At 70.4% G+C, this 56,321-nt stretch carries 54 protein-coding genes and 1 pseudogene (1 of these 55 running past the window's edge); 28 read left to right on the forward strand and 27 right to left on the reverse strand.

Annotated elements, in window-relative coordinates:
* Positions 1-276 carry the beginning of a caspase family protein gene (locus FBY41_RS21060; protein WP_141846858.1) on the reverse strand. Its footprint begins 549 nt before the window's first position, so only the first 276 of its 825 coding nucleotides appear in the window; its start codon is at positions 274-276; its stop codon lies beyond the left edge, outside the window.
* A 181-nt stretch (positions 277-457) separates the two neighbouring features.
* Entirely contained in the window at positions 458-946 is a 489-nt protein-coding gene (locus tag FBY41_RS21065) for a pyridoxamine 5'-phosphate oxidase family protein (protein ID WP_141846860.1), read from the reverse strand.
* Between the two features lie 197 nt (positions 947-1,143).
* On the opposite strand from FBY41_RS21065, the gene FBY41_RS21070 reads away from it, so the two are divergent.
* Complete coding sequence (locus tag FBY41_RS21070; protein WP_141846862.1) at positions 1,144-2,337, forward strand: glycine C-acetyltransferase; 1,194 nt, start codon at positions 1,144-1,146, stop codon at positions 2,335-2,337.
* Between the two features lie 172 nt (positions 2,338-2,509).
* Here the strand turns inward: FBY41_RS21070 and FBY41_RS21075 are convergent, their stop codons facing one another.
* The gene (locus FBY41_RS21075) at positions 2,510-2,947 is read right to left on the reverse strand and encodes a pyridoxamine 5'-phosphate oxidase family protein (protein ID WP_141846864.1); all 438 of its coding nucleotides are present in this window, start codon (positions 2,945-2,947) and stop codon (positions 2,510-2,512) included.
* Between the two features lie 141 nt (positions 2,948-3,088).
* Here FBY41_RS21075 and FBY41_RS21080 point away from each other — a divergent pair, with 141 nt between their 5' ends.
* Positions 3,089-5,131: an NAD(+) synthase gene (locus FBY41_RS21080; RefSeq protein ID WP_141846866.1), complete on the forward strand. Its 2,043-nt coding sequence runs from the start codon at positions 3,089-3,091 to the stop codon at positions 5,129-5,131.
* A gap of 18 nt (positions 5,132-5,149) precedes the next feature.
* Positions 5,150-5,650, forward strand: a complete 501-nt coding sequence (locus tag FBY41_RS21085) for a GNAT family N-acetyltransferase (protein WP_141846869.1) — start codon at positions 5,150-5,152, stop codon at positions 5,648-5,650.
* Between the two features lie 106 nt (positions 5,651-5,756).
* Here FBY41_RS21085 and FBY41_RS21090 read toward each other — a convergent pair whose 3' ends face one another.
* On the reverse strand, positions 5,757-6,797 hold the full coding sequence (locus FBY41_RS21090; protein WP_141846871.1) for a zinc-dependent alcohol dehydrogenase family protein: 1,041 nt from the start codon (positions 6,795-6,797) through the stop codon (positions 5,757-5,759).
* 23 nt (positions 6,798-6,820) lie between these two features.
* Entirely contained in the window at positions 6,821-7,288 is a 468-nt protein-coding gene (locus tag FBY41_RS21095; RefSeq protein ID WP_141846873.1) for an Hsp20/alpha crystallin family protein, read from the reverse strand.
* Positions 7,289-7,419: 131 nt separating this feature from the next.
* Between FBY41_RS21095 and acsA the strand changes: the two genes are divergently transcribed.
* From acsA to FBY41_RS21125, 6 genes are all read left to right on the forward strand, one after another.
* The gene (gene acsA, locus FBY41_RS21100) at positions 7,420-9,273 is read left to right on the forward strand and encodes an acetate--CoA ligase (RefSeq protein WP_141846875.1); all 1,854 of its coding nucleotides are present in this window, start codon (positions 7,420-7,422) and stop codon (positions 9,271-9,273) included.
* A complete protein-coding gene (pdhA, locus tag FBY41_RS21105; protein WP_221629379.1) occupies positions 9,270-10,292 on the forward strand; it encodes a pyruvate dehydrogenase (acetyl-transferring) E1 component subunit alpha in 1,023 nt (340 codons plus the stop codon). The genes acsA and pdhA overlap by 4 nt, the downstream gene beginning before the upstream one ends.
* 77 nt (positions 10,293-10,369) lie before the next feature.
* On the forward strand, positions 10,370-11,350 hold the full coding sequence (locus FBY41_RS21110; protein WP_221629396.1) for an alpha-ketoacid dehydrogenase subunit beta: 981 nt from the start codon (positions 10,370-10,372) through the stop codon (positions 11,348-11,350).
* Entirely contained in the window at positions 11,343-12,749 is a 1,407-nt protein-coding gene (locus FBY41_RS21115) for a 2-oxo acid dehydrogenase subunit E2 (RefSeq protein ID WP_141846877.1), read from the forward strand. Before FBY41_RS21110 ends, FBY41_RS21115 begins: the two co-directional genes overlap by 8 nt.
* 5 nt (positions 12,750-12,754) lie before the next feature.
* Positions 12,755-13,042, forward strand: a complete 288-nt coding sequence (locus FBY41_RS21120) for an acyl carrier protein (protein ID WP_141846879.1) — start codon at positions 12,755-12,757, stop codon at positions 13,040-13,042.
* Positions 13,043-13,468: 426 nt separating this feature from the next.
* Entirely contained in the window at positions 13,469-15,421 is a 1,953-nt protein-coding gene (locus FBY41_RS21125; protein ID WP_141846881.1) for a hypothetical protein, read from the forward strand.
* A gap of 133 nt (positions 15,422-15,554) precedes the next feature.
* Here FBY41_RS21125 and FBY41_RS21130 read toward each other — a convergent pair whose 3' ends face one another.
* From FBY41_RS21130 to FBY41_RS21145, 4 genes are all read right to left on the reverse strand, one after another.
* Entirely contained in the window at positions 15,555-17,441 is a 1,887-nt protein-coding gene (locus tag FBY41_RS21130) for a SulP family inorganic anion transporter (protein WP_141846883.1), read from the reverse strand.
* Positions 17,442-17,578: 137 nt separating this feature from the next.
* Positions 17,579-18,466: an ABC transporter permease gene (locus FBY41_RS21135; protein WP_141846885.1), complete on the reverse strand. Its 888-nt coding sequence runs from the start codon at positions 18,464-18,466 to the stop codon at positions 17,579-17,581.
* Positions 18,453-19,424 (reverse strand): ABC transporter ATP-binding protein, encoded by a 972-nt coding sequence (locus FBY41_RS21140; RefSeq protein WP_141846887.1) that lies wholly within the window; start codon positions 19,422-19,424, stop codon positions 18,453-18,455. Before FBY41_RS21140 ends, FBY41_RS21135 begins: the two co-directional genes overlap by 14 nt.
* Positions 19,421-20,638, reverse strand: a complete 1,218-nt coding sequence (locus FBY41_RS21145) for a LolA family protein (RefSeq protein ID WP_141846889.1) — start codon at positions 20,636-20,638, stop codon at positions 19,421-19,423. The genes FBY41_RS21140 and FBY41_RS21145 overlap by 4 nt, the downstream gene beginning before the upstream one ends.
* A 94-nt stretch (positions 20,639-20,732) precedes the next feature.
* Between FBY41_RS21145 and FBY41_RS21150 the strand changes: the two genes are divergently transcribed.
* Together FBY41_RS21150 and FBY41_RS21155 are read left to right on the forward strand one after the other, a co-directional pair.
* Positions 20,733-21,383 (forward strand): response regulator transcription factor, encoded by a 651-nt coding sequence (locus tag FBY41_RS21150; RefSeq protein ID WP_141846891.1) that lies wholly within the window; start codon positions 20,733-20,735, stop codon positions 21,381-21,383.
* On the forward strand, positions 21,380-22,777 hold the full coding sequence (locus tag FBY41_RS21155; RefSeq protein WP_221629380.1) for a sensor histidine kinase: 1,398 nt from the start codon (positions 21,380-21,382) through the stop codon (positions 22,775-22,777). The genes FBY41_RS21150 and FBY41_RS21155 overlap by 4 nt, the downstream gene beginning before the upstream one ends.
* 88 nt (positions 22,778-22,865) lie before the next feature.
* On the opposite strand, the gene FBY41_RS21160 is transcribed toward FBY41_RS21155, so the two are convergent.
* The 3 genes from FBY41_RS21160 to FBY41_RS21170 all read right to left on the reverse strand — a co-directional run bounded on the left by FBY41_RS21160 (position 22,866) and on the right by FBY41_RS21170 (position 24,289).
* Positions 22,866-23,330, reverse strand: a complete 465-nt coding sequence (locus tag FBY41_RS21160; protein WP_141846893.1) for a cupin domain-containing protein — start codon at positions 23,328-23,330, stop codon at positions 22,866-22,868.
* Between the two features lie 134 nt (positions 23,331-23,464).
* Positions 23,465-23,815, reverse strand: coding sequence for a hypothetical protein (locus tag FBY41_RS21165; RefSeq protein WP_141846895.1), 351 nt, complete (start codon positions 23,813-23,815; stop codon positions 23,465-23,467).
* Positions 23,816-23,980: 165 nt separating this feature from the next.
* On the reverse strand, positions 23,981-24,289 hold the full coding sequence (locus FBY41_RS21170; protein WP_260439958.1) for a LysR substrate-binding domain-containing protein: 309 nt from the start codon (positions 24,287-24,289) through the stop codon (positions 23,981-23,983).
* On the opposite strand from FBY41_RS21170, the gene FBY41_RS21175 reads away from it, so the two are divergent.
* The gene (locus tag FBY41_RS21175) at positions 24,282-24,842 is read left to right on the forward strand and encodes a LysE family translocator (RefSeq protein WP_141846897.1); all 561 of its coding nucleotides are present in this window, start codon (positions 24,282-24,284) and stop codon (positions 24,840-24,842) included. The genes FBY41_RS21170 and FBY41_RS21175 overlap by 8 nt on opposite strands.
* A gap of 271 nt (positions 24,843-25,113) precedes the next feature.
* Here FBY41_RS21175 and FBY41_RS21180 read toward each other — a convergent pair whose 3' ends face one another.
* From FBY41_RS21180 to FBY41_RS21195, 4 genes and pseudogenes are all read right to left on the reverse strand, one after another.
* The gene (locus tag FBY41_RS21180) at positions 25,114-25,653 is read right to left on the reverse strand and encodes a DinB family protein (RefSeq protein WP_141846898.1); all 540 of its coding nucleotides are present in this window, start codon (positions 25,651-25,653) and stop codon (positions 25,114-25,116) included.
* 189 nt (positions 25,654-25,842) lie between these two features.
* Complete coding sequence (locus FBY41_RS21185) at positions 25,843-26,187, reverse strand: TMEM175 family protein (protein WP_260439959.1); 345 nt, start codon at positions 26,185-26,187, stop codon at positions 25,843-25,845.
* Positions 26,186-26,302, reverse strand: a pseudogene (locus FBY41_RS24300) (TMEM175 family protein); the annotation flags it as partial. The gene FBY41_RS21185 and the pseudogene FBY41_RS24300, both read right to left, overlap by 2 nt.
* Positions 26,303-26,344: 42 nt before the next feature.
* A complete protein-coding gene (locus tag FBY41_RS21195) occupies positions 26,345-26,656 on the reverse strand; it encodes a carboxymuconolactone decarboxylase (RefSeq protein WP_260439960.1) in 312 nt (103 codons plus the stop codon).
* Between the two features lie 442 nt (positions 26,657-27,098).
* Between FBY41_RS21195 and FBY41_RS24305 the strand changes: the two genes are divergently transcribed.
* The 4 genes from FBY41_RS24305 (at position 27,099) to FBY41_RS21210 (ending at position 31,184) form a co-directional block, all read left to right on the forward strand.
* Positions 27,099-27,305, forward strand: coding sequence for a VOC family protein (locus FBY41_RS24305; RefSeq protein ID WP_375869896.1), 207 nt, complete (start codon positions 27,099-27,101; stop codon positions 27,303-27,305).
* Between the two features lie 144 nt (positions 27,306-27,449).
* Positions 27,450-28,232 carry a DUF3626 domain-containing protein gene (locus tag FBY41_RS21200; protein WP_141846904.1) on the forward strand — a complete coding sequence of 261 codons (783 nt, stop codon included), beginning with the start codon at positions 27,450-27,452 and terminating at the stop codon, positions 28,230-28,232.
* A gap of 375 nt (positions 28,233-28,607) precedes the next feature.
* Positions 28,608-30,203 carry an acyltransferase family protein gene (locus FBY41_RS21205; protein ID WP_141846906.1) on the forward strand — a complete coding sequence of 532 codons (1,596 nt, stop codon included), beginning with the start codon at positions 28,608-28,610 and terminating at the stop codon, positions 30,201-30,203.
* A gap of 510 nt (positions 30,204-30,713) precedes the next feature.
* Positions 30,714-31,184: a nuclear transport factor 2 family protein gene (locus tag FBY41_RS21210; protein ID WP_185749194.1), complete on the forward strand. Its 471-nt coding sequence runs from the start codon at positions 30,714-30,716 to the stop codon at positions 31,182-31,184.
* Between the two features lie 82 nt (positions 31,185-31,266).
* Here FBY41_RS21210 and FBY41_RS21215 read toward each other — a convergent pair whose 3' ends face one another.
* A complete protein-coding gene (locus FBY41_RS21215) occupies positions 31,267-31,575 on the reverse strand; it encodes an alpha/beta hydrolase (RefSeq protein ID WP_141846910.1) in 309 nt (102 codons plus the stop codon).
* Between the two features lie 558 nt (positions 31,576-32,133).
* On the opposite strand from FBY41_RS21215, the gene FBY41_RS21220 reads away from it, so the two are divergent.
* On the forward strand, positions 32,134-32,769 hold the full coding sequence (locus FBY41_RS21220) for a dihydrofolate reductase family protein (RefSeq protein WP_221629381.1): 636 nt from the start codon (positions 32,134-32,136) through the stop codon (positions 32,767-32,769).
* A gap of 163 nt (positions 32,770-32,932) precedes the next feature.
* Here FBY41_RS21220 and FBY41_RS21225 read toward each other — a convergent pair whose 3' ends face one another.
* Positions 32,933-33,565: a carbon-nitrogen hydrolase family protein gene (locus FBY41_RS21225; RefSeq protein ID WP_260439966.1), complete on the reverse strand. Its 633-nt coding sequence runs from the start codon at positions 33,563-33,565 to the stop codon at positions 32,933-32,935.
* A 169-nt stretch (positions 33,566-33,734) separates the two neighbouring features.
* On the opposite strand from FBY41_RS21225, the gene FBY41_RS21230 reads away from it, so the two are divergent.
* Positions 33,735-34,481 (forward strand): phosphotransferase enzyme family protein, encoded by a 747-nt coding sequence (locus FBY41_RS21230; protein WP_141846915.1) that lies wholly within the window; start codon positions 33,735-33,737, stop codon positions 34,479-34,481.
* Between the two features lie 74 nt (positions 34,482-34,555).
* On the opposite strand, the gene FBY41_RS21235 is transcribed toward FBY41_RS21230, so the two are convergent.
* The 6 genes from FBY41_RS21235 to FBY41_RS21260 form a co-directional block, all read right to left on the reverse strand.
* A protein-coding gene (locus FBY41_RS21235; protein ID WP_141841416.1) for an IS3 family transposase occupies positions 34,556-35,721 on the reverse strand; the annotation gives its coding sequence in 2 pieces (ribosomal slippage) (positions 34,556-35,434 and positions 35,437-35,721; 1,164 coding nt in all).
* A 245-nt stretch (positions 35,722-35,966) separates the two neighbouring features.
* Complete coding sequence (locus tag FBY41_RS21240) at positions 35,967-36,539, reverse strand: dihydrofolate reductase family protein (RefSeq protein ID WP_141846917.1); 573 nt, start codon at positions 36,537-36,539, stop codon at positions 35,967-35,969.
* A 171-nt stretch (positions 36,540-36,710) separates the two neighbouring features.
* A complete protein-coding gene (locus tag FBY41_RS21245; RefSeq protein ID WP_141846919.1) occupies positions 36,711-37,052 on the reverse strand; it encodes a metallopeptidase family protein in 342 nt (113 codons plus the stop codon).
* A 138-nt stretch (positions 37,053-37,190) separates the two neighbouring features.
* Positions 37,191-39,377 carry a DEAD/DEAH box helicase gene (locus FBY41_RS21250; RefSeq protein ID WP_141846921.1) on the reverse strand — a complete coding sequence of 729 codons (2,187 nt, stop codon included), beginning with the start codon at positions 39,375-39,377 and terminating at the stop codon, positions 37,191-37,193.
* Between the two features lie 305 nt (positions 39,378-39,682).
* Positions 39,683-40,441, reverse strand: a complete 759-nt coding sequence (locus FBY41_RS21255) for a VIT1/CCC1 transporter family protein (protein ID WP_141846923.1) — start codon at positions 40,439-40,441, stop codon at positions 39,683-39,685.
* A gap of 52 nt (positions 40,442-40,493) precedes the next feature.
* On the reverse strand, positions 40,494-41,243 hold the full coding sequence (locus tag FBY41_RS21260; RefSeq protein ID WP_141846925.1) for a hypothetical protein: 750 nt from the start codon (positions 41,241-41,243) through the stop codon (positions 40,494-40,496).
* Between the two features lie 139 nt (positions 41,244-41,382).
* Between FBY41_RS21260 and FBY41_RS21265 the strand changes: the two genes are divergently transcribed.
* The 5 genes from FBY41_RS21265 (at position 41,383) to FBY41_RS21285 (ending at position 48,761) form a co-directional block, all read left to right on the forward strand.
* Entirely contained in the window at positions 41,383-42,117 is a 735-nt protein-coding gene (locus tag FBY41_RS21265; RefSeq protein WP_141846929.1) for a response regulator transcription factor, read from the forward strand.
* Positions 42,095-43,774, forward strand: coding sequence for a sensor histidine kinase (locus FBY41_RS21270; RefSeq protein ID WP_141846931.1), 1,680 nt, complete (start codon positions 42,095-42,097; stop codon positions 43,772-43,774). Before FBY41_RS21265 ends, FBY41_RS21270 begins: the two co-directional genes overlap by 23 nt.
* Positions 43,775-43,963: 189 nt before the next feature.
* On the forward strand, positions 43,964-46,063 hold the full coding sequence (locus FBY41_RS21275) for a CHAT domain-containing protein (protein ID WP_141846933.1): 2,100 nt from the start codon (positions 43,964-43,966) through the stop codon (positions 46,061-46,063).
* A gap of 86 nt (positions 46,064-46,149) precedes the next feature.
* Entirely contained in the window at positions 46,150-48,213 is a 2,064-nt protein-coding gene (locus FBY41_RS21280) for an ArnT family glycosyltransferase (RefSeq protein ID WP_141846935.1), read from the forward strand.
* Positions 48,214-48,233: 20 nt separating this feature from the next.
* Positions 48,234-48,761, forward strand: coding sequence for a GtrA family protein (locus FBY41_RS21285; RefSeq protein WP_185749195.1), 528 nt, complete (start codon positions 48,234-48,236; stop codon positions 48,759-48,761).
* Between the two features lie 12 nt (positions 48,762-48,773).
* Here the strand turns inward: FBY41_RS21285 and FBY41_RS21290 are convergent, their stop codons facing one another.
* The gene (locus tag FBY41_RS21290; RefSeq protein WP_260439961.1) at positions 48,774-49,808 is read right to left on the reverse strand and encodes an MBL fold metallo-hydrolase; all 1,035 of its coding nucleotides are present in this window, start codon (positions 49,806-49,808) and stop codon (positions 48,774-48,776) included.
* 128 nt (positions 49,809-49,936) lie between these two features.
* The gene (locus tag FBY41_RS21295) at positions 49,937-51,253 is read right to left on the reverse strand and encodes an MBL fold metallo-hydrolase (RefSeq protein ID WP_141846939.1); all 1,317 of its coding nucleotides are present in this window, start codon (positions 51,251-51,253) and stop codon (positions 49,937-49,939) included.
* Between the two features lie 238 nt (positions 51,254-51,491).
* Between FBY41_RS21295 and FBY41_RS21300 the strand changes: the two genes are divergently transcribed.
* The 5 genes from FBY41_RS21300 (at position 51,492) to FBY41_RS21320 (ending at position 54,435) form a co-directional block, all read left to right on the forward strand.
* Positions 51,492-52,028 carry a toxin-antitoxin system HicB family antitoxin gene (locus tag FBY41_RS21300; RefSeq protein WP_141846941.1) on the forward strand — a complete coding sequence of 179 codons (537 nt, stop codon included), beginning with the start codon at positions 51,492-51,494 and terminating at the stop codon, positions 52,026-52,028.
* Between the two features lie 83 nt (positions 52,029-52,111).
* Positions 52,112-52,981 (forward strand): DUF4097 family beta strand repeat-containing protein, encoded by an 870-nt coding sequence (locus tag FBY41_RS21305; protein WP_185749196.1) that lies wholly within the window; start codon positions 52,112-52,114, stop codon positions 52,979-52,981.
* Positions 52,978-53,331: a hypothetical protein gene (locus FBY41_RS21310; RefSeq protein WP_185749197.1), complete on the forward strand. Its 354-nt coding sequence runs from the start codon at positions 52,978-52,980 to the stop codon at positions 53,329-53,331. The genes FBY41_RS21305 and FBY41_RS21310 overlap by 4 nt, the downstream gene beginning before the upstream one ends.
* 69 nt (positions 53,332-53,400) lie before the next feature.
* Positions 53,401-54,033 carry an FMN-binding negative transcriptional regulator gene (locus FBY41_RS21315; protein WP_141846947.1) on the forward strand — a complete coding sequence of 211 codons (633 nt, stop codon included), beginning with the start codon at positions 53,401-53,403 and terminating at the stop codon, positions 54,031-54,033.
* Between the two features lie 102 nt (positions 54,034-54,135).
* Positions 54,136-54,435 (forward strand): hypothetical protein, encoded by a 300-nt coding sequence (locus FBY41_RS21320; RefSeq protein WP_141846949.1) that lies wholly within the window; start codon positions 54,136-54,138, stop codon positions 54,433-54,435.
* Between the two features lie 157 nt (positions 54,436-54,592).
* Here the strand turns inward: FBY41_RS21320 and FBY41_RS21325 are convergent, their stop codons facing one another.
* Positions 54,593-56,242 carry an FAD-dependent oxidoreductase gene (locus tag FBY41_RS21325; protein WP_141847150.1) on the reverse strand — a complete coding sequence of 550 codons (1,650 nt, stop codon included), beginning with the start codon at positions 56,240-56,242 and terminating at the stop codon, positions 54,593-54,595.
* Between the last annotated feature and the right edge of the window lie 79 nt (positions 56,243-56,321).

Genomic DNA, 56,321 nt, shown 5'->3' on the forward strand with positions numbered 1-56,321 from the left:
GTCTCCGTTCGTGTCGGGCACGTTGGAGCCGTGGCCCGAGTAGTGGAAGTACAGCACGTCGCCCGGACCTGCCGTGTCGACGAGCTCGGCGATCGAATGCGTCATCGCGGCCTTCGTGGCGTCCTCGTCGACGAGCATGGTGATGTCCGCGGGCGCGAACCCGTAGAGGTCGGTGAGGGCCCCGGCGATGGTGTGCACGTCGTTGACGCAGCCCCGGAGGTTGGCTCCGGGGATGGCGTACTCGTTGACCCCGATGAGCAGGGCTCGCTTCGCCATGGTGCACTCCTTCGACCAGCGTGTTCGACCCGAGTGCCGTGCGGATCCGCGCGGCGGCGGCCTTCTCACCAGTGTTCTCCGCCCGTCAGGGTGATACAGCGAGTTCGGCCAACCTCACGGCGTACTCACGGGAAACCAGCCGCCCACCGCCCCGATCGAGAGAGCAGTTCGTCCGCTTGCCTCAGCCCGCTGCCTTCTCCATCGCGCGCTCGATGGCGCTCGGGAAGCGGGTCTGGAAGTCGAGCAGGGCGACCCACTCCGGGGTGAGGAAGACCCGGCTCATGCGGCTCGACATCCTCCCGACGTTGGCGACCCACTCGTCCCCGGCCTCGTCGCCCATCATGCGTCTGGCGCACGCCGCATACTCCGGAGCGACGCCGTCGACCGTGTCGGTGCGCACCCGGCCGCGGATCTGGAGCACCTGGTAGGGCATCTCGTCGGTGTCGATCGACACCGCTGCCCAGTCGCCGTCATGGAGTGCCTTCATCTTCGGCGCGTCGGGCGGCGTGCCGAAGACGACCTCCGAGCCGTTCCAGTGGAAGCCGATCGGCACCACCCGGGGCGTGCCGTCGGTCCACACGTAGGCGAGGCGGGCGGGGAACGTCGACTGCAGAAGTCGCTGGGCGACGGGTTCCTGCAGGAGGGCGAGGTCGCCCTGGTGGCTTGTCATGACTGATTCCTCTCGTGCGTCCCCCGGGGGCTCCTTCCAGAGTGCTCCTGCCCGGAGCCCGCCGGAGCCGGATCGACGAACCCCGCCGAACGCGTGACGCCGAGGGCGTCGTGGGAGCGGCGCGGGCGGCCCGGCGAGCCGGCCGGGCGGCATACCCTTGCGGTGTCGCTCACCCCGCCGACCTGCGAAGGACACCGATGTACGGCTCAGTCAAGGACGAGATCGCCGAGACCCTGCGCGAGATCGAGGAGGCCGGGCTCTACAAGCGGGAGCGCGAGCTCACGTCTCCGCAGGCAGCGCACGTGACGACGCTCAAGGCGGAGGCGCTCAACTTCTGCGCCAACAACTACCTCGGGCTGGCCGACGACCCGAGCGTCATCGCGGCTGCCAAGCAGGCGCTCGACGACTGGGGCTTCGGCATGGCGTCGGTCCGTTTCATCTGCGGCACGCAGACCCAGCACACGCGTCTCGAGTCGCGCATCAGCGACTTCCTCGGCACCGAGGCGACGATCCTCTACTCCTCCTGCTTCGACGCCAACGGCGGTGTCTTCGAGGTGCTCTTCGACGCAGAGGACGCCATCATCAGCGACGAGCTCAACCACGCGTCGATCATCGACGGCGTGCGTCTGTCGAAGGCGATGCGCTATCGCTACAAGAACGCCGACATGGCCGACCTCCGCACCCAGCTCGAGGCGGCGCGGACGGCCGGCGCCAAGCGTGTCGTCGTCGTCACCGACGGCGTCTTCTCGATGGACGGGTCGCATGCGCCCCTCGACGAGATCTGCGACCTCGCAGACGAGTTCGGCGCGCTCGTCTTCGTCGACGACTCCCACGCCGTGGGCTTCGTCGGAGACGGCGGCCGCGGCACGCCCGAGCTCTTCGGCGTCATGGACCGCGTCGACATCCTCACCGGCACGCTCGGCAAGGCCCTCGGCGGTGCCTCCGGCGGCTACGTCTCGAGCCACCAGGAGATCGTCGACCTGCTGCGCCAGCGTTCGCGGCCGTACCTCTTCTCCAACTCCGTGGCGCCGGCCGTCGTCGCGGGGTCGCTGGCGGCGCTCGAGCTCGTCGCCTCCTCCGCAGAGAAGCGCGAGACGCTCAAGGCCAACACGGCGCTCTTCCACTCGCTCATGACCGAGGCCGGCTTCGACCTGCTGCCCGGCACCCACCCGATCCGCCCGGTGATGTTCCCCGGCGACGACGGCGCTCGCCGCGCTGCCGAGATCGCCGACCACATGCTCGGCAACGGGGTCTACGTCATCGCCTTCAGCTTCCCCGTCGTTCCGCGCGGCAAGGCCCGCATCCGGGTGCAGCTCTCGGCGGCGCACTCCGAGGACGACGTGCGGGCGTGCGTGGCAGCGTTCGTCGCGGCTCGCGACGCCGTCGGCTGACAAGCCACGCCGACGCCGTCGGCTGACAGCGCGCCCCACGCCCGGGGGAGTGGCGCGGGCTCCCACGAACGGAGCCCGCGCGACCGGAGCGCCCTGCGCTCCCCCTCGACCCGGGCACGAGATCCTTACCCCGATCGGACGCGTTCGGACGTCCGGGGTAGGACGAGCTGAGTCAGGCGGTGTCGACCCGGGCGTGCAGCCACGGCCGGTGCAGGTCGAAGCGGCGGCCGGTGACCTCGTCGGCCCTGATCTCGACGACGATGTACTTCTCGGTGTCGACCCAGGGCCGCAGCGGCAGCTGATCAATGATCCACGCGGCGGACCCCTCGAGGTGGCGGGCGCGACCGCGCACCACGACGCTCGTCGCGTGCTCGTCGACGACCTCGTCGACCTCGAAGGCGACGTCGGCGTTCATCGTGACGCCGAGCAGCTTGCTGCCCTCGGCGGTGAGGAAGTAGAGCCGGTCGTCCTTGACCGCGTAGTTGATCGGCACGATGTGCACCTCGTCGGCGAGGTGGTAGCCGAGGCGGCCGAACTCGTGCGTGCGCAGGAACTCCCAGCACTCCTCGGGGTGGAGTTCGTGCACGGGGTTGGTGTCGTTCGAAGACATGGTCGCCGCCTTTCGCGATAGCTTCCCGTCGTGGTCGGGCGAGTCCGCCTGGCTACTACGAATGGTAGTGAGAATAGTCCGGTCACGGCGCCCGGACTCGGCGAGTCTCCGGTCACACCTCGCGTGCGCTTGACTGTGGCCATGGACTTCTACAGCTCCTACGCCCAGGGCTTCGCCCGGGTCGCGGCCTGCACGCTGCCCGTGACCGTCGCCGACCCGGAGCGCAACGCCGACGCCGTCATCGCCCAGGTGCGCGAGCTGCACGAGGACGGCGTCGCGCTCGCGATCTTCCCCGAGCTCGGGCTGTCGGGGTATGCCATCGACGACCTGCTGCTCCAGGACCCCCTGCTCGACGCGGTCGACGACGCCATCGCGCGGGTCGCCGAGGCCACCGCCGGGCTCCGCCCCGTCGTCGTCGTCGGGGCACCGCTCGAGCACGGCTCGCGGCTCTACAACTGTGCCGTCGTCGTCCACGACGGTGCCGTCATCGGCGTCGCCCCGAAGTCCTACCTGCCGACCTACCGCGAGTTCTACGAGCGGCGCCACTTCGCGCCCGGCGACGACCAGCGCGGCCAGACGATCGAGGTCGCCGGCGACCGGGTGCCCTTCGGTCCCGACCTGCTCTTCCGCGCCACCGACGTGCCCGGGTTCGTCGTCCACGTCGAGGTGTGCGAGGACATGTGGGTGCCGGTGCCCCCGAGCCACGAGGCGGCGCTCGCGGGCGCCACCGTCCTCGCCAACATCTCCGGCTCGCCCATCACCGTCGCGCGCGCGGAGGACCGCCACCTCCTCGCACGCAGCGCATCGGCCCGCTGCCTCGCCGCCTACCTGTATGCCGCGGCCGGCGAGGGTGAGAGCTCGACCGACCTCTCGTGGGACGGCATGACGATGGTCTACGAGAACGGTGCGCTCCTCGCCGAGAGCGAGCGCTTCCCGGAGGGGCCTCGCGCCTCCGTCACCGACATCGACCTCGACCTGCTGCGTCAGGAGCGCCAGCGGCAGGGCACCTTCGACGACAACCGGCGCACCCTGGCAGATCGAGTGGGCGGTTTCCGCACGATCGAGCTCCTGCTCGACCCTCCGACCGACGACATCGGCCTGCTGCGCAAGGTCGACCGCTTCCCCTTCGTCCCCGACGACGAGGCACGCCTCGCCCTCGACTGCTACGAGGCCTACAACATCCAGGTCTCGGGGCTCGAGCAGCGGCTCAAGGCGATCGGCAACCCCACGATCGTCATCGGCGTCAGCGGCGGCCTCGACAGCACGCACGCCCTCATCGTTGCGGCCAAGGCGATGGACCGGCTGGACCGGCCTCGCAGCGACATCCTCGCCTTCACGATGCCGGGCTTCGCGACGAGCGACCACACCAAGGGCAACGCGATCGCGCTCATGGAGTCGCTCGACGTGACGTGGGAGGAGCTCGACATCCGCCCCGCGGCGACCCAGATGCTCGAGGCGATGGGGCATCCCTTCGGGCGCGGCGAGGAGGTCTACGACGTGACCTTCGAGAACGTCCAGGCCGGGCTGCGCACCGACTACCTCTTCCGCATCGCCAACCAGCGCGGCGGCATCGTGCTCGGCACCGGTGACCTCTCGGAGCTCGCGCTCGGCTGGTGCACCTACGGTGTCGGCGACCAGATGAGCCACTACGGCGTCAACGCCGGAGTGCCGAAGACCCTCATGCAGCACCTCATCCGGTGGGTCGTCACGTCGGCGCAGTTCGAGGACCACGTCGGCGAGACGCTCACCTCCATCCTCGACACCGAGATCACGCCCGAGCTCGTGCCGGCCAAGGAGGGCGAGAAGCCGCAGAGCACGCAGGCGAAGATCGGCCCCTACTCGCTGCAGGACTTCACGCTCTTCCACGTGCTGCGCCGCGGTTACCGGCCCTCGAAGATCGCCTTCCTCGCCTGGCACGCGTGGCGCGACAGCGAGGCGGGGGAGTGGCCCGCGGGCTTCCCCGAGTCGGAGCGGACGGCATACGACCTCGCGACGATCCGCCACTGGCTCGAGGTCTTCGTGCGGCGCTACTTCGGCAACCAGTTCAAGCGCTCCGCGCTGCCCAACGGCCCCAAGGTCGTCGCGGGCGGCTCCCTCTCCCCGCGAGGCGACTGGCGTATGCCGTCCGATGCAGCGGGTGCCGCCTGGCTCGACGAGCTCGACGCCAACGTCCCCGAGGCCTGAGAGGCGAGGAACCCGGTCATGGCAGACACGCTCGTGGTCCGCGACTACGCCGACGACGACTGGCCCCAGGTGTGGCCGCTCATCGAGGAGGTCGTCCGGGCCGGTGACACCTTCCCGTACCCGACTGACCTCACCGAGGCCGAGGCCCGTCCGCTGTGGCTCGAGAACGGGCCGGGTGGGCGCACGACGGTCGCGACGGACGGGCCGCTCGTGCTCGGCACGGCCAAGATGGGGCGCAACCGGCCAGGGCCGGGATCCCATGTCGCCACGGCGAGCTACATGGTCGCGGCCGACGCGCGCGGTCGTGGGGTCGGCCGTGCGCTCGTCGTCGAGTCGCTCGAGTGGGCGCGCCAGTCCGGTTATGCCGCAATGCAGTTCAACGCCGTCGTCGCCACGAACACCGCCGCCGTCAGGCTCTACGAGAGCCTCGGCTTCACCGTCGTGGGCACGGTGCCGCGGGCCCACGAGCTGCCGACGGGCGAGCGCGTCGGCCTGCGGATCATGCACATCGACCTCTGACCGATCGAAAGAGCAGTTCGTCCGGCTCGGCCGCGAGCGGCCTCCCCGACGAACTGCTCTTTCGATCGGGTTGGGCGGCCTCCCCGACGAACTGCTCTTTGGATTGTCAGGCGGTGAGGACGACCTTGAGGGCTCGGGTCTGCGCCGCGTCGGCGAAGGTGTCGTAGGCCTGCATGAAGTCGCCCAGCGCGAAGCGGTGGGTGACGAAGCGGGCCAGGTCGACCTGGTGGGTCGCGAGCAGACGGAGCAGGGTCGGCGTCGAGTACGTGTCGACGAGCCCCGTCGTGATCGTGACGTTCTTGATCCAGAGATCCTCCAGGTGCAGGGTCGCCGGGCCGCCGTGGACGCCGACGTTCGCGACGGTCCCGCCCGGGCGGACGAGCGTGGCGCACTGCTCGAAGGTCGCGGCCACCCCGACGGCCTCGATGGCGACGTCCGCCCCGAGGCCGTCGGTGAGACCACGGACGATGTCGACCGCGTCCTCCCGGGACGGGTTCACCGTGATGTCGGCCCCGAACTGCTTGGCCGCCTCGAGTCGGGCATCGGCCAGGTCGATGGCCACGACGTGCGCCGGACTGAAGAGCTTGGCACCCATGATGGCGGAGAGCCCGACCGGGCCGGCGCCCACCACCGCTACGACGTCACCGGGACGGACCCGGCCGTTCAGCACACCGACCTCGTAGCCCGTGGGCCCGATGTCGGCGAGCATGAGTACTTCCTCGTCAGTCACACCTGCTGGGACGGCATACGTCGAGGTGTCCGCGAAGGGGACCCGCACGTACTCCGCCTGTGTGCCGTCGATCTTGTGCCCGAGGATCCAGCCGCCACCGCCGATGCACTGGCCGTAGCTGCCGTCGCGGCAGTAGCGGCAGGCACCACACGCGGTGATGCAGGAGACGAGCACGTGGTCTCCGACCTTGACGTTCTTCACCCCGGAGCCGACCTGCTCGACGGTGCCCACGGCCTCGTGGCCGAGGATGCGCCCGTCGGTCACTGCTGCGACATCACCCTTGAGGATGTGCAGGTCGGTGCCGCAGATGGTGACGGTGTCGACCTTGACGATGGCGTCGGTGTCGGCCTGCAGCATCGGCTTCGGCACCTCTTCCCACGCCTTCCGGCCGGGGCCGTGGTAGACGATGGCGTGCATGGTGGTGTCCTCGGGCACGGCGATCAGCTGATCTCGACGTGCGTCGTCTTGGCCTCGGTGGCCTTCGGCATCGTCACGAGGAGCACGCCGTCGGCGAGCGACGCCGTCACGGCCTGCTCGTCGACGGGGACGGGGAGGATCGCCTCGTAGGTGAAGCTGCCCGAGGTCCGGGTCGAGTGACGCAGGGTCCCGTTGCCTTCCTTCTCGGTCGTCTTGGTGCCGCGCACGCTGAGGCGCCGGCCCGAGAAGTCGATCGTGATGTCCTTCTTGTCGACGCCGGGCAGGTCGAGCTCGAGGGTGAAGGCCTCGTCGGTCTCGCGCAGCTCGCCGCCGGGGGCGAAGTCGCTGCCGGCCATGGCCGGCGACCACATCTGCTCCAAGAGGTCCTGCATCCGCGTGGCCCACGGAGCGAGGTCCGTCCACGGTGACAGCTCGACCCAGTGGGAGCGGTCACGGCGCTCGGTGGCCTTGCCGGGGGTGTTGATGGTCATGGTGGAACTCCTCCTCGTTGAGACGTGCCGCGACTCCTCAGCGGCACACCACCAGTGCACCCCCCGCGGAGGTCACCAAACAGGGCCATTGGTCCCTGCCCGGCGAGATCGGGGCGCGGCATCGTGGTCTCATGGCGGACTTGGCACTCCAGCGCAGCGTCGGCGAGCGGCGCCCCATCGAGCACGTCCCGGCCCTGGCGCCGCTCATCGGCGACTACGACCACCGGCGGCGCACGTTCTCGTGGGAGCGGGCGCGGCACTGGCTCGACATCGACGGTGCCGGGCGCCTCAACATGGCCCACGAGGCCGTCGACCGCCATGCCGCCGGGCCGCTCGCCGACGTCGTCGCGATCCGCTTCCTCGAGAAGGCCGGGCCGACCTTCGAGCTGACGTATGCCGAGCTCAAGCACCAGAGCGACCTCACGGCCGCCGCCCTCCGCCGGCTCGGCGTGCTGCCGCACGATGTCGTGTGCACGCTCCTGCCGCGCATGCCCGAGCTCTACCTCACCGTCCTCGGCACCCTCAAGGCCGGCGGGGTCTACTGCCCGCTCTTCCCCGCCTTCGGGCCCGAGCCGGTGCGCGAGCGTCTCGCGCTCGGGCGTGCCCGGGTCCTCGTCACCGACCGGCTGTCCTACACCCGGAAGGTCGAGCCCCACCGGGCCGAGCTGCCCAACCTCGAGCACGTCATCATCACCGACTCCGACGAGCGGGGTTGCCCTCGGGGCACGATTCCCTGGTCACGCCTGCTCATGGGCGGCGCCGCGGCGTACCACCCGAAGGAGAACGTCGTGGCGCCGACGTGGCCGTCGGACCCGGCCCTGCTCCACTTCACGAGCGGAACGACGGGCAAGCCCAAGGGTGCCGTCCACGTGCACGAGGCGATCCTCGCCCACCACGTGACGGCCGAGTTCGCGCTCGACCTGCGCCCTGGCGACATCTACTGGTGCACGGCCGACCCCGGCTGGGTCACCGGCACGTCCTACGGGATCCTCGGCCCGCTCAGCTGCGGGGTCACCGTCGTCACGGACTCGGCCGACTTCGACGCGCGGCGGTGGTACCGGATCCTCCAGGACGAGCGCATCACCGTCTTCTACACCGCGCCGACGGCGCTGCGCATGCTCATGCGCTCGGGCGCCGACCTCGCGCGCGAGTTCTCGTTCCCGGCGCTGCGGCACGTCGTCAGCGTGGGGGAGCCGCTCAACCCCGAGGCCGTCGTGTGGGGCCTCGAGGCCTTCGGGATGCCCGTACACGACACGTGGTGGCAGACGGAGACCGGCGCCATCATGGTGAGCAACTTCCCCGGTATGCCGGTCCGCCCGGGCTCGATGGGACGCCCGGTCCCCGGGGTCGACGTCGCGGTGCTGGCCCAGGGCGACGACGGTCGGGCAGCCGTCGTCGATGGACGCGTGCAGGTGCTGACGGGGCCCGATGAGGTTGGTGAGCTCGCGCTGCGGCCCGGGTGGCCCTCGATGTTCCGGGCCTACCTCGACGACCCCGACCGTTATGCCCGGGCCTTCGCCGACGGGTGGTACCTCACCGGCGACCTCGCGCGCATCGACGCCGACGGCTACGTGTGGTTCATCGGTCGCGCCGACGACGTCATCAAGTCGGCAGGCCACCTCATCGGCCCGTTCGAGGTCGAGAGCGCGCTCATGGAGCACCCTGCTGTCGCCGAGGTGGGGGTCATCGGCAAGCCGGATCCGCTGGCCGGCGAGATCGTCAAGGCGTTCGTCACCCTCAAGGTCGGCCACGAGCCGACTCCCGCACTGGCCCGTGAGCTCATCTCGTTCGGTCGGCACCGCCTCGGCTCGGTCGCGCCGCGCGAGATCGCCTTCGACCAGGCGCTGCCCCACACCCGCAGCGGCAAGGTCATGCGCCGGCTGCTCAAGGCCCGTGAGCTCGGCCTGCCCGAGGGCGACCTGTCGACGGTGGAGACCCCGTCGACGCAGCCGGCGGGTGATGCTGCGGGGGAGGGGTCGTCATGACGCGCGAGCTGTTCCTCGAGCTCTTCACCGGCCTGCTGCGCGAGATGATCCGGATCCGGCGCTTCGAGGAGAAGTGCGTCGAGCTCTACAGCGCGACGAAGATCCGTGGCTTCCTCCACCTCTGCATCGGCGAGGAGGCCGTCGCCGTGGGTGTCGTCGGCGCCCTGACCGAGGACGATGCCGTCGTCTCGACCTATCGCGAGCACGGGCACGCCCTGGCCCGCGGCGTGCCGATGCCGTCGATCATGGCCGAGATGTTCGGCAAGGCGACCGGGTGCAGCGGTGGCCGTGGCGGGTCGATGCACCTCTTCGACGCGAGCCGGCGCTTCTACGGGGGGAACGCGATCGTCGCAGGCGGGCTACCCGTCGCGGTCGGGCTGGCGCTGGCTGACCACCTGACCGACGACCGCGCGGTCACCGTGTGCCTCTTCGGCGACGGCGCCTTCGCCGAGGGCGAGTTCCACGAGTGCGCCAACCTGGCGGCCCTGTGGGACCTGCCGGTGCTCTTCTGTTGCGAGAACAACCGCTACGCCATGGGCACGGCCCTGGCGCGGGAGCACGCGGCCACCGACCTCGCGATGCGGGCGGCGGCATACGGCATGGTGGCGTGGACCGTGGACGGCATGGACGTCATCGCCGTGCGCGAGGCGACGGACCGTGCGCTCGAGTACGTTCGCGACAGCGGCAAGCCGTGCTTCCTCGAGCTGCGCACCTATCGCTTCCGGGCTCACTCGATGTATGACCCGGACCGCTACCGCGACAAGTCCGAGATCGAGACGTGGAAGAAGTCCGACCCGATCCCGGCGCTCGAGGCGAGGCTCGTCAGTGACGGGCTCATGACCCCGGCCGAGGTCGAGCGGTGGCGCGCGGCGGTGGAGGCCGAGGTGGAGGCGGAGATCGCAGCGGCGGTGGAGGCGGCCGACGCCGCGCCGCTCGAGCCGGTCGAGGACCTGCTGCGCCACGTGATGACGGAGGCCACGGGTGACGTGGTGGCGCCGGCGGGTGGGAGGTCGACATGAGCAGGCGGAGCGCGATGACGGTGGCGAAGGACGCTGCGGTGGAGGCGATGACGGCTCCGGCGGTCGCTCCGGCGACGGTGACGACGACGTTCCGAGAAGCGCTCCGCGAAGCCCATCGGGAAGCCCTGGCGCGGGACCCCCGGGTCTTCCTGATGGGCGAGGACGTCGGGCGCTACGGCGGGTCCTTCGCCGTGAGCCTCGGCCTGCTCGAGGAGTTCGGCGAGGAGCGCATCCGCGACACGCCGCTCTCGGAGTCCGCCTTCACCGGCGCCGGCATCGGGGCGGCCCTGCGCGGGTTGCGGCCGATCGTCGAGATCATGACGGTCAACTTCAGCCTGCTCGCGCTCGACCAGATCGTGAACAATGCCGCCACCCTGCGGCACATGTCCGGTGGTCAGCTGTCGGTGCCGATGGTCATCCGCATGACGACGGGTGCCGGGCGACAGCTTGCCGCGCAGCACTCCCACAGCCTCGAGGGGTGGTATGCGTCGATCCCCGGCATCCGGGTCATCGCTCCGGCGACGCTGGAGGACGCGCGCGGCATGCTCGGCCCGGCGGTCGAAGACCCCGACCCCGTCGTCCTCTTCGAGCACGGCTCGCTCTACAACCTCTCGGGGACCCTTCCGGCAGAGCCCGTTCGGGTCGACATCGCCAGTGCGGCCGTCCGGCGCGCGGGCACGGACGTCACCGTCATCGCGTATGCCGGTGGGCTGGGCAAGGCGCTCGCGGCCGCGGATCTGCTTGTGGCTGAGAACATCTCGGCCGAGGTGATCGACCTCCGCGTGCTGCGACCCCTCGACGATGCCACGATCATGGGCTCGGTCGCGCGCACCCACCGGGTCATCATCGTCGACGAGGCCTGGCGCACAGGCAGTCTCGCCGGCGAGATCTCGGCTCGCATCGTCGAGCAGGCGTTCTACGAGCTCGACGCACCGATCGAACGCGTCTGTGCCGCAGAGGTTCCCGTGCCCTACGCGCACCACCTCGAGGAAGCAGCCCTCCCGCAGGCAGAAGGCATCGCCGCCGCGGCGAGGCGGGTGGTGGGCGTCCATGGGTGAGTTCCGGATGCCGTCGCTCGGCGCCGACATGGAGCAGGGGGTGCTCATCGAGTGGCTCGTCAAGGTCGGTGACCACGTGCGCCGCGGTGATGTCGTCGCCGTCGTCGAGACGCCGAAGTCGACGGTCGAGGTCGAGTGCTTCGAGACGGGCACGGTGACCCGGCTCCTCGCCGAGGAGGGGCAGACGGTGCCGGTCGGGGAGGCGCTGGCGCTGCTCGGTGCGGCCACCGAGGTGGAGGCGACGGTTGCTGCGCCGGCAACGGTGGAGGCGACGGCTGCTGCGCCGGTGACAGTGCCGGTGGCTGCGGGCGCTGGGGTGGCCGCAGGTGCTCCGGCGCCGTCGGGGGCAGCGTCGGGCTCGACCGCGCGGCCGCCCCTGTCGCCGGTGTTGCGCCACCTGGCCCGCGAGCTCGGCGTCGACCCGACCACGCTGCACGGCACCGGACGGGACGGCGCCCTCACCCGGCACGACGTCGAGCAGGCGGCGGTGGCCCCGACACCGGCAACGACGTCACCGCACCGGCCGCGGGTCTCGCCGCTGGCCCGCCGGCTCGCCGCCGAGGAGGGCGTCGACCTGACCTCGGTGCAGGGCACGGGACCCGACGGGAGCGTCCGGGCGGAGGACGTGCGACGGGCCACGCGGCATACGGGATCGGGGGAGCGGGCGGCGTCGGCCCCCACCTCTCGGGTCGAGGTGAAACCCGAGGCCGCGCCGGAGGAGCCACCGCCTCCACCGATGAGCGACATGAGGCGGAGCATCGCGGCGCTGATGACGGTCTCCAACCAGGAGATCCCCCACTACCACCTGAGCCTCACGATCGACCTCTGGCGGAGCCTCCAGTGGATGAAGGAGCGCAACCGCGAGCTGGAGATGTCGGAGCGGCTCGTGCCGGCGGCGCTGCTCCTCGCCGCGACGGCGCGGGCGGCGCGGGCGGTGCCCGAGCTCAACGGCCACTGGATCGAGGGAGCCTTCCGTCCGGCCGCCGACGTCGACCTCGGGCTCATCCTGTCGCTACGCAGCGGTGGCCTCCTCGTGCCCGCGATCGGTGGCGCCGACCGGCTGTCCGTCGACGAGATGATGGCCCGCATCAAGGTGCTGACGCGACGCGCGCGCAGCGGGCGTCTGCGCGGGTCGGACCTCGTGCCGCCGAGCATCACGGTCTCCAACCTCGGCGACCAGGGCGTCGACAGCGTGCTGGGGGTCATCTACCCGCCGCAGGTGGCGCTCGTCGGCTTCGGCGCCGTCGCAGAGCGACCGTGGGCCGTGGACGGCATGCTCGGCGTGCGGCCCCTCGTCACCATCACCCTCGCGGGCGATCACCGCGCGACCGACGGCGCGACGGGGTCGCGCCTGCTCAAGACCATCGACCGCCTGTTGCAGGCACCTGAGGAGCTGTGACGAGGATGACCACGACACCGAGCCAGAGCGGCAGCCAGACCGCACCGGGCAGCCCGAGGGAGATGCTCGAGACGACGCTGCGCGAGATCGTGCCCGACGCCAGCCTCGACGGCGTCAACGGCGATGCCGACCTGCGTGAGACCTTCGAGCTCGACTCGCTCGACTTCGTCGAGCTGGTGGAGCGGCTCGGCAAGCGCGCCGGTTTCCGCATCGAGGACGACGACGCCGACCAGCTGCGCACGATCGACGCGGCGACGGCCTTCCTGTCGCGGGGGATGCGGCGCATCGGTTGAGGCGCTCGGCAGGCCTGTCGTGAGGCCTGCTCCAGATCGCCTGTCAGAGTCCGCACAGGCAAGTCCCAGTTTCGGGGATGTTATCGGAAGTTCCTGCAGCGCAACGACTCTGGTGCGACCATGAGGGGATCGACGGCGCCGCCCGCACAGGGTGAGGCCGTCACGGGATCGACATCACATCCGTTACCGATCGGGGGCATGGATGGGTTGCAGCTGGTCATGACGCACGACACGCGGTGCCCCCTGAGCGGCCCGCGCGAGGTTCCCTCTGACCGCCCCTCGTCCGGGCGGCACCGTCACCCACGCCTGCAGTCGCTGCGGCGCTGACACACCATGGTCCGGTCGCGTCACGGCCGGACGTTCGGCATCGCGTCTGCCTGCATGCCGGTCGAGGCGCATGCCCTCACCGAGGAGAGTGACTGTCCCATGTCCGAATTCGATGTTGCTGCGGACCTGAACCTGGCTGCCGGTGCCCTGCGCGGGCTGGTCGACGACGAGGACCGCTTCCGCGCCTGGTATGACGCCTTCCTTGCCGGCGACGCCGACTCCTACCGACGGATCCTCGGAAAGGCGTCCGCCCTGGAGCACGAGGATCTCCTGTGTGGCTGGCTCTGCAGCAAGGAGTGCGTGCGACTCTGCTGGCGTCTCTGTGGACCGCCCCGGATCGACCGCATCCCCGAGCCTCGCGAGCTCGCCGAGGTCATCGTCAGGCTGACGAGCGACGAGGAGCTGCTCGAGCGCCTCGTGCAGCCCGTTCTCGAGCTGGACCCGCGTGCCTGGCAGTCGCTCGTCAACGAGCTCGAGCTGCGGCCGTTCTGCCACCTCATCTGCCACTGGGTCTGTCGCGTCTACTGCCGGCTCCGGTGCGAGCGGCTCGACGACACCGACGGCGTGCTCTCGCGCCACCTCGTCGATGAGCTCGCTGGCGCGGGCCCGGCCATCGCGGCGCTGGTCGCAGACGAGGCCGGCTTCGCGGAGGTGAGCAAGGCTGCTCTCGCCGGCCGGTGTGAGCTCGTCAAGAGCGTGTTCGACCGTCTCGGGCTGGCGGACCGGTGCCGGTGGATCTGCGAGTTCTTCTGCTCGTGGAGGTGCGTCCGGGTCTGTATCACCCTGTGCCGCCCGTTCCAGGTCACGGAGATGGACCTCTCGCTCACCGAGGCCTACGAGTTCGGGCAGGCCATCAGCCGGTTGTCCGAGCAGCCCGAGGCCCTCGCCGCTGTCGCCGACGCCGTCGAGCGTGAGGACGTCGATCGGTTCGCCTCGCTCGTCAAGGAGCTCGGGCTCGAGCGCTTCTGCGTGCAGCTGTGTCACTGGGTCTGCTCGTGGCACTGCACGCTCCTGTGCCGGTGTGTCTGCACTCCTGTCCTGCAGCCGTGGTTCACGCACGTCGGCCACTTCGACATCTACGCCGACATCGACTCCGGCACCGGCCTCACGAACAAGGGCCTCTCCTTCTCCGGGCTGTACTTCAACGGTGGCCCGGGGTTCGCCTTCCAGGACTGCCTCGAGCTGCGTGGCTACTGCCCCGCGGCCTCCCCGATCGACGGCACCGCCATGCGCTACCGCTTCGTGCTGGCCGGCACGTCGACGCCGATCACCGGGAGCAGGGTGTGCCAGGTCGATGCAGGATCCCGGGTCGTCTCGTGGCCGCAGAACCTGTCAGGGGTCGCGGGTGCAGCCAACGTGTCCACCTTCCAGACGATCGCCATCGCCGGCGCGCCGACCGCGGAGAAGCCGCCCCCCGCTCCTGGCGACCCCTGGTACGGACCCGACATCCACACCCTCGTGCCCGACCCGGACGGCTGGGTGGTCGTCGACCCGGCCTCGATCTCGGGCGGCTTCACCACCCTGCTGGGCTTCGACACCACGGACGATGTGCCCGGGGGTATGCCGACCAGCGCGAACCCGGCCGGTCAGACCGCCTCGCCCGCACCGTCCGGCCAGGACCTCGGGATCGTCTTCGAGGCGACGAGGGTGGCCGGGCCGACGAGCCCTCCGGACCACTCCAACACCCTCGCCCGGGTGCACATCAGCAACTGGAGGGAGCTCAACCTCCTCGACATCCAGCAGTTCCACGGGGCGGGCGCCGGGGCGTGCAGTCCGATCACCTCGGCACTGGATGTCGACTACACCGCCGACCATGAGGTCATGGCCGCATGGTCCGTCGCCATCACGAGCGCCTCACCCTCGGCCCCCGGGACCGTCGCCGGAGGCACGGTGCCTCGAGGCGGCTTCGGGACCGATCACGAGAACACGACCGGGTGGCAGCCCTGCTCCTACACCGCCTCGCTCTCGACCAGAGCGGCCCTGACGACCGGGCTCATCGACAACCAGGGGTACACGACGTCGAAGACGTTCTGCACCACCGGTCGGGGCTGACCCCTCGGCACGGCGTGACGCGGACGAGGACGGCGGGCGCGACGCGTCCCGCCGTCCTCGACCGCCCGTCGGGCAGGGCGGCGGTCGGGCGCCCCGCGCGCCCCATGCCGCGAGGACCGGCCGGACGAGCGGACTATGACACGGCCGCCCGGCCCCCCGCGAGAGGCGGCTCGTCCGGTGGGTCCGGGCCCGGGTCACGAGCCACGATGTGCTCCTCGTCGTCGGCCTCGTCGGCCTCGTCGGCCCCGTCGGGCCGGATTACCGGGGCGCCGGTGGCGGCCAGCGCTGCCTCGTGGGCCGGGAGGTCGGTGAGGCCGTGCACCCGGCGGGCCTCGCGCACCCCCTGAGAGATGCTGTGCCACAGGTGGTCCTCGCCGAGCTCGGGGATCAGCCCGGAGCGGCGCAGCGCCTGGCGCACGGGCCACATGACACGGACGAGGAAGAGATCCACATCCCGTTGGACGAGTGCGGCCCGAAGATCGGCGAGGGCGTCCGCGCTGGTGGTGTCCATCTGGTTGGTCGCCTCGAGGTCGAGAACCAGCGCGCGGGTCCCGGGGGTCGAGTCGATGAGAGCCAGGATGCTGTCGTTGGCCGGCGAGGCCGTGACCCAGAAGAGCGGCACGTCGAGGCGAAGCACCATCACACCGGGGAAGGTCGAGCGCTCGGGATGGTTGCGGATGCTGCCCCACGCAGCCTTCTCATGGGGCACCTTGCCCATGATCTCGACGTCGACCCTGGTCGAGCGGAAGACGAGACCGATCACCGACGCGGCGACGGCGAGGAGCAGGCCGTTCAGGGGTCCGAAGGCCAGCACCCCGACCGCCGCGATGGCCGCGGCGACGATGTCGTTGCGGCGAACCCTCCGATAGCGGCCCAAGGCGCTGAAGTCCATGAGCTTCCACACCGCGTTGACGACGATCGCGCTCAGCACCGCGCGGGGGAGCGCCGAGAGGGTGGGGGCGATGGCCACGATGACGACGACGGCCAGCGCCGCTGCGGCCAGTCCGGTCACCTGCGTGCGCCCGCGCGCGTCGCTGACCGCGGCCGTCTTGGACAGGCTCCCGGCGACACCGAGGCCGCCGAAGAGCCCGGACGCGACGTTGGCGGCGCCGGAGGCGAGCAGCTCCTGGTCGGCGTCGATCCGGTAGGCCCCCTTGGCCGCGAAGAGGCGGGCCGCGCTCAGGCCCTCCGCCAGCCCTACGAGCGCCAGTGCCGCACCGGCCGTGAGCAGCCCGACCACGTCGGCGGGGTCGACCTCCGGCATGCCGGGTGCGCTCAGCCCTTGCGGGACCGGCCCGACGACCTCGACACCTCGCGCCTGCAGGTCCAGGGCTGCCGACGCCGCGAGGCCTCCGATGAGGACGAGGAGACCCCACGGGACCTTCGGCATGAGCCGTTGGCCGCCGAACAGCACAACGAGCGCGACCGCCGACACCGCCACGGTGAGGAGGTCGGCCTCTCCGCGGGTGACGCTCGAGCCGAGCGCCCCGACGCGCTCGATGACCCGTCCTGCCGGCGTCGGCACGCCGACGAGGTGCGGCACCTCGTTGAGGATGACGAGCATGGTCAGCCCGAGCACGAAGCCGGTGACGATGGGCTTGGACAGGAACTCGGCCATCCAGCCGATCCCGACGAAGCCCGCAGCGATGAGCACCAGCCCGGAGCCGAGCGCCAGTGCGGCCGTGTACGACGCAGCCTGCGCGGTGCCGGCGACCCCGAAGCTGGCGAGGAACGACCCCGACAGCACGGACACCGTCGAGACCGGGCCCACGATGAGCTGCCGGGAGGAGCCGAACACGGCATACGCCACGAGTGCCACGGGCAGCGCGTAGAGGCCGACCTCAACGGGGGCCCCGGCGATCGACGCGTAGCCGAGGGCCTGCGGGACGGCGAGCGCGGCGACCACGGCGCCGGCAACGAGGTCCCCCCGCAGCCACGCGACCCGGTAGCGCGGCAGCCAGTGGACCATCGGGACCCGGCGCCATCTGCCCGTGGGGAGGGCCGTCGCGTCATCGCTCACCCATGCCACCCCGTTCCGCAAGCCGTGCTGCAACGCTAGCGGTGCGGAGCCGCATCACCAGGGCTATTGAGACATGCGGGCGTCCGGCGTCACATGGCAGTCGGCCGAGGTGGGGCGATGGCACCCTCCGGATGGCGTCAGCTCGTGATGTCCTTGCCCGCGAAGCGGGCCCAGGCGAGCAGCCCGAACACGACGGCATACCCCAGGTCGACCCGAAGGCCTTGGGCGATGTTGTCCCAGAAGGGTGGGTCGCGCAGCAGGTCGCCGAAGGCCATCCACTGGTCGACGAGGAGCCAGGGGTGCAGCCACGAGATCTGAGGCACCGAGTCAGCGATCCAGGAGAGGATCGTGAAGATCATGAGTGCCACGGTGGCTGCCAGCGGTTGCTCCGTGAGCGTCGAGATGAAGAGCCCGACGGCGCCGAGGGCCGCCAGACCGGCGGCGATGTAGAGGCTGACGAGCACCACCCGCCAGACTGCTGCGCCGAACGAGATCTCACTGCCCGAGAGCGTCAGCATCGGTCCGGTGCCGAAGAGCGCGATCCCCGCGACGGCGCCGGCGACGACCACGACGGCGACGCCCCACACGGCGCCGATGACGAGGGAGGCGTACTTCGTGACGAGGAGTCGGGTCCGCCCCACCGGCACGGTCAGCAGGTAGCGAAGCGTGCCGAGGTTCGCCTCGCCGGCCACCGAGTCACCGGCGAGCATCGCGATGGCGAGGGGAAGGAACAGCCCCAGCTCGACGCTGAGTGCCGCGAGCGGCACGAAGAGCCCGTTCGACGTGATCGAGGAGAGGAAGTCCGGCCCTCGCCCCTCACGTGGCGAGGAGATCCGCACCGCGACGGCGATGAGGACCGGCACGGCGGCGAGGACGAGCAGGCCCATCTGGTTGCGCCTGCGGCCGGCGATCAGCCGCAGCTCGGATCGCAGCAGGCGCGTCGACAGCCGCCGCGAGAGGGGGGCTGCGCCGGCGACCCGTGCCCGCTCGGAAACCTCTGTGACGACCGGCTCAGCCGCTGACATCGAAACCCTCCCCGGTGAGCGAGACGAACAGGTCCTCGAGGCTGGGACGGGTCACGGTGAACTCCTTGACGCCGACGCCACCCTCGACGAGCGCGGCGACGATCGCCTCCGGTGCGAGGCCGTCCGGCGTCCCGCGGACGCCGCCGGGCACGGTCTGGACCTCGCCGAGCCCGAGCTCGGTCAGGATCCGGGCGGCCGCCTCGGGCTGTCCGGTGAGCACCCGGGCCGATGGGGCCGCGCCTCCACGGACCTCTGAGCTCGAGCCCTGGGCGACGAGCCGGCCGTCGCTCATGACGCCGAGGTGGGTGCACATCTGCTCCACCTCGGACAGCAGGTGGCTCGACACGAAGACCGTCGTCCCGTCCGAGGCGAGCGAGGCGACGAGGTGACGGACCTCGCGAGTCCCTTGCGGGTCGAGGCCGTTCGTCGGCTCGTCGAGCACCAGCAGCTCCCGTGGCATGAGCAGCGCGGCCGCGATGGCCAGCCGCTGACGCATGCCCAGGGAGTAGGCGCGATAGCGCTTGCCCGCGGTCGCCAGCAGGCCGACCCGGTCGAGTGCGGCGTCGATCCGCTGCCTCGAGGTGCGCGGGTCGGCCGTGAGGTCGGCGGCGTCGAGGCGCTGCAGGTTGGCCCGCCCGGACAGGTAGGGGTGGAAGGCCGGGCCCTCGACGAGGGATCCGACGCGAGGAAGCACCTCCTGGGCGCCCTGCGGAATCGGTTGCCCCAGCAGGCTGCTCGTGCCGGCAGACGGGCGAACGAGGCCGAGCAGCATACGAATGGTCGTCGTCTTGCCTGAGCCGTTCGGCCCGAGGAAGCCGTAGACGGAGCCTCGCGGCACGACGAGATCGAGGTCGTCCACCGCGGCGCGCGCGCCGAAACGCTTCGTCAGCCCTCGGGTCACGATGGCGAGATCGCTCCCGGGGGCTGACGTGGCTCGTGCTTCCAGCGCTTGGGTCACTTCGCTGCCAGGGCGCTGAACAGCTGGCTCGCAGGAACTGCCCCGAGGGCCACCCGGCCGTCATTGGTCAGGACGACCGAGAACAGGCTGCCTTCGAGGACATGCCCGCTCCCCCACGTGCCCGAGGTGGTCGGAAGCGCCTTGAGTATGCCGTTCAGCTGAGCCGTGCTGTCTGCCGCGGACCCAGCGGAGCCCTTGGAGGCTGCCGGCACGGTGAAGGGGGCCACGACGACCGTGCTCCACCCGGAGCCGACGACCTTCGGGGCGCCCTGACCCGTCGTGGGCGCGGTGGGCTCGGGCGCGGTGGGCTTGGGCGCGGTCGCGTTCGTCCCGCCCGTGCCTGCGAGAAGGTGGTCGGACTGGGTGACCGTGGTGCCGGGGGGCGGCGTGAACGAGAACTGACGAGCGTCGGGCTTCGCGAAGTCGACGGCCGAGAAGCCCACCTCGAACGCGGGATTGGTCCGCTTCGTCGAGTAGACCTGGACGCGCAGCGGGACGTGGACCTGGCTGTCGATCGCGATCCGGACCGAGCCCACCAGGGTGGCCTTGTCCTTCGGCGTGAGGATGAGCTCGTATGCCGACCGGCCCGCCACCGAGGCCGCGCCGGACGTCGTGACCGTGGTGTCCTGGCCCATGAGGGCAAGGGCTGCAGCCGCCGCCTCGTCGGGCGTGCGGGGCGCGCCGGAGGCCAGCGTGCTCGGGACGCCGCTCGGCAGACCGCTCGGGAGCCCGCTGGGCAGACGCTTGCCGGCCGAGCCGGCACGCACCTGGTCGGTGCTCAACGTGTGGTGCACTGCGGACTTGTCCGCGCTGGACCACAGCCAGACGTCGTTGCCGTTGTGGATGACGTCGGACTCGCCGTTGCTGCCGATCAGTGCGAGCCGCTGACGTGTGGGACCGTCGAGCCAGACCCGCCACGTGTGCGTGCCGGAGATGAGGGAGGTCAGCGAGCTGCTGGCCGAGCCGGGTCGTCCCGACATCGACAGGCCCGGGATCTCGGGCAGGCCGAGGTCGGAGGTCTGCACCACGGTTCCCGACAGGCTGGAGACGTTCGCCGACCGGACGTCCGCCAGCAGCTGGGCCGCGGTTCGGGAAGGTAGCCCGCTGTCGGCGTTGGCCGTCTGGTTGACGGTCAGGGCCGTCGCGCCGATGACGCCGAGGGCCGCGACGGGCAGGGCCCAGCGAGCCTTGGGGTGGTCGATGAAGAAGCTCATGTCCCCATCGTGCGCCTCATCTGCTGAGAACCGACTGAGACCGTGCATCCGGGAGGAACGGCGCTCGGCCGGCACGTCGTGGCATCGTGGCGGTGTGCGGGTGCTGCTGGTGGAGGACGAAGCCCGGATGGCTGCGGCCATCGTGCGCGGGCTGACGGCCGAGGGTTTCGTGGTCGACCACGTCGCGGACGGGCAGGCGGGGCTTGAGGCGGCACGCTTCGGCGCATACGACGTGGTCGTCCTCGACATCATGCTGCCGCGGATGTCCGGCTACACCGTCGTCAAAACGCTTCGGGCAGAGCAGGTTTGGGTGCCGGTGCTGCTCCTCACTGCGAAGGACGGGGAGTACGACGAGGCTGACGGGCTCGACTACGGCGCGGACGACTACCTGACCAAGCCCTTCTCCTTCGTCGTCCTCGTGGCCCGGCTACGGGCCCTGCTGCGTCGCGACCCCGCCCCGCGACCGGCGATCCTCCGGGCCGGCGTAGTGATGCTCGACCCGGCAACGCATCGTGTCGAGGTCGACGGGTCGGAGGTGGCGCTTGCCCCGCGTGAGCTCCTCCTTCTCGAGCACCTCATGCGCGCGCATCCTGCGGCGGTCCGCAAGGAGGACCTCCTCGAGAAGGTGTGGGGAGACCTCGACGACGCCAACGTGGTCGAGGTCTACATCGGCTACCTGCGTCGCAAGCTGGGCAGGGCGCGCATCGAGACCGTTCGCGGTGTCGGCTACCGGATGGCACCGTGACCGGCACCCCACGCCTCCCGTCGGTGCACCCTCGTGTCGCGAGGCTAAGCATCCGGGCCCGGCTGATGCTCATCGGCCTCGCGGGAGTCGCCGGTGCGCTCCTCATCGGGGGTGTCTCGCTCTACGCCGTGCTCACCACCTCGTTGGGTCGCTCCGTCGAGGGCACGGCTCGCGCGAGCGCCGAGCAGGTGGCTCTGCTCGTCGACGCGGGGCGGGTGCCCGACCCGGTCCCGGTCTCCGGGTCGCAGGTCGTGCAGGTGCTCGACGCCCAGGGACGGGTGGTAGCCGGGTCCGTGACGGCCGACCGGATGACCTCCCTCGTCACGCCGGACGAGCTGCGACGCGCGCTCGCCGGGGAGCAGGTGGTCGTCGCCGGCAACCGTTCCGGTCTCTCCGGTCGCCTGCAGGTCGTGGTGGTCCCGGCAGGGGCGGCCGTGCCTTCAGGGCGCCAGTACGCCGTGGTCGCAGCGGCGCCCACCGGAGACATCGAGCAGAGCGCCCGCACCCTTCGCACCCTGTTGCTGTGGATCTTCCCGCTGCTCCTCGCCGTCCTCGCGGCCATCGCGTGGCGCGTCATCGGCGCGGCCCTCGCTCCTGTCGAGGCGCTCCGTCGAGGCGCAGAGCGCATCGACGAGTCCTCGTCGGAGACCGATCGCCTCCCGGTGCCGCCGACCCGTGACGAGGTCAGCGCGCTCGCGACGACCCTCAACGCGATGCTCGACCGGATCACGGTGGCGCGGCGCAAGCAGCGCGCCTTCGTCGCCGACGCGGCCCACGAGCTGCGCAGCCCGCTCGCCAGCATGCGCACCCAGCTCGAGGTGGCCCAGCGCCTGGGTGAGGGTGGTGACCTGCCGACCGAGCTGCTTGCCGACGTGGACCGGCTGAGCACGCTGGTGGACGATCTCCTCATCCTGGCGCGCGCCGGTGACGCGGCCGCGACGCGCCGGTCCTCCGAGGTCGACGTCACGGCGCTCCTCGCTGACGTCGCCGGCCGTTACGGCTCCGCCCGTGTCCCGGTCGGCACTGCGCCGGGTCTCGCTGGTCGTCGACTGCTGCCGCGGGCCGTGCCGGACGACCTGACCCGGGCCGTGACGAATCTCGTCGACAACGCGGTGCGGCACGCTCGCACCCGCGTCGTCCTCGACGCCACCTCGGTGGGCCACCAGGTGGAAGTCACCGTCACGGACGACGGCCACGGGATCTCCGCCGCGGACCGCGAGCGTGTCTTCGACCGGTTCACCAGGCTGGACGAGGCCCGTGACCGAGACAGTGGCGGCAGCGGTCTCGGGCTGCCGATCACCCGGGCACTGCTACTGCGCAGCGGAGGTGACGTGCACCTCGAGGATGCTTCTCCAGGCGTGCGAGCCGTGGTCCGCCTCCCGGCGAATCCCTGAGCCAGCATGGCGCACAAGGAGATTCCGTATGCCGTGAGCCCGCCGCGCGTCTGAGGAGCCCGCCTCATCTGAGGTCGGGCGGTTCGGGCTAGGCGTGCTGGTCCGCGGCCGAGCCGGGTTGTACGGACCAGTCTGCGGGTTCGTCGTCGGTGTCGGCGGCGGCAACCGCCTTGGTCTCGTGCACCTTTCCCGGCTTGTGGTGCTGCGGCGCGTAGACGGTGTAGAGCTGCATCGGCTCATCGCCGATGTTGGTCACGTTGTGCCAGCTGCCGGCCGGAACCATGACGCACCAGCCGTCGGTCACCTCTTGGTCGAAGGTCAGCTCGTCCTTGCTCGGCCCCATCTCGGCTCGACCGCGCCCGCGGTCGAGCCGGATGAACTGGTCGGTCTCCGCGTGCTTCTCGAGGCCGATGTCGCCGTTGACGGGGATCGACATGAGCGTGACCTGCAGGTAGGTGCCGCTCCATGCCACCGTGCGGTAGTTCGGGTTCTCGAGTGTCTCCTTCTCCAAATCGAACGACTGGGGGCCAGGACCGCTGTCTGTGATGCTCATATTTCGACCGTAGCCCCGCCCAGGCATGGCCGGACCGCTTCGTGACCAAGACCGCTGCCACGGACGCACCCACCGCACAAGCAGCACCGCACACATGGACAGCGTGATGACAAGCGCCGTTCGAACATGGCGCCTCAGGTGTTCATCCGGTAGTGGTCCTGCCACGCCTGCTCGCCGTGCCCGGCGGTCAGCCACCCCTCGGCCGTGATCTCACGGCGCAGCCCATCCAGCGCCTCGTCCATCCCCGGTGCCCACTCCTCGCGGGGCAGCATCGTCCGGCCGAGCGGCAGGTGCCCCCAGCTGTACGGAGCCGAGAACGTGTCACTCTCGTACCGCACCTCGCCGCCGAGGAGGCCCACGAAGTGCCACTGCTGCATCATCCCGGCGAGCAGGCCCAAGGTGCTGACCCACGCTCTGCGCGTCGCCGCGTCTTCCAACTCGATCGTCAGCGTGCCATCCAGATCATTCTCCGTCGCGGTGCTCACACCTCCAGCCTGCGTCCGCCGCCACTTCACGTCGGCGTAACAGCCTGTCTCGGTCGTCACATGCGCGCCACGGCCTCAGTGGTCCCATCCTTGTGGCTGCGCGACCCCACGCACTCTCGGGCAGTTGGGAACCCGAGCGCCGTCTCCGTGAAGGCGGGAGCCTCTTCAGGCCAGGTCTGCCGCCGCTGACCGCAGCAGACGCTCGAAGGTGAGTGTCAGGTCGGTGACACCGGTGTCAGACCGCAGCGCGTGCACTGTCCGGCGCGCGCGTCGGTGCACCACCGGCCGGAAGCTGAGGTGCAGGTCGCGTCGGCGCGCCATCCGCGACACCAGGGCAACGCCGTACCCCGTGGCGACCAGCGCCTGCGCGACGTCATAGGACTCGGTCTCGAAGCGGATCCGCGGTTCGAACCCTGCCTCCGAGACCAGACGGTCGAACTGTGCCCGGGCCGCGGAGCCGCCGCGGATGACCACCCAGGCCTCGCCGGCCAGGGAGGTCAGGGCGAGCGCGCGCGCCGCAGTCCCCACGATCTTCGGCACGGCGACCGGCCTCGTCGTCTGGTCGATCGGCGCCGGAGTAGGCCTCTCTGCGGCCCTCCTCGCCGTCCCGGCTGCGCATCGGGCACTGCTCGTCGGAGGGGGCCTCACCCTGGCTGTCATCGGCGCGCGCACCCTCCGCACCACGCGCCGAGGGGTGGGCGAAGTCGTGGAGCTAAAAGCCGAAGGTCCGAACCGTAGCCGTCTCTCCGCCTACGTGACCGGGCTCGCGACCAACCTGGGCAATCCGAAGGCCGGCGTCTTCGCCATCTCACTGCTGCCAGCCTTCGCCGGCACGCGCGACCTGCTCCCCACCATCGGCCTCGGCATCGTCTGGGCCGCAGTGACCGCCACGTGGTACCTGCTCTTCGTCCTGCTCGTCGCCCGCGGACGTGCTTTCGTCACGACCCCCCGGGCCCAGAAGGCGATTGGATACGTCAGTGGCGTCGTCCTCGTTGTCGTGGGCGGCAGTGTGGCCTTCGGGTTGTGACCGGTGACACCGACCGCCCCTCATCGGACGGCTGGACCTCCCTTCGGCGCGTGTTCGCCGGACTGCACGTGATGCGAGATGCGGGCGCTCGACAGGCGTCGGATCGAAGCGCACGGGTCCGTGCTTCAGTGGGCACTGACTCGCTGGCCGAGGGGGAATTCACGCACCTCCTCGCCGACGGGATTGCGGAAGCTGAGGACGGCCAGCGACGGCTGCCCACCCGCGACTCCGCCTGCGCGGGCGAACCCATGTGCACTTGAGGGCCCGGGCCTCATGAGGACGTCAGCGTGAGCTGACTCCGGTGGTAGTCGTAGTGCTCGGTGGCATACGCGTAGACATCGGCGAGGGTCATCGAGTCGCGGAAGAACGGATCCCAGCCGACGGGGAAGTGCATCCGTCGATCGAGTGCATCGTCGTCCTCGGCGTCCAGCCGGCGGTGGAGTTGGGCGATCGTGCGGTCCAGCTGTGCAGTCAGTCGTGGACCACGAAAGACGAGGGCACCGCCCACCGAGCCCAGGTAGTTGATGTGGTGGAACGGCCGGGTGGCAGCGTTGAGCGCGTGGGCGAACGTGCGGCTGGCCCGGTCAGGCAGGCGACCGAAAATCCGGACCAGCGGCAGAAGTCGGCGCACGATGAGGAAGCCGAACGTCATGTGCCACAGCATCTGGCCGTTGGTCCACTTGGTCCCCTGGGTCCGGCGTCGGAGCTCGGCGGGCGTTGCGTGCGATACCAGGTCTTGCAGGTCGGCGCGCGCTCTCTCCAGCTCGTCGTGGATGCGCTGTCGATCGACCGACTGACCCTCGGTGGTCATGCACCAGTCTCGCGCGTTGCGTTGATGGTGGGAACAGGGGAAACGCCCCCACGTCGCGCGCCCTCGGCATGCGGGCGAGACGCACGCTCCGACCGGCGGCGAAGAGTCGCACCATGTTGCGCGTGGGTGCCGACGGCCTGCAGCCGCCTGGTGAGGTGCGTGATCTACCGGATCTGGCTCCTCTTCGTGTCAAGACGCCGACGGGAACGCGGTTCTAGGCTGGTTGGTGACGGGTTCGGGAAGTGGCTTGTCCGAAGAGCCGGTGGTGAGTTGGACCAGCCGCATGATGCTCGCAACGACCATGATGACCCCGTACAGCTGGAGGGCGATGGGGTCCGACGGGTAGTGGCCGAGCACGGAGGCTCCGAACGGGATCGGTCCCATCGTGAACAGGAAGAGCAGGTTCAACCAGACCACGTCGCGGTTCACCCACTGCACCTGCATGAACAGGTCTCGATGGGCCACCCAGTACATCCTTGTGATCAGGAAGCTGATCGCAGGCCACCCCGGTGGGGCGCAGTTCCTCGAGCACACGACCGAGGGACTCGTGCGGCAGGTTCTCGGGGACCTGGATCTCGAGCACCAGAAGGGTGAGCACGATGGCGAACACGCCGTCGGTGAGCGTGTTGACCCGCTCGGGGCTGCTCAGGCGCCGCGGGCCTTTCGGCCCGCGGCGCCGACGACCTCGGCGTCAGGTGGTGACGTTCTCCTCGGCGAGCGCGTCTTCGAGCGCGAGAGCGATCCCGAGGGCCTCGGCGATCGTGGCGGCCGCATCGACGACCTTCGGGGTGCCGATGATGGGCGCCACGGCGATCAGGACGCTGCGGGCGTCCTCGAGGGTCAGGTCGGTGGTGTCTGCCGCTGCTGCGATGTTCAGCAGGTACGACGAGGGCGGGGCACCCACCGCGGCAAGGGCGGCGAACCGCACCATCAACAGCTCCCGGGCGCCGAGCTCTGCGCGCGTGACGGAAGCGGTGGTCATGTCGAGGATGGCGTCCAGCAAGGGGCGCTGCGGAGTCGTTGCTACATCGGTCATGGGGTTTCAACCTGTCTGCTTGCGTACGAGAAGCGGAGTGGTGAAGGTGTTGCCTCACCGAGCTGCCCGGCGTGTGGCTTTCACACCAGGCAACCTTGCGCCGACTCCGACGTCCTGTGACAGAGGCTTAGGTCCCTAGTTGAGTCCATAGCGTTGGTGTACAACGATGCTGGTGAGCGTGTCCTGCTGACGTAGGTGCGGTCACCGCTGTGATCCTTCGAGTGATCTCTCACAACCGACTCGAAGAAGGACACTGCGATGACCGCGAACACCAGTGCTACTCCTCACCGTCGTGTGGGCGAGGTTGGGCGTCGTTGAGGGCGGGGAACATTCGGGTTAAACGGGTTTGACGAGGGGGGCAGGGGGACGCGGGACGCGCACGCGGTGTGGCCCCTAGGTTCGTGGTGCGCTGCAACGACTCGACTCGACCCATGGACCAGTGAGGGCGCACCCTGACTTCGCCGTCGCCACGCGTGCGGTGGAGACCACGCGGCAGGCGGCGCTGGGCGCTCACGTGGTCAATGTGATGGACCGGTGGACGGTGATGCAGGCACCCGACGGATGCGTCTACTGCCTCACCGACCATGATCCCTCGACCGGTCGGGTACGTCGCTGAACACGGCTGCCCCGCAACAGACCCGAGTGCGGGACGCCGGGTTCGCGCGACTCAACCGCGGCTCCGCCACCGACCAACGGGCCTGCACCGTCCGGCAGCGAATCTCAGTCGTTCGATGACGGTGTGGGTGGCTATCCTTCCGTGATGCCTGCCAGGATCGTGCTCCACTTCCATCCGGGGTGGCCCTTCGGCCAGGGCACAGTCCTCGAGGCCATCGCGGCCTCCGGGGTGTATCGCAGCCAGTGGGAGACCGGCACGTCCAACGGTGGCCTGACCGCCTTCCCAGGTGGTGACCGATGGCGCTGGGAGAGCCGACTCTTCAAGGGACGATATGACGACGCGGACGTCGTGGGCCGGCCCGTGTACGGCGCCTGGAACCGCCGCGATGACCCCTACGGTGCTTCGCCACGGTTCGGTTCGGCCTACCTGCGGTTGCGCCCCGAGGTGGTCGAGCGTGCCACCTTCTGCTGGCCTGACAGCTTCTACGACCCGCAAGCCGTCGGAGGCCCGAACCGACTCGAGGAGCTATGCGCACTCGCGGACGCCGGTGTCCTCGACCCGTCGTTACTGCCCGTAGCCGCCGCCGACGTACCGCTGGATGACCCCCTCAACGACTACGTCGAAGCACACGTCCACGGCGGCCTGCTGATCGGTCGTGACGTGGAGGCACTCGTCCTCGACCCCAGCGATCGCGAGGCACACGCTGGGGTGCTCGCCCATCTCGGCTGCCCCGTCGAGGAACATGCCGGCTACCGGGTGACGGCGCAGTCGATCGACCCCGCATACCGAGGATCTGTGCCGGTGGAGCTGGCTCGGGCCCTCGGCGGCACGATCACTCCCGCTCGCCTGGCCGCAGCATCCCGCACGGCCGACCCCCAAGCCGTCAAATGGCTATGGCACTGCATGGCCCGGTTCGGCCGACAGTAGGCGCAGCCAACACGACCAGAAAAGCATCCGCAGGGCGCCGCGAGGGGCACCTTCGCGCTGTTACTGAAACGTCCTCAACTGCCGCGGACGGGATGTCCGATCTTGCCGCGGACAGGACGTCCGATCTTGCCGCGATGAGGTAGCGGCCTGCAACGCCGAGAACGGCCTACGTCGGCTCGTGAGCGTTGACCTCCGGGTCTAGAGCTACCTCGACGTGCTTCCGGAGGCTCACCCGACCGGCTCGACGCTGGCGCAGGGCCGCGGCGCCGGCCCGAGGCTGCGGTCGATTTCGTGGCGGAAGGACGCGTCCGCGTCTTAGCGTCGTAGTACGGGTCGCGCACTCACGGCGCGCCGACCGCACGATGAGGAGCCTCCTTGTCCGTCACGCCCGGCAGGCCGTCCGGCGGCGATGACTCGGTCACCGCCGCCGCGACTCAGCACGGGCGCCGAGGCCGGGCTCTCGATGACGCGGCAGCGGGCGCGACGGGGTCCCACCCTCGCGACCGGTTCCTCGACCTGCTGCGTGGGGGCAGCATCGTCGCGGTCGTCGTCGGCCACTGGCTGGTCGACGACCTCTACTGGAGCGGCGGCGGAGTCCGGCACCGCAGCGCGCTAGGCGAGGCGCCGGGCCTGTGGCCGCTGACCTGGGTCTTTCAGGTCATCCCGCTCTTCTTCTTCGTCGGGGGCTATGCGAACCGTCGGAGCTGGCTCGGCGTCACCGAGCGCGGCGAGGGGTACGCCGCCTTCGTCGACCGCCGGATGCACCGGCTGCTCGCGCCGACGGCTGTGCTGCTGCTCGCCGTCGTCGCAGGCAACGCCGTCCAGGCGCTCGTCGAGGCGTACGTGACGGCGCCCGGTCTCGGCGCGGGCGGGGCGATCCTGCTGCAGCCGCTGTGGTTCCTCGGCATCTACGTCATGGTCGCCGCCCTCACGCCGGTCACGCTGCGCTGGCACGAGCGCTGGGGCTGGCGCGTAATCATCGTGGCACTCACCCTCGTCGCGGCGGTCGACGTCGTGCGGCTGGCGACCGGCCTGACCTGGGTGGCCTACGCGAACGTGCTCGTGGTCTGGGGGCTCGTCCACCAGCTCGGCTACCTGTACGCCGACAAGGCTCTCGGCACCCGACCGGCGATACTGCTCGCCGTGCTCGGCGGCGGCGCGCTGGTGCTGCTCACCGCCGGTCCGTACCCGGCCCGCATGGTGGGCGTCCCCGGCGACGAGCTCGTCAACATGAACCCACCCACGGCCGCCCTCACGGCGCTCGCGGTGGCCCAGGTCGGCGTCGCTGTCCTGGCCCGCCATGGCCTGAACCGGTGGTTGCGGCGACCCAGGGTGTGGACGGTCGTGGTTGCGCTGAACCTGTCGATCATGTCGATCTACCTGTGGCACCAGCCGGTCATGGCCGTGGTGGCCCGGTTGCTGGCGCCCAGCGGCCTGCCCCATCCCGACCCGCCCGGTCTGTCGTGGTGGGGGATCCGGGTCGTCTGGTTCGCGGCCGCTGGTCTGCTGCTCGCCGCCGTGGTGCTGCTTGTGGGCCGGTTCGAGCGCGGTGCGCCACCGGTTCCGGCGCCGCGAAGGCGCCCGGCGACGATCGCCGCCGTCACATCGGTCGTCCTGGCCGAGCTCGGGCTGCTCGGCGTGGCGGGCACCGACGCGGGCAGCCCTTTCGCCGTGAGTCGGGTGCTGGGGGAGATCGACGTGGCACCGGTCGTCGCGATGGTGTGCGTCGGCGTGGCGATGCTGCTCCTGTGGGGCGCCCGTCGTGGCGACCGTGCAGCGAGAGGGTCCCTCCTCGCCGGTGCGGCGGCGTTCCTCCCCGTCGGGTGCGCTTACGCCGTGGGCGTCGGTGGGCTGACGCCATCGACGCGGCTGCTCGGCCTGGTTGGCGTTCTGTCGCTCGGGCTCTTCGCCGCGGCCGTGGCGGCGACCGGGAGCGCGGACACCGACCGGGGCCGACGGGCGGAGAGGTAATCCGGTCGTAGAGGCCCCAGGGCTTCACTTCGAGGGTCGCGACGCTCAGCACTCTGGTGCTCGTCGTGGCAGGCACACTGTGGCACTTCGTGTACGACTGGTCGGGTCCGGCCCGTGGCGCTGCATCTCGATACACGAGCTTCATTGGGCCGGTCCTTCCACTCCCCGCAGCGCACCGACGTCCGATCTTGCCGCTCTACGCGCGCGACCCTGCCGATGTGCGGGCACGGAGCGCGGACCAGGAGCCTCTCGCGCGAGTAGGCATCGGAGGGACCTTTCCGCCGTGAAGAACACATCGTTCGGTGCGCCGTCGAGGTCCGCACGGCCGGCCACAGACTGCCGTGCCCGGGGCTCGTGCAGGGACGCCGCCGTGGCTGCGCAACCCACACCCAAGGGCAAGAGTCGCGGGTCCACCACGTCGCGGAACTCGGTGGAGGACCTTCGACCCTGTCGTGAGGATGCCTTGCCATGCCAGCGTCGAACTGTGGTCATCGTGCGTTAGGGGCACCTATGTTCGCTGAGTATGTCGTCCGCCGCCGCATGCGGAGGTTCCTCGATTCATTCGAACACAAGGACTTCGACCAGCTTTCTCAAGCGTGGGCGCAGGACGTCATCGTTGAGTTCCCTGAGGGTCTTCCCATGGCTGGCGCGTGGCACGGCAAGGAGGAGGTCCGCAGGCTGTTCGAGTCGGTCTTCGCGTACAACAGGCGCTTCGCCTTCACCGTGCACCACATCGCCGTCTCAGGCGCCTGGTCCCCGATGGGGCGCAGCACGGTGCTGACGGAATGGCAGGCTGAAGAGGAACGTATGGATGGTCACATGCTCAAGGTCCGAGTTGTTAGCGTGGCGGAGTCGCGCCGCTGGCGTGTTGTGAGAACCCGCGACTACTTCTCCGACGTCCCCGCAATGGCCGCGCACTACGAACACATCGAACTGCCGAGTCGAACCTCCCGTTCCTTGCGCGATGGAGGCTCCCTGTAGAGGCGATCTTCTTGCCCGACAGGAGTGATCCAGGCGCTCGATCTGCCGCGTGGAGGACGCGTAGCGTCCGATTCTCAGTGGCTTATTCGGGGCGAGTCTTCGAGACCATGATTCGCTGCATCCACCGGCTCGCGATCTGCTCGTCGAGGTCGCTGATCACGTGTCCGGTGGGGAGTACCTCGTGTTCCACGGCTGCTCCCGCCCGGCGAAGGGTCTCGGCGAGTACGTGGCCGTCGCCAGGTGCCCTGCGGTCATCGTGAGCACCATCGAGGAGCAGGACCGGGAGCCCGTTCAGTGGCTGCTCAGGATCGGCCGTGAACGGCGACAGGGCTCGGAGCAGGATCGCGCCGGAGAACGCCTCTGGCTGGGTCTGGAGGATGGCTGCCGCCATGATGGCGCCGTTGGAGAACCCGACGAGGATCGGGGGTCGGAGCTGCCCGTGCTCGGAGAGGGTGGTTCTGATGAGCTCGCAGAGCGGGGAGACTCGGGCTGCGAGGTCGTGCTCGTCAATGCCTCGGTCATCGAAACGGTGGAAGAACGCGAAGCCACCAGATGTCGCAACAGCCCCGCGAATGCGATCATGGCCGCGGAGGGCGTGAGCCGTTCGGCGAGTGGGAGCAGATCTGTCTCGCGCCCGTCGGCACCATGGAGGAGCACGAGAAGAGCAGCGGAAGCGCCCGTTCCCTTGGCCGGGACAAAGACGTACTCGTGCATGACACACAAGTTCTCACACACGGCCAAGATGAGGCCCCGAAAGCCTTCCTGAACTGCCGCGGACGGGACGTCCGAATCTCCAGGGATGTCTGCCGCAGATAGCATGCGGTCTGCCGAGCTGCGTTGCCAGCCGTACCGTCGCACGGCAGCATCCGGGCATTGAGGTGATGAGTTCCGTCGCCTCGGGAGGTCCTATCACCACACGAACGCGTCGAGAGGAGTAGAAGTGCCCCAAATGGTGAGAGTCCACAACTTCAACGTGTCGAGTGACGGCTACGCCTCCGGCGAAGGACAGAGCCTGGAGCACCCGTTCGGCCACGCCGACCCGGCCGCGCTCTTCTCGTGGACGGGCGCGACGGCGAGCTGGCCAACGCGCACCGACCCCGGCGGCAGCCGGGGCCTCGACGACTATCTGGTGCGCGACTTCCACCGCAACATCGGCGCGGAAATCATGGGCCGCAACAAGTTCGGCCCCCACCGTGGTCCGTGGAACGACCACGACTGGCGGGGCTGGTGGGGTGACGAGCCACCGTTCCACACCCCGGTCTTCGTCATGACCCATCACGAGCGTCCGTCGTTCACGATCTCCGACACCACGTTCAACTTCGTCAGCGGCGCGGCCAAGGACGTGCTGCAGCTCGCGCTCGAGGCAGCCGACGGCAAGGACGTCCGTCTGGGAGGCGGCGCGAACACCATCCGGCAGTTCCTCGACGCCGATCTCATCGACACTCTGCACGTGGCCGTTGCCCCTGTGGAGCTTGGTGCCGGATCCCGGCTGTGGGACTCTCCCGATGAACTCCTCGACCGGTACCACCGTGACGTCGTACCCAGCGGGAACGGCGTCGTCCACCACCTCTTCTGGCGAAAGTGAAGTCGTTGAGACGGCCACAACTCGCAGGCAGAGCACGGTCCCGTGCGACCGTATCTGTCGCAGATGGCGTCGGCTGCATCCGCACATGCCGCGGACGGGACGTCCGATCTCGCCGCCGACTGGGCGGCCCGATCACCGCGCTTTCACGGACAGGCTCAGGCCGTCAGAACTCGGTGCGCACTCGGCTGCGCTCGTCGGTGACCCGGCGCTCCTCGTAGATGTCGCCGACCCGCGCCCTCGCCCGCCAGGGGCGGGCAGACTCGAGCGCACCGCAAAGTGCCGGATCTGCTCGGTCCAACGTCCCGACCACCAACCCGGACTCGCCACCGACGTCGGCCAGCACCTCGCCGTGTGGTCCGATAAGTCCGGAGTGGAACAGGTACGTGGTCTGCGCCGGCACCGACAGGCTCACCCAGTAGTTGTGGATCGCGGCGTACGCGCGAGCCTTGGTCGCGAAGACCGAGTCGACCGGGTAGGCGGACAGCAGGAGACAGTCGACGCCGAGCCGGTCGTACTCGGCAAACACCTCGGAAAAGTTGATCTCGATGCAGATCGCCAGACCGAAGCGGAACCCGTCGACGTCGAAGACCACCGGCTCGAAGCCAGGCGTGTAGAACTGCGTGACCTCGGTGTGCGAGCACTTGCGCTTGTCGCATCGGTCGACGAGCCGCGCACTTGCTGCCGAAGCGACCCTGAGCATGCGACGCATCTCGCCACCGTTGACGCGGGGATCCGACGACGCGGTGGGCTGGCAGGTGGCGATAGCGAAGCTCACCCGCGAATGCTGGCAGGTCATGGCCACATGGGGCGGCCGACTCGCAGAGATGCGAGGGCGCACAGCGCGCGAGGACTTCCTCATTTGCCGCGGACGGGACGTCCGATCCTGCCGCGGACAAAGAGGCCTGCCGCTACGCCCGTCCGGAATCTCGTTGAGCCGTTCATGTCCCTCCGCCAAGATGTGACCGGTGGGATGGGAGCTGCTCGAGCAGTGGGGTGACGACGTCGTTCGCGGCGAAGCGCTGACTGGCGGAGCTGGTGTCAACGAGGTGTACCGCGTGCGCGTCGCGGGGCACCGTGCGGTTGGGCGACTCGGCCGGCGCAGCGACGCTGATCTCGCATGGGAGACCGCCCTGTTGCGGCACCTGGACCGGGAGGGTATGGCGGTGCCGGTGCCCATCCCGACCGTCGATGGTCGGCTCGTCGCTGACGGTCTAGTGATCATGACCTACGTAGAGGGTGAGCCACCGGAAACCGAAGCGGACTGGGGCCGCGTCGCCGACGCACTGCGCCAGCTGCATCGGCTCACGTATGGCTGGCCTCAACGCCCAGGCTGGCGGTCATCGACCGACTTGCTGCGCGCCGAGATCGGGACGAAGGTCGACCTCGGGGCGATGCCGGCGGAGGCTGTCGCCAGATGCCGAGCGGCATGGGAACGACTCTCCGGTCGGACGGCATGCGTCGTTCACGGCGACCCCAACCCGCGTAATGTCCGGTTGACTGCGGATCGCGTCGCCTTGATCGACTGGGATGAGTCGCACGTCGACGTTCCCGACCTCGACCTGGCGCTGCCGCACAACGCTGCCGGCCTCGATGACGACGCGTACGACGTCGCTGCACAGGCGCGAGCCGCATGGGAAGCTGCCGTGTGCTGGGATCCCAGCGGGACCGACCGATTCGCGGTCGAGCGGCTCGCCGAAGTCCGAGCGATCTGAGCGATCCGAGCGATCTGAGCAGCAGCGAATCGACCGGGGCCCGGGACTGCTGCACGGATAGGTGACAGGTGGGGTCAGGCTGCCTGAGTGGCAGGTTTGGTCATGATGGTCTCGAACTCGATGGGGGTCAATCGTCCGAGGGCGTCCTGACGGCGTCGGCGGTGGTAGGTCCGTTCGATCCAGGTGACGATCGCGATCCGTAGCTGTTGGCGGCTGTCCCAGGCTCGACGGTTCAGGACGTTCTTCTGCAGCAGGGCGAAGAAGGACTCCATGGCGGCGTTGTCACCGGCCGCGCCGACCTTGCCCATCGAGCCGACCATGCCGTGCCGGTGCAGGGCACGGACGAATCTCCGTGACCTGAACTGCGATCCGCGGTCGGTGTGCAGGATGCAGCCGGCGACCTGCCCGCGTCGGGCGACCGCGTTTGCCAGGGCGTCGACGGCCAGCCGGGAGGTCATCCGGTCGCTGATCGAGTAGCCGACGATCCGGTTGGAGTAGACGTCCTTGATCGCGCAGAGGTAGAGCTTGCCCTCACCGGTCCAGTGCTCGGTGATGTCGCTGAGCCACAGCCGGTTCCGGTCCGGGGCGGTGAAGACGCGCTGGACGAGGTCGTCGTGCACCGGTGGCCCGGGCTTCTTGCCGTTCTTGCCGCGCTTCTTGCCGAACGCCGACCACCAGCCGTTGGCCGAGCAGACCCGCCACATGGTCCGGTCGCAGGCCTGCTGGCCGGCGTCGCGTGCCTCGTCGGCCAGGTACCGGTAGCCGAACTCGGGGTCGTCCCGGTGGGCGTCGAACAGGACGTTGGCCAGGTGCGCCTCGGCTCTGTCGCTCGCGGTGACTGGTGCCGCCAGCCAGCGGTAGTACGGCTGGCGGGCGAGTTTCAGGACCCGGCACGTCACCGCGACGGGGATCCCGTCGGCGGCCAGCTCGCGGACGAGCGGGTACATCATTTTCCCGGCAGGTTCGCCTGCGACAGGTACGCCGCGGCTCGGCGCAGGACCTCGTTCTCCTGCTCGAGCAGACGGATCCGTTTCTTGGCCTCGCGCAGCTCGGCACTCTCAGCCGCTGTGGCTCCTGGCTTGATGCCGTCCTCGACGTCGGCCTCGCGCATCCAGTTACGCAGGCAGGACTCGGCGATGCCGAAGTCGGCCGCGATCTGCTTGAGCGACTGGCCCGGCTCGCGGCCGCGAGCGACGTTCACGACGTCGTCACGGAACTCTTTGGGGTAGGGCTTGGGCACGGTGAACATCCTTCCAGCGGCGCCCTTCAGCGCCACAGATCAGGTGTCACCTATCCGTGCAGCAGTCCCCCCTTCGGGGGGTCACACTGTCGTGTCACATCTGATCGGGTTCCCCTGTAGTCGTGTGTCTGTTCGTGTCCGACTACGCCAATGCCGAGAGGCGCGAGCGCTGTCGTCGGACCGCGCACTGACGCTGGGTGAGCGACAGCGCTTCACCAGTGCACGAGCACACCGAGCTCGAACGCTCAGCGGAGAACGTCGAGGACCTGCTTCTGAATGCCGTTGCTGTAGACCTCGTGCTCGATGACGCGCACTCGTTGGGCGGCGATGTCCGCGTCGCTGAACAGTGACTTGCCCGCGCCGAGCAGCACCGGGAACACCAGCAGGTGGTAGCGATCGATGAGGCCAGCCTCCTGCAGCCCCCGGTTGAGGGTGGCGCTCCCGTGCACGAGCAGCGGGTCCCCGTCGGTCTCCTTGAGCCTGGCGACCTCGTCGACCGAGCGCATAACAGTCGTCTCGCCCCAGTCATCGACGAGGTCGTCCTCCTCGAGGGTCGTGGAGACGACGTACTTGGGCAGGGTCTTGTAGCGGGCGAACTCCGCCATGCCGGGCCACACAGGCGCGAACAGCTGGTAGCTCCTTCGCCCGAGCAGCAGGGCGCCCGCCTCTTCCTGTTCGCGGCCCTTGAGTTCGTAGGCCTCCGGCAGGAAGTCGACGGTCTTGAAGGTCCACTGAGTGTCGTGCAGCCCCGGGTCGCCGCCGGTGGGGTCGAGCTTCCCGTCGAGCGAGACGAATGAGGTGGAGATCAGGGTGCGCATTGACGTTCTCCTTCACAGGTGGTGGTGGCGCTTCCGTCACCACGTCGAATGGTGGTTGGCGGATTCGACGTCCCGCCTGGATGTTTCTGCGTCAGGAGGTGGCGCCGACAGAACCATGGCTCCGCAGGTTCGGCCCCAACTCCACAGCTTGTCCTGACGCCACCGGTGCCGTCACCAGCCGAGCTCGCGCAGCCGTGCGTCACCGATCCCGAAGTGATGACCCACCTCGTGGATGACCGTGCGCCGAACCTGCTCCACCACGTCGGATTCGCTGACGCACAGCGCGCAGATGGCGAGACGGTAGATCGTGATCCGGTCCGGCAGGACGCCTGCATAGAACGACGACCGACGGGTCAAGGGCACTCCTTGGTAGAGGCCCAGGAGTCCCGGCGGCCCGGAGACGTGCTGCACCGTGACAGCCACGTTGGTCATGAGCTCGCCCAGCTCTGCGGGGATGCCGTCGAGCGCCTCGCTCACCATCATCTCGAAACGCTCTGGATCGACGTCGACCATGAGGCAAGTGTCCAACCCGACGTCCACCGCCGCGTCGGCGCGGGTCATCGCCCGCTTCGCCGCAACCCGTTCGTCCCGAATAGGAACCCGCACCGCCGGCCAGAGGCGCGGGCCCCAGATGCCACGTGAGGGAGCCCGTCAGTCGGGCGTGTTCTCCAAGGCCTGCCGGAGCAGCTGGACGAGCGCCTCGAGCTGGAGGGTGTCGCCCGCCGCGATGTCGACGTCGCTGCCGTCGAGGGCACGCGCGGCGAGCCCCTGCTTGGCGTCGATGAGCTCGGCGATCTTGGAGTCGATCGTGCTCGCCGCGAGGATGCGCCACGCGGTGACCGGCTCGTCCTGACCGATGCGGTGCACGCGGTCGATGGCCTGGCCCTGCTCCGCCGCCGTCCACGACAGCTCAGCGAGCACGACGTTGGAGGCGGCGTGCAGGTTGAGCCCGACACCGGCTGCCGTCAGCGAGCACACCGCCACCGCGACCTCGGGGTCGCCCTGGAAGGCGTCGATGGCGTGCTGGCGCTGGGTGCTCGTCTGCTCGCCACGCACCGACACCGTGCGCAGGCCGGCCTCGGCGAGCACCCGCTCGGCGGTGTCCATGACGTCGATGTGCTTGGCGAAGAAGACGACCTTGCCGACCGAGTGGGACAGCTGCGCCGCGTAGTCGGCCGCGAGGGTCGCCTTGGCCTGACCGATCTTGCGCACGAGCGTGAAGACGTTCTCGGTGTTCTTCTGACCCGTGGCCGCCTTGAGCTCGGCGGCGGCGACCCGGCGCATGAGCGCCTCGTCGGGCTCGAACGCGAGCTCGGGACCCGCGACAGTGACGCCGCGCTCCTCACTCAGCAGGGCGGCATACCGCTTGGCGAGGCGCTCGCCGACGGCCCGCTCCGCCTTGCGGATGGACTGGCCGAGGGCGTCGTCGAGCTCGACGGTGATGTCGGCGATGCGCTTCTCGGGGAGGTCGCTCGCGACGTCGACCTTGCGGCGGCGCACGATGCCCATGTCGATGACGGCACGGCGGGCCTCGGGGTAGAAGCCGCGGTCGGCGGGCGAGTAGCCCGTCTCGTCGAGGCGACGGACGATCTCGTCGACGGGCTTGCCGCCCTTGATCCAGCCGAGGAAGCGCCAGATGGCGTCGAAGTCCTTGACGTCGTTGATGAGCGGGGTGCCCGTGAGGGCGAGGAGCAGGGGGTTGCCGCCCGGCGTCGTCGCGCGCAGCCGGTCGGCGAGGGCGAGCACCTGCTGCGACCGCTGGGACGTGAGGTTCTTGATGAAGTGGGCCTCGTCGACCACCATCGAGCGGAAGCCGAAGGACGAGAGCCACGCGAAGTGACGGTCGAGGATCTCGTAGTTGACGACGAAGACGTCGGCGAAGGCGTCGACGTCCTTGCCGTCACCGTGGATGACGCTCACCTTGCGCTGCGGCGTCCACCGCTCGACCTCGCGCGCCCAGTTGATCTTCACGACGTTGGGCACGACGGCGAGCATCGGGTAGGCGTTCGCGACGGAGGCCGCGAGCACCGACTGCGCCGTCTTGCCGAGGCCGGGCTCGTCGGCGAGCAGGAAGGTGCGGTGACCCTCCTGCACGCTCTGGAGGAAGCGTGACTGGTGCACCATGAGGTGCTGGCCGAGGGGTGAGAAGCGGTCGATGAGCGGCTTCGGGGGCAGCTCCATCGAGGCTGCGTCGCCACCCGCGCCGAGCTCGAAGGCACGGTAGAGCGGACCGAGCAGCTCCCACCCGGCCAGGCGGCTGGGCAGGTACTCGTGGGCCGGCCGTGGCGTGAGGTCGGGCACGAGGAAGGGGTTGGCGAGCGCGCGCGCCGGCACGGACTGCGGCATCACCTGCTTCGCCGCGAGCTGCGGGGGCACGAGCGGCTCGGGCGGCGGGGGAGCCATGACAGCGAGATCCTCCTCGGCGAGCTCCGCGCCCGACTCGAGGAGCCAGTCGCGCCGCAGCTGCTGGGCTGCCGCCCCGGGGCGGGCGTCGACGTCGAGCAGGGGCAGGAGGCTCGTGTCGCGCGCGGCGATCTGCGCGAGGATCGTCGCGATGCCGTCGAGGCGCTTGAGCAGCTCGGCGCGAGTGGTGCCGGACAGCGCGGAGTCCTCCTTGACCCGGGCCCGCTCGGCGCGCATGAGCAGGGCGATGACCTGGAACTTCGTCCGGTTGGTCGGGCTCGCCTTGCCCTTGGAGCTGATCCGCGCCTCGATCTCGCGCACGCGTCGCGCGAGCACGGGGATGAGCGGCGCCGGGTCGTCGCGGCGGGTCTGGACGCGGCGCGTCCCGGTGTCGCTCGAGCCGTCGGTGGGCCGACGGCGCACTCGCGCTGGCATGTTCCTCCTGGTCAGGCAGGTGACGCCCGTCCGACCAGCAGACGGTGGTCGTGCGTGGGCGGTCATCACCAGATATGCAGCACGCCGGTCAACCCTGGACGTGCCGTTGTCCCGTTCCCGTGTGGAGGCCGAGGTCTTGACCTGCGCGTCCGGTTGGTGGAGCGCTCGCCCGTTCGGGCGGAGGCGGCTCCTGCGGCTCGTGGCGCCAGCTGGCACCGGGACCCCTCGACTCTACATGCCGAGGCCGTATGCCGGGTGCGTCCGACCACGATCTCCGTGGGCCGCCGCGCTGGCGAGGCCCTCGGTCAGCCGAGGCTGACCCCGGCGACCACGCCGATGAGGTAGGTGACGCCCATGGCGAGCAGCCCACCGGCGACGTTGCGCACGATGGCGCGCTGCACGGGGCTGTGCCCCATCCGTGCGCTGACGTAGCCGGTGAGCACGAGGGCCGCGGCGACGCTGCCGACGGTCACCCAGACGCGCAGCGACTCGGGCGAGAAGGTGATCGTCAGCAACGGCAGCAGGGCCCCGACGATGAACGCGAGCATCGAGGCGCCAGCGGCGTGCCAGGGGTTCGTGAGATCGGAGGGGTCGATGCCGAGCTCCGCCTCGGCATGCGCCTTGAGCGCATCGTGCGCGGTGAGCTCGGTGGCGACCTGCTCGGCGACCGCGCGGCTCATGCCCTTGGCCTCGTAGAGCTGCGTCAGCTCCTCGAGCTCGCCGTCGGGGTCCTCGTGGAGCTCGCGGGTCTCGAGCGTGATGAGGGCCTTCTCGGAGTCGCGCTGGGTGCTGACGGAGACGTACTCGCCGGCGGCCATCGACATGGCGCCCGCCGACAGGGCGGCGATGCCCGACAGGATGATCGCCGTGCGGTCGTTCGTCGCTCCGGCGAATCCGACGACGACCCCGGCCGTCGAGACGATGCCGTCGTTGGCGCCGAGCACTCCCGCGCGCAGCCAGTTGAGGCGCGAGCCGACGTTGGCGTCGTGCGGCTCCTCGGGGCCGGTGCCGGTCTGGTCGGTGGCGACCAGCTCATCGGCCCCGGCGGATTCGTCTGCCGTCATGCCCCGATCGTGACACCGCCCTCAGCGCCTGTCACCACAGGGCAGCCTCACCTCACGTCGTCCGGGCCGTGCCGTCCTGGGGCGTCGTGCCCTCCTGGCTGGGGGCGCCGTCGCGCGGCGAGCCCGGGAGGCCTTCGGAGCCGCCTGACCCGAGCTGCCCCTGGTCCTCGAGCAGCTGCAGCAGCTGGTCGGGGCTCAGCCCGAGCAGCTGGTTGGGGTCGAGACCACCCAGTCCGCGGGTGGTGTCGCGGTCCCCGTCAGCGTCCCCGTCGGAGTCGGCGTCGGGCCGCCCGGGCAGCTGGTTGCCGCCCTGCTGGCCCGGCAGGTTGGGCAGCACCTGCTGACCCTGGCCCTGCTGGCCCTGCTGGCCCTGACCCCCCGGGAAGGGGAAGATGCGGCCCTGACCGGGCCCACCGAAGCGTCCGGTCTCCGCGGTGCTGCCGGAGGGCATGGCGGCCGCGGCGGCGATGGCGCCCGCGGAGGTCAGCACGAGGACCAGCCCCGCGGTCACGGCGGTCTTCTTGGCCGACCAGCGCGGAGAGCGCTGGGCAGCGGCGCCCGGGGCGGCCTGGGCCACGGCGGGCGTGGACCCGGCGGCGGCACTCGGCGCGGCGGCATACGCGTAGGGCTCTGCGGGCGGCACGACGGGGGTGCGCGCGGTGGGCGCTGACGGGAGCACCTGCGTCTCGTCGGGGCCGGCAGCCACCGGTGGGTGCGCGGGTGCACCGGCCGAGTTCGGGTCGAACTGCGGCAGCCTCGGCTCCGGACGCTCCGGCTGCGTGGGGGTGGAGTCGTTGCTCATGACGCCACGGTCGACGCGACACCTGTGGCGAGCCTGTGGCCGGGCCGTCGGTGCGCTGGGTCTTGGCCGACAGCGACTCCACAGAATTCACACAGGCAGGTGCTGGCGGTCGCACAGTGCCCACAGGTTCACTGGATACATGAGCGAGAAGACCCAGGCCGCAGCCCGACTCCAGCGACTCGACGGATCGCCCGTGCGGGTGCTCGTCGTCGACGACGAGCCCAACCTCACCGAGCTGCTCGGCATGGCCCTGCGCTACGAGGGCTGGGAGGTCCGCTCCGCCGGCACCGGCATGGAGGCGGTGCGTGCCGCTCGCGAGTTCGACCCCGACGCCGTCGTGCTCGACATGATGCTGCCCGACTTCGACGGGCTCGAGGTGCTGCGTCGCATGCGCGCCGACAACGCGAACGTGCCGGTCCTCTTCCTCACCGCCAAGGACGCCGTCGAGGACCGCGTCTCCGGGCTCACCGCCGGCGGCGACGACTACGTGACGAAGCCCTTCTCGCTCGAAGAGGTCGTCGCCCGCGTCCGGGCCCTCATGCGCCGCACGACCGTGGCCGTGTCGTCGAGCGACTCGATGCTCGTCGTCGGCGACCTGTCGCTCGACGAGGACAGCCACGAGGTGCGTCGCGGGGGCGACGAGATCCACTTGACCGCAACGGAGTTCGAGCTCCTGCGCTACCTCATGCGCAACCCGCGGCGAGTGCTGTCCAAGGCGCAGATCCTCGACCGCGTCTGGAACTACGACTTCGGCGGCCAGGCCAACGTCGTCGAGCTCTACATCTCCTACCTGCGCAAGAAGATCGACGCCGGGCGCGAGCCGATGATCCACACGATGCGAGGGGCGGGGTATGTCCTCAAGCCCGCCGCCTGACACGGTGCGTTCGGAGCGGACCTCCACGATCGCTGATCTGGTCGACGAACCCCGCCCCGAGGACCTCCCGTCGGCAGACGTCGTGGAGGTCCCTGCCCTGGCCCCGAAGCGACGGTTGCGCGAACGCTTCGCGGAGGCTCGTGGGCGCCTCGTGCCCTGGCGAGCCTGGACGCTGCGCGCCAAGCTCGTCGCATCGATGCTCGCCCTCTTCACCGTTCTGAGCCTCGCGACCGGCGCGGTGACGGTTCTCACCCTCAACAACCAGCTGACCAGCCAGGTCGACGAGCAGCTCAACCAGTCCATCCTGCGCAACCTCAGCGGCGGTCCGCTGCCCGACTTCAACGTCGCGGAGGACGACGAGCGCCGGCCCGGCGGACCCGGTGACGAAGGGCTCATCGCCTTCCTGCCCACCCAGCCGACGTCGCTGTTCACCGGCCCCGTCGGGGCGGCCACGTCTCTCGACAAGGATCGTCGCAACCTCACGTCGGCGCAGCTCTCGATCCTCGCCAACTCCGGCCTCGGTCGCGACGCGACCGACGTGCAGCTGGGCGGGAGCGCTGGAAACTACCGCGTCGTCGCGGCATACACGACGTTGACCCCGCGCGGCCTGCCGCCCACCCAGGGCACCCCCGGTGTCCTCATCGTCGGTCTGCCGCTGGCGCCCAACGAACACACGGTCCAGCGGATGGCTGCCATCACCATCACCACCGTGGCTGCCGGAATCGTGCTCGTCTTCGTGCTCGGCAGCTGGATCGTGCGGCGCAACCTCGAGCCGCTGCAACGAGTGGCCGACACCGCGACCCGCGTCTCCCGCATGCCGCTAGCGTCCGGCAAGGTCGCTCTCGCCGAGCGGGTCGACCCGGCCGACACCGACACCCGCACAGAGGTCGGGCAGGTGGGTGCGGCCCTCAACGAGATGCTCGACCATGTCGACGAGGCGCTGAACTCTCGACACCAGAGCGAGCAGCGGGTGCGCCAGTTCGTCGCCGACGCCTCGCACGAGCTGCGCACGCCGCTCGCCTCCATCAAGGGCTACGCAGAGCTGTCTCGCCGTGAGCCAGAGGAGGTGCCGACCTCGGTGACCCACGCGATGGGACGCATCGAGTCGGAGGCCAACCGGATGAGCTCGCTCGTCGAGGACCTGCTCCTCCTCGCACGGCTCGACGCCGGGCGACCGCTCGAGCAGAAGCCCGTCGACCTGTCGATGATCGTCATCAACGCCGTCAGCGACGCACACGCCGCCTCGCCCGACCACGTCTGGGACCTCGACCTGCCGCCCGAGCCGATCGAGGTGACCGGTGACACCGCGCGCCTCCATCAGGTCGCCGCCAACCTCCTCGCCAACGCGCGCACCCACACGCCCGCAGGCACGCGCGTGACGACCTCGATCCGGCAGGACGCCGACTGGGTGCGTCTGACGGTGCACGACAACGGACCAGGCGTGCCAGAAGCCTTGCAGCCGAACGTCTTCGAGCGCTTCGCCCGCGGCGATGATGCCCGCAACCGTTCGGGTGGAAGCACGGGACTCGGCCTGTCGATCGTGGCTGCCGTGGCCAAGGCCCTCGGTGGCCGGGTCGAGCTGCACAGCCGTCCCGGAGACACGACGTTCACGGTGTTCCTGCCGGCAACCCTGCCGGCGCCCACCCCTGCCAGGTGACGAACGGGGAGCCCTCCGAGGTGACGAGAGAGACACCATCGGGCTGGTGAATCCCGCTGGGCGCGGTCGCTGGCGGCCATACCGTGGAGGTGAGGGCGGGGCGTCGTTGGCCATTGCGCACCGAGTCGTGGAGTCTCCGGCGAGGTCCGACTCGCGATTCGCCGTGAGGGGGAGATCGCGATCAAGGAGATGGAGTACGACGAGTTCGAAGTCCTGCTGGAGCGCAGCGGCGACGGGTACACCGCTCGTGTCGTCGACTCCCCGACCGGGCCGGTCCCTGCCATGCCGTTCGTGCCGCCGGAGCCCGTCGGCGGGCTTCCCGCCGTGCGGCTCGGCGTTCGCGGCGAGCGGAGGCTGAAGCCTGGGACCCCGGCGCCGCCGAGCCCGAAGGAGTTCGGTGCGGACCTGTTCCGGGCCCTCTTCAACGAGAAGGCCCTCGCGATCCTCCGGACGAGCCAGTACGTCGCGGCCAAGCGCCAGCGTGGGCTGCGCCTGCGCATCCGCTTCGCCGACGCCACCGCTCTGGCGAACCTGCCCTGGGAGCTGCTCTACGACCCCGAGCGGCACTGGTATCCCTGCCAGCTGAGTCGCTTCCCGACGCTCCGCTTCGTCGACCTTCCCGAGCCGGTGCTGCCGCTGCAGGTGACCGGCCCGCTCCGGATGCTCGTCGTGATCTCGAGCCCCGTCGACCTGCCGCCGCTCGAGGTCGAGCGGGAATGGACGCTCCTGCGCGACGAGCTCGACCCCCTGGTGCGCTCCGGGCGGCTCGAGCTCGAGCGACTGCCTGTCGCCTCGCTCGAGGATGTGCGCGAGACCCTGATGCACCGGGACTTCCACATCTTCCACTACATCGGGCACGGCGGCTCCGACGAGGACACAGGGGAGGGTCACCTCGCGTTCACCGGGCCGGATGGCCGGCAACGCCGCGTCTCGGGGAGCCAGCTCGGCGTCATGCTGTCGAACTCGCCGATCCGGCTCGCGGTCCTCAACTCCTGCGAGGGAGGGCACGTCAGCGACGTCGATCCGTATGCGAGCACCGCGATCGCGCTGGTGGAGCAGGGGATTCCCGCGGTTGTGGCGATGCAGTTCCAGATCACCGACACGGCAGCGACCGCCTTCAGCCGGACGCTCTACGACGCGGTCACCGCCGGTCGGCCGGTCGACCTCGCGGTGACGTTGGCGCGTCAGGCGGTCCTCGCGGCGAGCGAGGCGGAGTGGGCGACGCCCGTGCTCTACCTTCGAGCCGTCGACGGGGTGCTCTTCGATCTTGCTGCCCCTCCCGAGCCCGCGGCCGCGGCGGCTCCCGGCCCGCACGCCGGTGCCGCGGTTCCTGTCTCCCCGGTCCCTGTTGCGGTGGCTGCGCCCCCACCTGGGCCCGCGCCGCCGGCCCAACCCCGACACGTGCGCGCCGAGGTGGTGGACGGGGTCGTCAACCTCATGTGGCAGCAGCCGCCCGTCCATGGGGTGCCCGTGCGTGCCTGGGAGGTGTGGCGCAACGGCGTGCGGCACGCGATCGTCACCCTGCCGATGGCCCTCGACGACACCCCCGGTCCGGGGGAGTACCACTACAGCGTTGTCGCGCTCGGCGACGACGAGATGAGGTCGGGCCACTCACACACGTGCACGACCTACGTCACCAAACCGCTGAGGAGAGCGTCGGCACCAGCGGCCACGCCTCCACCGCGGACGGCGCCCGTTCCGGTGCGGCAGGCGCCGCCGCCCCCGGTGCAGCACGTGCGCAAGAAGAGCCGGGCCGGCTGGATCCTGGTGGTCCTGCTCGCCGTGGCACTCGTGGGCTGGCTGTTGCTGCGCCCCGGCAACGAACCCATCGGTGCCGACGGACGGACGGGCGATAGCTCGCAGAACGTCAACCCGCCCCCGTCAGATGGACCGAGCGTCGCGGAAACGGGCACCGACCTTGTGCTCACGAGAGACCCACCGGGTACCGGCGGCGGATCGGGGGAGACGACCCTGAGGTACTCCATCTACAACGCAGGGCCTCGATCAGCGGAGAACGTCTCGATCGACGTAAGGGTCAAGGGTGAAGGAACCGTGATCACCGCGACGCTTGAGCCCCCTGGTGGAGCTGCTTCCAAGATCTGCGCCATCGTCACCGACCAGCACGCCACGTGCTTCGCCCCCGCCCAAGAGGTTCACGGCACCGCGACCTTGTCCATCCTGCTCTACTCCCAGGACCCGCCGCCCAGCCTCACCGTCCGCGTGGTGAGCGAGGCGAGCGACTCCAACCCCGACGACAACGTGGACACGTTCCAACTTCCGACGCCCTGACCCCGAGGCACCCAGAGGGGAGCTCTCATCAGGGTGGCTCAGACAGGTCATAGGCGGACCACAGCCTCGGCCCCGAGCGTGGGGTCATGGACACGATGACCCTGACCTCGCCGGGCGACCCGACATCGCCGGCGGCCGCTTCGAACACCGCGTACCCACCGACCCAGCCCACCTCCGGGTCCGCGTCGACGGGGTCCCTGCCCCCGCGCGGCGGTCGGCTGCACCGCGTCTGGCGCGGCGCCGACACCGACCCGGCCTGGGCCAGGCCAGCCCTTATGGGGGTGCTGCTCGCGACCCTCGTGCTCTACACGTGGAACCTCACGGCCAGCGGCTACGCCAACTCCTTCTACTCCGCCGCCGTCCAGGCCGGCAGCGAGAGCTGGAAGGCCTTCTTCTTCGGCAGCTCCGACGCCGCCAACTCGATCACCGTCGACAAGCCCCCGGCCTCGCTCTGGGTCATGGCGCTCTCGGTGCGCCTGCTCGGTCTCAACTCCTTCGCGATCCTCTTCCCCCAGGTCCTCATGGGTGTCGCGACCGTCGGGGTGGTCTACACGACCGTGAAGCGTCACTTCGGCGCGGCCGCTGGTCTCATCGCGGGCGTCGCTCTCGCGCTGACTCCTGTCGCCGCACTGATGTTCACCTTCAACAACCCTGACGCGCTGCTCACGCTCCTCATGGCCCTCGGCGCCTGGGCGACGATGAAGGCCATCGAGCAGGCGTCGCCGAAGTGGATGATGATCGTCGGCGTCTTCATCGGTCTCGGCTTCCTCACGAAGACCCTCCAGGTGCTCCTCGTCGTCCCGTTCTTCGGACTCGCCTACCTCGTCGCGGCGCCGACGACGCTGCGCAAGCGAATCATCCACTCCCTCATGGCCGTTGGCACGATGGTGCTGTCAGCGGGGTGGTGGGTCGCCATCGTCGAGCTCATCCCCGCCTCGGCCCGCCCGTACATCGGTGGCAGCCAGACGAACTCCTTCCTCGAGCTGACATTCGGCTACAACGGCCTCGGCCGGCTGAGCGGTGACGAGACGGGATCCGTCGGCGGCGGTGGTGGCGCTGCCGGTGGTCAGTGGGGTGAGACCGGACTCTTCCGGATGTTCTCCTCGAGCGTGGGCGGTCAGGTCTCCTGGCTCATCCCGAGTGCCCTCATCCTGCTCGCCGCGGGCCTCTGGCTGCGCGGACGGCTGCCGCGCACCGACCTCCGGCGGGCGGCATACGTCGTCTGGGGTGGCTGGCTCGTCGTGACGATGCTCGTCTTCTCGTTCATGGCCGGCATCTTCCACGAGTACTACACCGTCGCCTTGGCGCCCGCGATCGCCGCCCTCGTCGGCATGGGTGCGGTGGAGGTGTGGGAGCGCCGCGACAGCGCCGTGGCCACGGTCGCGCTGTCGGCGGCCATCGCGGCCGCCGCGACGTGGAGCTTCATCCTCCTGTCCCGCACGACGGCCTACGGTGAGTGGCTCCGGGTCTCCGTGCTCGCCCTCGGCATGGCCGCGGCACTGCTCGTCCTCGGGCTGCGTTGGTTCCACCCGCGTGCCGTGCCCCTCGTGCTCGCGGCTGCCCTCGTCGCCGGTCTCGCCGGCCCCGCGGCCTACACCGTCTCGACCACGGCCCAGGCGCACAGCGGCTCCATCGTGACTGCCGGTCCTGCAGGCTCCGGCGGCGGCCCGGGCGGCATGCGCGGCGGTATGCCGCCCCAGCAGCAGGGCCAGACCGGCACCACCCAGCCGGGTGGGGCGCCCACCGGCGGCACGACCGGCGGTGGCATGGGTGGTCTGCTCGATGCCTCGACTCCGAGCACCGCTGTCGTGGCAGCGCTTTCGCAGGACGCTGACCAGTTCACCTGGGTTGCGGCGGCAGTCGGCTCGCAGACCGCAGCCGGGCTCCAGCTGGGCACGGGGTTGCCGGTCATGGCGATCGGCGGGTTCAACGGGTCAGACCCGAGCCCCACGCTGGCGCAGTTCCAGCAGTACGTCGCGAACGGGAAGATCCACTACTTCGCCAGTGGTGGAAGGGGATTCGGCAACCAGAACGGTGGAAGCAGCTCCTCGTCCGAGATCGCCTCGTGGGTCGAGCAGAACTTCACCGCGGTGACGATCGACGGCTCGACGTTCTACGACCTGACCCAGCCCTTGTCCGCCACGTCCTGATCGAACGAGAGATGACGACCATGGCTGCTCCACGGATCCAGCTCTCCCAACAGGTGATTCGGTTTGCGGGCGTCGGTCTGGTCACGACCGCCCTGCACCTCGGCCTCTTCGCGGCCCTGGTGCGGGGCGGGGCCGGCTCCCAGCTCGCCAACGGTGTCGCCCTCGTCATCGCCACGCTCGCCAACACGGGCATCAACCGCGCCTGGACGTTCGGCATCTCGGGTCGCAAGCGACTCGCGATCCACCACGGGCAGGCCCTCGTCATCTTCGCCATCACGTATGCCGCGACGACCCTTGCGCTGGCACTGCTGGGCGTCGTGGCGCCGAACGCGAGCACCATGGTGCAGACGGGTGTCGTGCTCGTGGCCAACGTGCTGTCGACGGCGGCGCGCTTCGTCGCGATGCGCAGCTGGATCTTCACCGACCACGCTGCGGCCGAGGTGCCGACACAGGTGCCGACACAGGTGCCGACACCGGTGGCGACTGAGGTGGCGACTCAGTCGCGGTCGGACGGCCCCGAGCAGGCTTCCCACCACGGGTCCTGGTGAGCGGCGACGACATCATCGATGTCGTTGCCGCTCAGCTGGATCCGCGCCCCAACGAGCGGCGCGACCAGGCGCACCCCGCGCTCGGCAGCGACGCGACTGGCCCAGCGGATCGGCTCGCTCCACCAGTGGGTGGCGAGGTTTGAAGGTCGCCCAGTGGATGGGCAGCATGACCGAGTCGGACGTGCCGCGATTGACCTCGAGGTGCGCCTCGACCGCCTCCTGCGGGTTGAGGTGGATGTCGGGCCAGTGCACGCTGTAGGCCCCGATCGGGATGATCGTCAGGTCGAACGGACCGAGGTCGGCACCGATGTCGGTGTAGCGGTGGGTCGGTCCGGAGTCGCCACCGAAGAAGACGGAGTGCCGGGGCCCGCGGAGCGACCACGCCGCCCACAGCGTCTGGTTGCGCACGAGACCGCGACCGGAGAAGTGCCGGGCCTCGGTGCAGGTGAGGCGGATGCCCGCGACCTCGGTCTCCTCGCGCCAGTCGAGGCTCGTGATGCGCTCGGCCGGCACGCCCCACGACTCGAGGTGCAGGTCGACGCCGATCGGCACGACGTAGTGCGGCCGGTGGGCTCGCTCCAGCTGCCGGATCGACGGCTCGTCGAGGTGGTCGTAGTGGTCGTGACTGATGACGACGGCATCGAGCCGGGGGATCTCGGCGATGGTGCCGGGCACGGGGTGCATCCGCTTCGGCCCCACGACGGCCGACGGCGAGACGCGGTCACCGAAGACGGGGTCGAGCAGGAAGCGGCGGCCGTCGAGCTCGACGACGCACGTGGCGTGGCCGTACCACGTCACCGCGAGGTCAGCCGGCTCGTCGGGGTGGCGCGGCGGCACGAGCGGCACGGCGCCCTTCGGCTTGCCGCGACCGAACTCCCGCACCATCGTCGCGATGAGGTTGCCCGGCCCCTCGGCCTCGGAGGTGGCGACGATGTGCGCCGGCTCGTGCGCGCGGAACTCCCCGTCGCGGTAGTGGGGCGAGGCCGCCGCGCGGCGACGCATCGCGGCCGGGCTGGCGCCCATGCGGCGAAGGATGGGGAGCTGCACGGGGTCCTCCTGGTGGGTCACGTAGGGGCCGTCGGGTGGCCGCCCCCCATTGTCGTCAGCGAAGCGCCTGTCGCCGGAGTTCCCGAGCCCTGCACGGCCCGGGCCGACGAACTGCTCTTTCGATGGGGTCAGTCGCGGTCGTCGGGGGCCGAGCACGCCTGCCACCAACGGGTGGAGAAGGCCTCGGCGACGGTCGTGGCGTCACCCGTCGTGAGGTCGACACGCTCGCCGACGCGGGGGCAGGCGACGGGGACGCCTGCCTCGCCGGCGGCCCGCAGGAGGCGGCGGATCGGCTCGGCCCACCAGTGCATCGACAGGTTGAAGGTCGCCCAGTGGAGCGGCACGAGGAGCGACTCGCGGGCGGCGGTCTGCACGGTGCGCGTCGTCGTCGTGCGCTCGCCCTCCTCGTGGGTGCCGCCCGGGGTGTCGATGCGCTGGTCGCCCTCGATGAACGCGTCGGCGACGCCCGCATGGTCCTTTGTGAGCGCCTCGGCCTCGTCGCCGATCCGGTTGACGTCGCGGTGGGCCGCGAGCGCCTGCTCGGGATCCATGTGGATGTCGGGCCAGAACGAGTCGTAGGCACCGATGGGCATGAGGGTGAGGTCGAAGGGGCCGAGGTCGGCGCCGATGGCGGCGAAGCGCTTGGACGTGCCGGAGTCGCCGGCGAAGTACGCCGAGTGGGCGGGACCGTGCAGGGCCCAGCCGGCCCAGAGGGTCTGGCTGTCGACGAGGCCGCGGCCCGAGTTGTGCCGCGCCTCGGTGCACGTGAGCCGGATGCCGGCGACCTCGGTCTCGTCACGCCAGTCGAGGGCGGTGATGCGCTCCGGCGGAACGCCCCAGGCGAGCAGGTGGGCGTTGACGCCGAGCGGCACGACGTAGTGCGGCTGGTGCGTCTCCTCGAGCTTGACGATCGACGGCTGGTCGAGGTGGTCGTAGTGGTCGTGGCTGATGAGCACCGCGTCGATCGTCGGGATCTCCGCGATGGCACCGGGCACCGGATGCATCCGCCGCGGCCCTGACCGCCGGATCGGCGAGACGCGCTCGCTGAAGACGGGGTCGATGAGGAAGCGCGCACCGTCGATCTCGAGCACCGAGGTCGCGTGGCCGTACCACGTCACGGCGAGGTCGCCGGGAGTCTGCGGCGGGCGGGCCGCGACGACCGGCACCTCGCCGACGGGCTTTCCGCGGCCACTGACGCGGATCGCGGCGATGGCAGCGCTCGTCTGGGCGCGCACCCGCGGCCGGAGGGAGGGCTCCTCGCCCTCGAAGCGGCGGCCCGTGAAGTTGGGGGAGTCCTTGACGAACGGCAGGATCGCGGCCGGTGACGCCCCCATGCGGTCGGTCACCCGGAGGAACTGACGGGCTCGAGTGCGTGAGGAGACCGCCTCGATCGCGTGCGAGACGGCGCGCACGGCCGGACGGTCGGAGGTTCCGAGGCTGCGCATCGGCACCCTTTCGAGGGAGGGGAGTGCTGGTGTCGGCGGCTCGCACCGCGCGCTCTCGAGCGTGGCGTATGCCGTCCGCTTGAGAACGTACCCCCCGCGGGAGTGCAGCCATCGACGTCCGCCGGCGGACGGCATACCGATGGGGGGATGCGGCCGCGAGACAGGCGCGGACGGGCTGACGCGCTTTGATGTCGGCATGGTGTTGACATGACATCATGATGGTGTCACTGTGGTGCACATGGACATCACAGAGTACGTCGACGCACTGCGTCGGGATCTCGCCCAGGCGGCCAGGGCGATGGGACCGGAGACCGAGCAGGCCGCCGAGCGCATCGGCTTCGCGCTCGACTCCTCGGCCCGCCTCGCCCTCATGGATGCGCTGTCCCACGCAGCAGCCGAGATCACGAACGAGCTCGAGGGCATCTCCGTCGAGGTGCGGCTCCAGGGCCGCGAGCCGGTCTTCGTCGTCGTCGGGGGTGGCCCCGAGGCGGTGGCGGACGCCGACACCCAGACCATCCGCACCGATGACACCGCGGTGATGTCACCGGAGGACGCGGGTGACACGGCACGCATCACGCTGCGCCTATCCGAGCAGCTCAAGGGCCGTGCCGAGGAGCTCGCAGCCCAGCGCGGGCAGTCGCTCAACACATGGATCGTCGGCGCGGTGCGCGCCGCCGCCACGCCCGGCGTGACCGTCAACCTGGGCCCGATGGGGCCCGGCGCTCCCGGTCGCAACCGCTCCTCGAACAAGCGCGTCCAGGGCTGGGTGCGCTGATGCGGCCCGAACCCGGCGGCCCTGCCGTCACCGCAGCGCCCACCATCTCGCACACTCCAGACTTCGACCGAAGGGACACCACGATGAGCACCCCCCTCGAGACCCGCTTCGAGACCACCGGACCGATCAGCCTCAAGGTCGAGCTGCAGCAGGGCGACCTCTCGCTGCGCGCCACCGCCGGGCCCACCACCGTGGTGCGCCTCGTGCCCCGCGGCAAGAACGGCGCCGAGCTCGCCGAGCGCTTCACCGTCGAGTCGCGCGGCGATGCCGTCGTCGTCCTCGCCCCCAAGGAGCGCGGTTCCGTCTTCTCCATCGGCAAGCGCGATGCCGTCGACGTCGAGGTCGACCTGCCCGAGGGCAGCATCCTCGACGTGCGCAGCGGCTCCGGCGACGTGCGCGGCACCGGCCGCTTCGGCGACACCCAGGCCGTGACCGGCTCGGGCGACATCGCCTTCGACGACCTCGGGACTGCCGAGCTCAAGTCGGGCTCGGGAGACCTCACGGCCCGCGCGGTCAGGGGCGAGCTGAAGGCCAAGACGGGGTCGGGCGACATCAAGATCGAGGCGGCACACGGCGCCGTCGACCTCCTGTCGGGCAGTGGCGACGTGTCGCTCCGTCGCGCCGAGGCGCCGCTGCGTGCCAAGACGGGCTCCGGAGACGTCACGATCGGGGCATCGGCCGCGGACGTCGAGGTCGTCACCGGCACGGGCGACGTGCAGCTCGGGGCGGTTCACGGCGGCGAGGTGCGAGCCAAGACCGGCACCGGCGACGTCGTGATCGGCGTGGCAGCGGGGGTCGCGGCCTACCTCGACCTCAACACCGTGACGGGCGACGTGCGGATCGACCTCTCCGAGGCCGACGGTCCGGGCGACGCCGAGGCCCAGACCAGCCTCGCGGTGCACTCCGGCAGCGGCGACATCAAGGTCCGTCGCGCCCAGGCGAGCCTCGCATGAGCACCGCAGGCACGGGACTGCACCTCTCTCCGCAGGAGGCGCTCGCCCGAGACCTCATCATGGAGCGTGTGGCGGCGCGCCACCGGGCGCAGCGGCGGCACCGCCCGAGCCGCGCTGCGGTGCTGCTGCGGTCGCTCGCCGACCGCCTCGACCACACCGACCACACCGACCACGCCGACCGCTCCGACCACACCGACCGCTCCGACGCCGGCCGCGCAGAGCGGGCCGCCGGCTCCGGGCCCGGCTCAGCCCTGGACTCACCTCGACCGGTTCGCCACGACGGCCCGCACCCCGGGCAGCCGCGACCGTGGTCGGCCACCGTGCGAGCTCCCCACCGGCACAGCGGCTGAGCCACCCGAGAGCCCACCCGAGAGCCCACCGACACGGCGTCGGTGGGCTCCCGTGCGACCATCGAAGGCGTGTACGTGCCACCGCCCAACGCCATGTCCCAGGCCGATGTCGCCGACTTCCTCGAGGTGCACCCGGCAGGCCGCCTCGTGACCGTCGGACCCGACGGCCGGCCCGACGCCACGCTGCTGCCCGTCATCGTCAGCGGGACGAGGGTGGTCGCGCACCTCGCTCGGGCGAACGAGCACTGGCGGCGCATCGCGCCGGGCGCCCCGGGGCTGCTCGTCGTCTCCGGCGCCGACGCCTACGTGTCGCCCGGGTGGTATGCCTCGAAGCAGGAGCACGGCCGGGTCGTGCCGACGTGGAACTACAGCGAGGTGCAGCTGCGCGGCACGGTGACGGTGCACGACGACCCGGAGTGGGTGCTCGACGTCGTCACGAGGCTCACCGCCCGCCACGAGCGCAGCCGTGAGAAGCCTTGGGCCGTCACCGATGCGCCGCCCGCCTATTTGCGCGGTCAGCTGCGCGCCATCGTCGGCGTCGAGCTCGTCGTCGAGGAGGCGACGGCCGTCGAGGGCAAGGCGAAGCTCAGCCAGAACCGCTCCGACGCCGACCGCCGGGGCGTCATCGCCGGCATGCGAGCGGAGGGCAACCCAACGGCATACCGCGTGGCCGACGAGATGGAGCGGGCGCTGGAGGGCTGACCTCCGCGACGAATGCCCCTGTCTCCCAAACGATCTGCAGGCCATCGGAGACACATCGGGACGACACAGACGGCTGACAGCCGCCGGCCCGAGGCTCGGGACATGGACACGACACCCAGCCCCGAAGCCACCCCGCCCACCACACGCTCGGCCCTGCGGAGGGGTCTCAGCGCTGCCGGCGCGGCCGTCGTCGTCGCCTTCGTCGGCACCGCCGGTCTCGGCGTCGCCCAGGCCCAAGCCGCCGGGGTGTCGACCGGGCTGTCGTATGCCGCCCAGCCCGGCACGCGGTCAGGGCGCCCGCCGCATCCACCGCACCAGGCCAACCACCCGGCGAACCTGCCGGCGGCCACGACGACGGCCTATCGCTACTCGTTCCGCGACGGTCAGCTCATCCGGCTCTGAGGGCCGTCCGAGTTGCTGGGTGACCGTTTGGACAATCGAAAGAGCAGTTCGTCGCCGTCCAGCGCGTCCGCGCGGTCGCGTCAAAGGGCGACGAACTGCTCTTTCGATTGCGGGGAGGAGGATCCGCGCGCCCTTCCGACCGGCGCCCGGCGCGGCGTCAGGCCTCCGAGAGCCACGCGTGGACGAGCGGCACGACGGAGGCGCCCTCGCCACTCGCGGCCGCGACCCGCTTCATCGAGCCCGACCGGATGTCGCCGGCGGCGAAGACCCCCGGCAGCGTCGTCTCGAGCGACCCGGGCGGCAGGCCGTCGCGCCAGTGCTCGGGCGGCACGTCACGGCCCGTGAGCACGAAGCCTCGGGCGTCTCGCGCGACGGAGTCGGGCAGCCAGTCGCAGTGCGGCTCGGCACCGAGCAGGAGGAAGAGCCCGGAGCAGGCGCGACGGGTGTCACCCCCGGCAGCGGTGTCCCGCACGGTGATCCACTCGAGCCGTCCCTCGCCGCCGACCTCGACGACCTCGGAGCAGGGCTGCACGGTGATGCGGGGGTTGTAGGCGATCTCGCCGATGAGGTAGGCCGACATCGTCGACTCGAGGTCGGGCCGGCGCACGAGGATCGTCACGGAGTCGGCGAAGCGGGCGAGGTGGATCGCGGCCTGTCCTGCCGAGTTGCCGCCCCCGACGACGACGACGTCGTTGCCCTCCATCTCCCGGGCGGCCGTCATCGCGCTGCCGTAGAAGACGCCGAGCCCGACGAGCGGGTCGACGCCGGGCACGCGGAGGCGGCGGTACTTCACGCCCGCCGACACGACGACCGAGCGGGCCCGCACGTCGCCGCCCTCGGTGCGCAGCAGGTGCGGGGTGCCGTCGACGCCTGGCTCGAGGTGCGTCACGGGCCAGCCGCTGAAGAAGCGGGTGCCGAAGCGGATCGCCTGGTTGCGCGCCCGCTGCGCGAGACGCATACCGGAGATGCCACGGGGGAAGCCGAGGTAGTTGCGGATCATCGACGACGTGCCCGCCTGGCCGCCGACAGCCTCGGCCTCGAGCACGACGGTCGTCAGGCCCTCCGAGGAGGCGTAGACCGCGGCCGCGAGCCCGGCGGGGCCGGCCCCGACGATCGCGACGTCGACGACCTGCTCGAGGTCGATGTCGGCGGGCTGGCCGTAGATGCGCATCGCGACGTCACGGACCGACCGCGGGGACGTCGGCAGCTGGTCCATCGCCTGGACGACGGGGAACTCCGGCTCGCCCTCGAGACCGGCGAGCACCTCGCGGCCGACCTCGCTGTCGGGCGGGTAGACGCGGTTGGGCATTCCCATGCGGTCGAGGTAGTCGCGGATCGAGAGCGTCAGGGCGTCGGCAGCCGGCGAGACGATCCGGACGGTGGCCACCTCCGGGGTCGCGACGGTCGAGCCCCAGTCGGAGAGGAGCTCGCAGACGGCCGTGTGGAACTCCTCGTCGCGCACGCCGCGGGGCATGAGCAGGTAGGCGTCGTACTTCCCCTTCGCGAGGCCGGCACGCAGGGTCGGCGCGTCGGTGAGGAAGCGCGACCAGTGCGCCGCGATGAGTCGTCTCGCCGTGGGCACGACGGTGCGCCAGCGGGCGAAGGCCTCGAGCACCGACGCGTCGGGCAGCTGCGACTCCGAGACGAACATCGCCACCTGGCCGCCCTGCTCGCGGATGGAGGTGGCGACCTGCTCCGCCTCGGCGGTCGAGGTCGCGGTGCGAAGGTCGTAGTCGCGGGCGTAGCGACCGAACTCGTCGAGCAGCTCGGGCGCCCGGGTCTCGGACACGAGGATGAGGGCCGGCATCACCCGTCGATCGTAGGCACGAGTGCCCCCCACGCGTATGCCGTCCGGTCGGCTTTCGACGATCACCGGAGTTCTCGAG

Source organism: Humibacillus xanthopallidus (assembly GCF_006716675.1).
Taxonomy (GTDB): Bacteria; Actinomycetota; Actinomycetes; order Actinomycetales; family Dermatophilaceae; genus Humibacillus; species Humibacillus xanthopallidus_B.

Excerpts from the sequence above, each read along its gene's own strand:
- FBY41_RS21065 (WP_141846860.1), bottom strand. The coding sequence starts at position 946 with ATGACAAGCCACCAGGGCGACCTCGCCCTCCTGCAGGAACCCGTCGCC.
- FBY41_RS21070 (WP_141846862.1), top strand. The coding sequence starts at position 1,144 with ATGTACGGCTCAGTCAAGGACGAGATCGCCGAGACCCTGCGCGAGATC.
- FBY41_RS21075 (WP_141846864.1), bottom strand. The coding sequence starts at position 2,947 with ATGTCTTCGAACGACACCAACCCCGTGCACGAACTCCACCCCGAGGAG.
- FBY41_RS21080 (WP_141846866.1), top strand. The coding sequence starts at position 3,089 with ATGGACTTCTACAGCTCCTACGCCCAGGGCTTCGCCCGGGTCGCGGCC.
- FBY41_RS21085 (WP_141846869.1), top strand. The coding sequence starts at position 5,150 with ATGGCAGACACGCTCGTGGTCCGCGACTACGCCGACGACGACTGGCCC.
- FBY41_RS21090 (WP_141846871.1), bottom strand. The coding sequence starts at position 6,797 with ATGCACGCCATCGTCTACCACGGCCCCGGCCGGAAGGCGTGGGAAGAG.
- FBY41_RS21095 (WP_141846873.1), bottom strand. The coding sequence starts at position 7,288 with ATGACCATCAACACCCCCGGCAAGGCCACCGAGCGCCGTGACCGCTCC.
- acsA (WP_141846875.1), top strand. The coding sequence starts at position 7,420 with ATGGCGGACTTGGCACTCCAGCGCAGCGTCGGCGAGCGGCGCCCCATC.
- pdhA (WP_221629379.1), top strand. The coding sequence starts at position 9,270 with ATGACGCGCGAGCTGTTCCTCGAGCTCTTCACCGGCCTGCTGCGCGAG.
- FBY41_RS21115 (WP_141846877.1), top strand. The coding sequence starts at position 11,343 with ATGGGTGAGTTCCGGATGCCGTCGCTCGGCGCCGACATGGAGCAGGGG.
- FBY41_RS21120 (WP_141846879.1), top strand. The coding sequence starts at position 12,755 with ATGACCACGACACCGAGCCAGAGCGGCAGCCAGACCGCACCGGGCAGC.
- FBY41_RS21125 (WP_141846881.1), top strand. The coding sequence starts at position 13,469 with ATGTCCGAATTCGATGTTGCTGCGGACCTGAACCTGGCTGCCGGTGCC.
- FBY41_RS21135 (WP_141846885.1), bottom strand. The coding sequence starts at position 18,466 with ATGTCAGCGGCTGAGCCGGTCGTCACAGAGGTTTCCGAGCGGGCACGG.
- FBY41_RS21145 (WP_141846889.1), bottom strand. The coding sequence starts at position 20,638 with ATGAGCTTCTTCATCGACCACCCCAAGGCTCGCTGGGCCCTGCCCGTC.
- FBY41_RS21160 (WP_141846893.1), bottom strand. The coding sequence starts at position 23,330 with ATGAGCATCACAGACAGCGGTCCTGGCCCCCAGTCGTTCGATTTGGAG.
- FBY41_RS21175 (WP_141846897.1), top strand. The coding sequence starts at position 24,282 with ATGACCACCCAGGCCTCGCCGGCCAGGGAGGTCAGGGCGAGCGCGCGC.
- FBY41_RS21180 (WP_141846898.1), bottom strand. The coding sequence starts at position 25,653 with ATGACCACCGAGGGTCAGTCGGTCGATCGACAGCGCATCCACGACGAG.
- FBY41_RS21200 (WP_141846904.1), top strand. The coding sequence starts at position 27,450 with ATGCCTGCCAGGATCGTGCTCCACTTCCATCCGGGGTGGCCCTTCGGC.
- FBY41_RS21210 (WP_185749194.1), top strand. The coding sequence starts at position 30,714 with ATGTTCGCTGAGTATGTCGTCCGCCGCCGCATGCGGAGGTTCCTCGAT.
- FBY41_RS21215 (WP_141846910.1), bottom strand. The coding sequence starts at position 31,575 with ATGGCGGCAGCCATCCTCCAGACCCAGCCAGAGGCGTTCTCCGGCGCG.
- FBY41_RS21220 (WP_221629381.1), top strand. The coding sequence starts at position 32,134 with ATGGTGAGAGTCCACAACTTCAACGTGTCGAGTGACGGCTACGCCTCC.
- FBY41_RS21225 (WP_260439966.1), bottom strand. The coding sequence starts at position 33,565 with ATGACCTGCCAGCATTCGCGGGTGAGCTTCGCTATCGCCACCTGCCAG.
- FBY41_RS21240 (WP_141846917.1), bottom strand. The coding sequence starts at position 36,539 with ATGCGCACCCTGATCTCCACCTCATTCGTCTCGCTCGACGGGAAGCTC.
- FBY41_RS21245 (WP_141846919.1), bottom strand. The coding sequence starts at position 37,052 with ATGGTCGACGTCGATCCAGAGCGTTTCGAGATGATGGTGAGCGAGGCG.
- FBY41_RS21250 (WP_141846921.1), bottom strand. The coding sequence starts at position 39,377 with ATGCCAGCGCGAGTGCGCCGTCGGCCCACCGACGGCTCGAGCGACACC.
- FBY41_RS21255 (WP_141846923.1), bottom strand. The coding sequence starts at position 40,441 with ATGACGGCAGACGAATCCGCCGGGGCCGATGAGCTGGTCGCCACCGAC.
- FBY41_RS21260 (WP_141846925.1), bottom strand. The coding sequence starts at position 41,243 with ATGAGCAACGACTCCACCCCCACGCAGCCGGAGCGTCCGGAGCCGAGG.
- FBY41_RS21265 (WP_141846929.1), top strand. The coding sequence starts at position 41,383 with ATGAGCGAGAAGACCCAGGCCGCAGCCCGACTCCAGCGACTCGACGGA.
- FBY41_RS21270 (WP_141846931.1), top strand. The coding sequence starts at position 42,095 with ATGTCCTCAAGCCCGCCGCCTGACACGGTGCGTTCGGAGCGGACCTCC.
- FBY41_RS21275 (WP_141846933.1), top strand. The coding sequence starts at position 43,964 with ATGGAGTACGACGAGTTCGAAGTCCTGCTGGAGCGCAGCGGCGACGGG.
- FBY41_RS21280 (WP_141846935.1), top strand. The coding sequence starts at position 46,150 with ATGGACACGATGACCCTGACCTCGCCGGGCGACCCGACATCGCCGGCG.
- FBY41_RS21285 (WP_185749195.1), top strand. The coding sequence starts at position 48,234 with ATGGCTGCTCCACGGATCCAGCTCTCCCAACAGGTGATTCGGTTTGCG.
- FBY41_RS21295 (WP_141846939.1), bottom strand. The coding sequence starts at position 51,253 with ATGCGCAGCCTCGGAACCTCCGACCGTCCGGCCGTGCGCGCCGTCTCG.
- FBY41_RS21300 (WP_141846941.1), top strand. The coding sequence starts at position 51,492 with ATGGACATCACAGAGTACGTCGACGCACTGCGTCGGGATCTCGCCCAG.
- FBY41_RS21305 (WP_185749196.1), top strand. The coding sequence starts at position 52,112 with ATGAGCACCCCCCTCGAGACCCGCTTCGAGACCACCGGACCGATCAGC.
- FBY41_RS21310 (WP_185749197.1), top strand. The coding sequence starts at position 52,978 with ATGAGCACCGCAGGCACGGGACTGCACCTCTCTCCGCAGGAGGCGCTC.
- FBY41_RS21320 (WP_141846949.1), top strand. The coding sequence starts at position 54,136 with ATGGACACGACACCCAGCCCCGAAGCCACCCCGCCCACCACACGCTCG.
- FBY41_RS21325 (WP_141847150.1), bottom strand. The coding sequence starts at position 56,242 with ATGCCGGCCCTCATCCTCGTGTCCGAGACCCGGGCGCCCGAGCTGCTC.